The 55,770-nt window shown below is 74.6% G+C and carries 57 protein-coding genes and 1 pseudogene (1 of these 58 running past the window's edge); 17 read left to right on the plus strand and 41 right to left on the minus strand.

Features of this window, described 5'->3' with window-relative positions:
* From Ae505Ps2_RS26060 to Ae505Ps2_RS26070, 3 genes are all read right to left on the minus strand, one after another.
* On the minus strand, positions 1–2,550 hold a 2,550-nt coding region (locus Ae505Ps2_RS26060; protein ID WP_075554073.1), incomplete at its 3' end, for an AAA family ATPase.
* Between the two features lie 48 nt (positions 2,551–2,598).
* Positions 2,599–3,015, minus strand: a complete 417-nt coding sequence (locus tag Ae505Ps2_RS26065) for a VOC family protein (protein WP_075333117.1) — start codon at positions 3,013–3,015, stop codon at positions 2,599–2,601.
* A gap of 77 nt (positions 3,016–3,092) precedes the next feature.
* The gene (locus Ae505Ps2_RS26070; RefSeq protein ID WP_083695697.1) at positions 3,093–3,383 is read right to left on the minus strand and encodes an acylphosphatase; all 291 of its coding nucleotides are present in this window, start codon (positions 3,381–3,383) and stop codon (positions 3,093–3,095) included.
* A 21-nt stretch (positions 3,384–3,404) separates the two neighbouring features.
* On the opposite strand from Ae505Ps2_RS26070, the gene Ae505Ps2_RS32800 reads away from it, so the two are divergent.
* Positions 3,405–4,211, plus strand: a complete 807-nt coding sequence (locus Ae505Ps2_RS32800) for a CAP domain-containing protein (protein WP_075554074.1) — start codon at positions 3,405–3,407, stop codon at positions 4,209–4,211.
* A 13-nt stretch (positions 4,212–4,224) separates the two neighbouring features.
* Here Ae505Ps2_RS32800 and Ae505Ps2_RS26080 read toward each other — a convergent pair whose 3' ends face one another.
* From Ae505Ps2_RS26080 to kdpF, 6 genes are read right to left on the minus strand one after another with little or no spacing between them, the layout of a single operon-like run.
* Positions 4,225–4,926 carry a response regulator gene (locus Ae505Ps2_RS26080; RefSeq protein WP_043275999.1) on the minus strand — a complete coding sequence of 234 codons (702 nt, stop codon included), beginning with the start codon at positions 4,924–4,926 and terminating at the stop codon, positions 4,225–4,227.
* Positions 4,923–7,424: a DUF4118 domain-containing protein gene (locus Ae505Ps2_RS26085; protein WP_283160284.1), complete on the minus strand. Its 2,502-nt coding sequence runs from the start codon at positions 7,422–7,424 to the stop codon at positions 4,923–4,925. The genes Ae505Ps2_RS26080 and Ae505Ps2_RS26085 overlap by 4 nt, the downstream gene beginning before the upstream one ends.
* Before the next feature lie 23 nt (positions 7,425–7,447).
* Complete coding sequence (locus tag Ae505Ps2_RS26090; RefSeq protein WP_075554075.1) at positions 7,448–8,056, minus strand: potassium-transporting ATPase subunit C; 609 nt, start codon at positions 8,054–8,056, stop codon at positions 7,448–7,450.
* Complete coding sequence (gene kdpB / locus Ae505Ps2_RS26095; protein WP_075312144.1) at positions 8,056–10,146, minus strand: potassium-transporting ATPase subunit KdpB; 2,091 nt, start codon at positions 10,144–10,146, stop codon at positions 8,056–8,058. The genes Ae505Ps2_RS26090 and kdpB overlap by 1 nt, the downstream gene beginning before the upstream one ends.
* A 38-nt stretch (positions 10,147–10,184) precedes the next feature.
* Positions 10,185–11,867 (minus strand): potassium-transporting ATPase subunit KdpA, encoded by a 1,683-nt coding sequence (gene kdpA, locus Ae505Ps2_RS26100; RefSeq protein WP_075333116.1) that lies wholly within the window; start codon positions 11,865–11,867, stop codon positions 10,185–10,187.
* Positions 11,867–11,962 (minus strand): K(+)-transporting ATPase subunit F, encoded by a 96-nt coding sequence (kdpF, locus tag Ae505Ps2_RS31445; protein ID WP_170917160.1) that lies wholly within the window; start codon positions 11,960–11,962, stop codon positions 11,867–11,869. The genes kdpA and kdpF overlap by 1 nt, the downstream gene beginning before the upstream one ends.
* Before the next feature lie 353 nt (positions 11,963–12,315).
* On the opposite strand from kdpF, the gene Ae505Ps2_RS26110 reads away from it, so the two are divergent.
* Positions 12,316–12,753 carry a hypothetical protein gene (locus Ae505Ps2_RS26110; RefSeq protein WP_075307627.1) on the plus strand — a complete coding sequence of 146 codons (438 nt, stop codon included), beginning with the start codon at positions 12,316–12,318 and terminating at the stop codon, positions 12,751–12,753.
* Between the two features lie 42 nt (positions 12,754–12,795).
* Positions 12,796–13,842 carry a magnesium and cobalt transport protein CorA gene (locus Ae505Ps2_RS26115; RefSeq protein ID WP_020622005.1) on the plus strand — a complete coding sequence of 349 codons (1,047 nt, stop codon included), beginning with the start codon at positions 12,796–12,798 and terminating at the stop codon, positions 13,840–13,842.
* 40 nt (positions 13,843–13,882) lie between these two features.
* On the opposite strand, the gene Ae505Ps2_RS26120 is transcribed toward Ae505Ps2_RS26115, so the two are convergent.
* A complete protein-coding gene (locus tag Ae505Ps2_RS26120) occupies positions 13,883–15,124 on the minus strand; it encodes a hypothetical protein (protein WP_075307631.1) in 1,242 nt (413 codons plus the stop codon).
* Complete coding sequence (locus tag Ae505Ps2_RS26125; RefSeq protein ID WP_075307633.1) at positions 15,121–15,438, minus strand: PadR family transcriptional regulator; 318 nt, start codon at positions 15,436–15,438, stop codon at positions 15,121–15,123. Before Ae505Ps2_RS26125 ends, Ae505Ps2_RS26120 begins: the two co-directional genes overlap by 4 nt.
* A 241-nt stretch (positions 15,439–15,679) precedes the next feature.
* Here Ae505Ps2_RS26125 and lysA point away from each other — a divergent pair, with 241 nt between their 5' ends.
* Positions 15,680–17,014 (plus strand): diaminopimelate decarboxylase, encoded by a 1,335-nt coding sequence (gene lysA / locus Ae505Ps2_RS26130; RefSeq protein WP_084786449.1) that lies wholly within the window; start codon positions 15,680–15,682, stop codon positions 17,012–17,014.
* 34 nt (positions 17,015–17,048) lie between these two features.
* Here lysA and mutM read toward each other — a convergent pair whose 3' ends face one another.
* The 6 genes from mutM to Ae505Ps2_RS26160 all read right to left on the minus strand — a co-directional run bounded on the left by mutM (position 17,049) and on the right by Ae505Ps2_RS26160 (position 21,491).
* Complete coding sequence (gene mutM / locus Ae505Ps2_RS26135) at positions 17,049–17,927, minus strand: bifunctional DNA-formamidopyrimidine glycosylase/DNA-(apurinic or apyrimidinic site) lyase (RefSeq protein ID WP_075307635.1); 879 nt, start codon at positions 17,925–17,927, stop codon at positions 17,049–17,051.
* A gap of 5 nt (positions 17,928–17,932) precedes the next feature.
* On the minus strand, positions 17,933–18,682 hold the full coding sequence (rnc, locus tag Ae505Ps2_RS26140; RefSeq protein ID WP_075554076.1) for a ribonuclease III: 750 nt from the start codon (positions 18,680–18,682) through the stop codon (positions 17,933–17,935).
* Between the two features lie 8 nt (positions 18,683–18,690).
* Positions 18,691–18,873 (minus strand): 50S ribosomal protein L32, encoded by a 183-nt coding sequence (gene rpmF, locus Ae505Ps2_RS26145; protein WP_020626225.1) that lies wholly within the window; start codon positions 18,871–18,873, stop codon positions 18,691–18,693.
* A 70-nt stretch (positions 18,874–18,943) separates the two neighbouring features.
* Positions 18,944–19,519, minus strand: coding sequence for a YceD family protein (locus Ae505Ps2_RS26150; protein WP_020626224.1), 576 nt, complete (start codon positions 19,517–19,519; stop codon positions 18,944–18,946).
* A gap of 26 nt (positions 19,520–19,545) precedes the next feature.
* Positions 19,546–20,547, minus strand: a complete 1,002-nt coding sequence (locus Ae505Ps2_RS26155; RefSeq protein ID WP_020626223.1) for a MinD/ParA family protein — start codon at positions 20,545–20,547, stop codon at positions 19,546–19,548.
* 176 nt (positions 20,548–20,723) lie between these two features.
* A complete protein-coding gene (locus Ae505Ps2_RS26160) occupies positions 20,724–21,491 on the minus strand; it encodes a helix-turn-helix domain-containing protein (RefSeq protein WP_075307639.1) in 768 nt (255 codons plus the stop codon).
* A gap of 60 nt (positions 21,492–21,551) precedes the next feature.
* On the opposite strand from Ae505Ps2_RS26160, the gene Ae505Ps2_RS26165 reads away from it, so the two are divergent.
* Complete coding sequence (locus Ae505Ps2_RS26165) at positions 21,552–22,049, plus strand: glyoxalase/bleomycin resistance/extradiol dioxygenase family protein (protein ID WP_075333112.1); 498 nt, start codon at positions 21,552–21,554, stop codon at positions 22,047–22,049.
* A 226-nt stretch (positions 22,050–22,275) separates the two neighbouring features.
* The gene (locus tag Ae505Ps2_RS26170; protein ID WP_075554077.1) at positions 22,276–23,562 is read left to right on the plus strand and encodes a DUF222 domain-containing protein; all 1,287 of its coding nucleotides are present in this window, start codon (positions 22,276–22,278) and stop codon (positions 23,560–23,562) included.
* 22 nt (positions 23,563–23,584) lie between these two features.
* Here Ae505Ps2_RS26170 and Ae505Ps2_RS26175 read toward each other — a convergent pair whose 3' ends face one another.
* From Ae505Ps2_RS26175 to Ae505Ps2_RS26205, 7 genes are all read right to left on the minus strand, one after another.
* Positions 23,585–24,337 carry a DivIVA domain-containing protein gene (locus Ae505Ps2_RS26175; protein WP_020626219.1) on the minus strand — a complete coding sequence of 251 codons (753 nt, stop codon included), beginning with the start codon at positions 24,335–24,337 and terminating at the stop codon, positions 23,585–23,587.
* Between the two features lie 97 nt (positions 24,338–24,434).
* Positions 24,435–24,920, minus strand: coding sequence for a pantetheine-phosphate adenylyltransferase (coaD, locus tag Ae505Ps2_RS26180; RefSeq protein ID WP_075307645.1), 486 nt, complete (start codon positions 24,918–24,920; stop codon positions 24,435–24,437).
* Positions 24,921–24,951: 31 nt separating this feature from the next.
* Entirely contained in the window at positions 24,952–25,686 is a 735-nt protein-coding gene (locus Ae505Ps2_RS26185; protein ID WP_075312148.1) for a GntR family transcriptional regulator, read from the minus strand.
* A 20-nt stretch (positions 25,687–25,706) separates the two neighbouring features.
* Positions 25,707–26,486 carry a glucosamine-6-phosphate deaminase gene (locus Ae505Ps2_RS26190; RefSeq protein WP_075307647.1) on the minus strand — a complete coding sequence of 260 codons (780 nt, stop codon included), beginning with the start codon at positions 26,484–26,486 and terminating at the stop codon, positions 25,707–25,709.
* On the minus strand, positions 26,486–27,649 hold the full coding sequence (locus Ae505Ps2_RS26195; protein WP_075333110.1) for an amidohydrolase family protein: 1,164 nt from the start codon (positions 27,647–27,649) through the stop codon (positions 26,486–26,488). Before Ae505Ps2_RS26195 ends, Ae505Ps2_RS26190 begins: the two co-directional genes overlap by 1 nt.
* Positions 27,646–27,942: an HPr family phosphocarrier protein gene (locus Ae505Ps2_RS26200; protein WP_020626214.1), complete on the minus strand. Its 297-nt coding sequence runs from the start codon at positions 27,940–27,942 to the stop codon at positions 27,646–27,648. The genes Ae505Ps2_RS26195 and Ae505Ps2_RS26200 overlap by 4 nt, the downstream gene beginning before the upstream one ends.
* Positions 27,939–29,243 carry a PTS transporter subunit EIIC gene (locus Ae505Ps2_RS26205; protein WP_075554078.1) on the minus strand — a complete coding sequence of 435 codons (1,305 nt, stop codon included), beginning with the start codon at positions 29,241–29,243 and terminating at the stop codon, positions 27,939–27,941. The genes Ae505Ps2_RS26200 and Ae505Ps2_RS26205 overlap by 4 nt, the downstream gene beginning before the upstream one ends.
* A 169-nt stretch (positions 29,244–29,412) precedes the next feature.
* Between Ae505Ps2_RS26205 and Ae505Ps2_RS26210 the strand changes: the two genes are divergently transcribed.
* The 3 genes from Ae505Ps2_RS26210 to Ae505Ps2_RS26220 are packed head-to-tail and all read left to right on the plus strand — an operon-like array spanning position 29,413 to position 30,769.
* Positions 29,413–29,643, plus strand: coding sequence for a PTS glucose/sucrose transporter subunit IIB (locus Ae505Ps2_RS26210; protein WP_020626212.1), 231 nt, complete (start codon positions 29,413–29,415; stop codon positions 29,641–29,643).
* On the plus strand, positions 29,640–30,089 hold the full coding sequence (locus Ae505Ps2_RS26215; RefSeq protein WP_075554079.1) for a PTS glucose transporter subunit IIA: 450 nt from the start codon (positions 29,640–29,642) through the stop codon (positions 30,087–30,089). Before Ae505Ps2_RS26210 ends, Ae505Ps2_RS26215 begins: the two co-directional genes overlap by 4 nt.
* The gene (locus Ae505Ps2_RS26220) at positions 30,086–30,769 is read left to right on the plus strand and encodes an HAD family phosphatase (RefSeq protein ID WP_158071461.1); all 684 of its coding nucleotides are present in this window, start codon (positions 30,086–30,088) and stop codon (positions 30,767–30,769) included. The genes Ae505Ps2_RS26215 and Ae505Ps2_RS26220 overlap by 4 nt, the downstream gene beginning before the upstream one ends.
* 7 nt (positions 30,770–30,776) lie before the next feature.
* On the opposite strand, the gene rsmD is transcribed toward Ae505Ps2_RS26220, so the two are convergent.
* Positions 30,777–31,331, minus strand: coding sequence for a 16S rRNA (guanine(966)-N(2))-methyltransferase RsmD (gene rsmD, locus Ae505Ps2_RS26225; RefSeq protein ID WP_075307657.1), 555 nt, complete (start codon positions 31,329–31,331; stop codon positions 30,777–30,779).
* A 21-nt stretch (positions 31,332–31,352) separates the two neighbouring features.
* Positions 31,353–34,733, minus strand: a complete 3,381-nt coding sequence (locus Ae505Ps2_RS26230) for a pyruvate carboxylase (RefSeq protein WP_075307659.1) — start codon at positions 34,731–34,733, stop codon at positions 31,353–31,355.
* A gap of 618 nt (positions 34,734–35,351) precedes the next feature.
* Here Ae505Ps2_RS26230 and Ae505Ps2_RS26240 point away from each other — a divergent pair.
* Complete coding sequence (locus Ae505Ps2_RS26240; protein WP_075554081.1) at positions 35,352–35,594, plus strand: hypothetical protein; 243 nt, start codon at positions 35,352–35,354, stop codon at positions 35,592–35,594.
* 4 nt (positions 35,595–35,598) lie between these two features.
* Here the strand turns inward: Ae505Ps2_RS26240 and recG are convergent, their stop codons facing one another.
* Both recG and Ae505Ps2_RS26250 read right to left on the minus strand, forming a co-directional pair.
* Positions 35,599–37,779: an ATP-dependent DNA helicase RecG gene (gene recG, locus Ae505Ps2_RS26245; RefSeq protein ID WP_075307661.1), complete on the minus strand. Its 2,181-nt coding sequence runs from the start codon at positions 37,777–37,779 to the stop codon at positions 35,599–35,601.
* Positions 37,780–39,525, minus strand: coding sequence for a DAK2 domain-containing protein (locus Ae505Ps2_RS26250; protein WP_075312150.1), 1,746 nt, complete (start codon positions 39,523–39,525; stop codon positions 37,780–37,782).
* 157 nt (positions 39,526–39,682) lie between these two features.
* Between Ae505Ps2_RS26250 and rpmB the strand changes: the two genes are divergently transcribed.
* On the plus strand, positions 39,683–39,874 hold the full coding sequence (gene rpmB / locus Ae505Ps2_RS26255) for a 50S ribosomal protein L28 (protein ID WP_020627372.1): 192 nt from the start codon (positions 39,683–39,685) through the stop codon (positions 39,872–39,874).
* Positions 39,875–40,122: 248 nt separating this feature from the next.
* Here the strand turns inward: rpmB and Ae505Ps2_RS33750 are convergent.
* The 3 genes and pseudogenes from Ae505Ps2_RS33750 to Ae505Ps2_RS26270 all read right to left on the minus strand — a co-directional run.
* Positions 40,123–40,281: pseudogene (locus Ae505Ps2_RS33750) on the minus strand (DUF1707 domain-containing protein); the annotation flags it as partial.
* A gap of 28 nt (positions 40,282–40,309) precedes the next feature.
* On the minus strand, positions 40,310–40,990 hold the full coding sequence (locus Ae505Ps2_RS26265; RefSeq protein WP_086002420.1) for a uracil-DNA glycosylase: 681 nt from the start codon (positions 40,988–40,990) through the stop codon (positions 40,310–40,312).
* Positions 40,987–41,511, minus strand: coding sequence for a gamma carbonic anhydrase family protein (locus Ae505Ps2_RS26270; protein ID WP_020627369.1), 525 nt, complete (start codon positions 41,509–41,511; stop codon positions 40,987–40,989). Before Ae505Ps2_RS26270 ends, Ae505Ps2_RS26265 begins: the two co-directional genes overlap by 4 nt.
* 189 nt (positions 41,512–41,700) lie before the next feature.
* Here Ae505Ps2_RS26270 and mbhE (Ae505Ps2_RS26275) point away from each other — a divergent pair, with 189 nt between their 5' ends.
* The 6 genes from mbhE (Ae505Ps2_RS26275) to mnhG (Ae505Ps2_RS26300) are packed head-to-tail and all read left to right on the plus strand — an operon-like array spanning position 41,701 to position 47,323.
* A complete protein-coding gene (mbhE, locus tag Ae505Ps2_RS26275) occupies positions 41,701–44,439 on the plus strand; it encodes a hydrogen gas-evolving membrane-bound hydrogenase subunit E (protein WP_075307663.1) in 2,739 nt (912 codons plus the stop codon).
* Positions 44,436–44,750, plus strand: coding sequence for a cation:proton antiporter subunit C (locus Ae505Ps2_RS26280; protein WP_020622050.1), 315 nt, complete (start codon positions 44,436–44,438; stop codon positions 44,748–44,750). The genes mbhE (Ae505Ps2_RS26275) and Ae505Ps2_RS26280 overlap by 4 nt, the downstream gene beginning before the upstream one ends.
* Positions 44,747–46,276: a monovalent cation/H+ antiporter subunit D family protein gene (locus tag Ae505Ps2_RS26285; RefSeq protein ID WP_075307665.1), complete on the plus strand. Its 1,530-nt coding sequence runs from the start codon at positions 44,747–44,749 to the stop codon at positions 46,274–46,276. The genes Ae505Ps2_RS26280 and Ae505Ps2_RS26285 overlap by 4 nt, the downstream gene beginning before the upstream one ends.
* Positions 46,273–46,677, plus strand: a complete 405-nt coding sequence (locus Ae505Ps2_RS26290; protein ID WP_051050016.1) for a Na+/H+ antiporter subunit E — start codon at positions 46,273–46,275, stop codon at positions 46,675–46,677. Before Ae505Ps2_RS26285 ends, Ae505Ps2_RS26290 begins: the two co-directional genes overlap by 4 nt.
* The gene (locus Ae505Ps2_RS26295) at positions 46,674–46,946 is read left to right on the plus strand and encodes a monovalent cation/H+ antiporter complex subunit F (protein WP_226358826.1); all 273 of its coding nucleotides are present in this window, start codon (positions 46,674–46,676) and stop codon (positions 46,944–46,946) included. Before Ae505Ps2_RS26290 ends, Ae505Ps2_RS26295 begins: the two co-directional genes overlap by 4 nt.
* Entirely contained in the window at positions 46,943–47,323 is a 381-nt protein-coding gene (mnhG, locus tag Ae505Ps2_RS26300; protein WP_083695688.1) for a monovalent cation/H(+) antiporter subunit G, read from the plus strand. Before Ae505Ps2_RS26295 ends, mnhG (Ae505Ps2_RS26300) begins: the two co-directional genes overlap by 4 nt.
* On the opposite strand, the gene mnhG (Ae505Ps2_RS26305) is transcribed toward mnhG (Ae505Ps2_RS26300), so the two are convergent.
* The 10 genes from mnhG (Ae505Ps2_RS26305) to Ae505Ps2_RS26350 form a co-directional block, all read right to left on the minus strand.
* Complete coding sequence (gene mnhG / locus Ae505Ps2_RS26305) at positions 47,251–47,709, minus strand: monovalent cation/H(+) antiporter subunit G (protein ID WP_349289842.1); 459 nt, start codon at positions 47,707–47,709, stop codon at positions 47,251–47,253. The genes mnhG (Ae505Ps2_RS26300) and mnhG (Ae505Ps2_RS26305) overlap by 73 nt on opposite strands.
* A complete protein-coding gene (locus Ae505Ps2_RS26310; protein ID WP_020622056.1) occupies positions 47,691–47,957 on the minus strand; it encodes a monovalent cation/H+ antiporter complex subunit F in 267 nt (88 codons plus the stop codon). Before Ae505Ps2_RS26310 ends, mnhG (Ae505Ps2_RS26305) begins: the two co-directional genes overlap by 19 nt.
* A complete protein-coding gene (locus Ae505Ps2_RS26315) occupies positions 47,954–48,763 on the minus strand; it encodes a Na+/H+ antiporter subunit E (RefSeq protein ID WP_075307667.1) in 810 nt (269 codons plus the stop codon). Before Ae505Ps2_RS26315 ends, Ae505Ps2_RS26310 begins: the two co-directional genes overlap by 4 nt.
* Positions 48,760–50,391, minus strand: coding sequence for a Na+/H+ antiporter subunit D (locus tag Ae505Ps2_RS26320; protein WP_086002254.1), 1,632 nt, complete (start codon positions 50,389–50,391; stop codon positions 48,760–48,762). Before Ae505Ps2_RS26320 ends, Ae505Ps2_RS26315 begins: the two co-directional genes overlap by 4 nt.
* A 5-nt stretch (positions 50,392–50,396) precedes the next feature.
* Positions 50,397–50,855, minus strand: coding sequence for a Na(+)/H(+) antiporter subunit C (locus tag Ae505Ps2_RS26325; protein ID WP_020622059.1), 459 nt, complete (start codon positions 50,853–50,855; stop codon positions 50,397–50,399).
* A complete protein-coding gene (locus Ae505Ps2_RS26330) occupies positions 50,852–51,436 on the minus strand; it encodes an MnhB domain-containing protein (protein WP_020622060.1) in 585 nt (194 codons plus the stop codon). The genes Ae505Ps2_RS26325 and Ae505Ps2_RS26330 overlap by 4 nt, the downstream gene beginning before the upstream one ends.
* Entirely contained in the window at positions 51,433–53,805 is a 2,373-nt protein-coding gene (mbhE, locus tag Ae505Ps2_RS26335; protein WP_249265354.1) for a hydrogen gas-evolving membrane-bound hydrogenase subunit E, read from the minus strand. Before mbhE (Ae505Ps2_RS26335) ends, Ae505Ps2_RS26330 begins: the two co-directional genes overlap by 4 nt.
* A 173-nt stretch (positions 53,806–53,978) precedes the next feature.
* Positions 53,979–54,413: a GNAT family N-acetyltransferase gene (locus Ae505Ps2_RS26340; protein ID WP_083696296.1), complete on the minus strand. Its 435-nt coding sequence runs from the start codon at positions 54,411–54,413 to the stop codon at positions 53,979–53,981.
* Between the two features lie 61 nt (positions 54,414–54,474).
* Entirely contained in the window at positions 54,475–55,695 is a 1,221-nt protein-coding gene (locus Ae505Ps2_RS26345) for a cytochrome P450 (protein ID WP_233147462.1), read from the minus strand.
* A gap of 53 nt (positions 55,696–55,748) precedes the next feature.
* Positions 55,749–55,770 carry the 3' end of an MFS transporter gene (locus tag Ae505Ps2_RS26350; RefSeq protein ID WP_198932142.1) on the minus strand. Its footprint extends 1,199 nt past the window's final position, so 22 of the gene's 1,221 nt are visible here — the last part of the coding sequence; its start codon lies beyond the right edge, outside the window; it ends in the stop codon at positions 55,749–55,751.

Consider the following 55,770-nt stretch of genomic DNA (forward strand, 5'->3'; position numbering starts at 1 on the left):
CGAGGCCCGCTCCCGTTCGGCGGCCGCGGCGGCGGCCCGGGACCGGGCGACGCGCTCGCCGTGCGCCTGGCGGCGCAGGGTCTCCGCGCGCCCGGCGATGGCGCGGGCCCGCTCCTCGGCCGTGCGCAGCGCGAGACGGCACTCGACCTCCTCGGAGCGGACCTCCTCCACGCGCTCGGCGGCCTCGTCGCGCAGCTCGGTGTCGGGCTCGTCGTCGACCGGGGCGTCGGAGGCCAGCGACAGCTGGTGCTCGGCGGCCTCCAGCTCGATCAGCGAGTCCGACCGCCGCCGCTCCACGGTGTCGCGGCGCTCGCGCAGCCGCTGGGCCTCGGCGCGGGCCGAGGTGACGACCTGTTCGAGCCGCCCGAGCTGGGCGGCGGCGGCCGCGCGGCGACGGTCGGCGTCGGCGACCGCGGCGCGGGCCGCGGTCAGGTCGGTGCCGCGGGCGGCCTCCTCGGCGCGGGCACCGTCGAGGGTGGGGCGCAGCGACTCCAGCTCGGCGTCGACGGCGTCGCGTGCGGCCAGCGCGTCGTCGACGGCGGCCTGCAGCTGCAGCGCGCCCTCCCCGGCGCCGGTGCCTCCGCGCGCGGCGTGTGCGGTGAGCAGGTCCCCTTCGGTCGTGACCGCGGTCAGCCCCGGCCGGGCCCCCACGGCGGTGGCCGCGGCGTCCAGACCGTCGACGACGACCACCCCGGCCAGCAGCTCCCCCAGCGCCGGGGCGAGCGCGGGCGGTGCGGTGACCAGCGCGGCCGCCCAGCGCCCGGCGGGCGGGTCGCCATCGGGGACCGGGACCGGCACCCGCCCGGCGGAGCGGTCGGCCCCGGCGGACCCGGCGCCGACGAGCAGCGCGGCCCGGCCGGCGTCGCCACGGCGCAGGGACCGCAGCGCGTCGGCCGCGGACACCACGGAGGCGACGGCGACGCCCTCGGCGAGCTCGCCCAGCGCCGCGGCGACCGCCGCCCGACCGGACGGCTCGACCTCGACGAGCTCGGCGACGGCGCCGAGCACGCCGTCGGCGCCGGAGTCCAGCAGGGCGCCGGTGCCGTCACGGCGGACCAGGCCGACCTGAAGGGCCTCGACCCGGGCCCGCCAGTGCGCGCGACGCTGCTCGGCGTCGCGTTCGGCGGCGACCAGCTCGGCGACCCGCTCGGCGGCGCTGCGGTGCGCGGCCTCGGCCTGCTCGACCCGCGTGGCCAGCGCGTCGGTGTCGGCCGCGTCCCCGGAGACGCCGAGGGACTCCCGCGCGGTCTCCAGCTCGGCCTCGGCCTCGGCGGTGCGGGCGCCCGCCTCGGCGAGCGCCTCGGACAGCCGCTCGATCTCCTCGGCGGTCGCGGCGACGCCGGAGCGCAGCGCGTCGGCCTTCCCGGCGAGGGTGGCGATCCCGGCACGACGGTCGGCGATGGCGCGCACGGCGGCCAGGTGCTCGCGTTCGGCGGCGGCGAGGGTCCGCTCGCGCTCGGCCTTCTCGGTGACGACCTCGTCGAGCCGGCGCCGGGCCTCGGCGACGGCGGCGACCAGCTCCTCCTCCTGCTCGGCGATCGCGTCGGCCTCGGCCTCGGTCTCGTCCGGGTCCCGGCCGGGGGTGCGCCCGGCCTCGGCCGAGGACGTGAGGTGGCGGACGCGTTCCTCGGCGAGGCGGACGGTGCCGCGCAGCCGCTCGGCCAGCGCGGAGAGCTGGTACCAGGTGTCCTGCGCGAGCTGCAGCCGCGGCGCGTCCGCGGCGAGCGCGGTCTCCAGCTCCTCCTGGCGCTCGCGGGCGACGTCGAGCTGCTCCTCGACCTCGGCGCGGCGACGCCGGGCCTGCTCCTGGGACGCCTCCTCGCGCTGGGTCTCCTCGGACAGGGTCACGTAGTCGTCGGCGGCCAGGCGGAGCCGGGCGTCGCGCAGCTCGGTCTGCACGGCCTGGGCGCGGCGGGCGATCTCGGCCTGCCGGCCCAGCGGTTTGAGCTGGCGGCGCAGCTCGGCGGTGAGGTCGGTGAGCCGGGTGAGGTTGGCCTGCATCGCGTCGAGCTTGCGGAGCGCCTTCTCCTTGCGCTTGCGGTGCTTGAGGACCCCGGCCGCCTCCTCGATGTAGGAGCGGCGGTCCTCCGGCTTGGACTGCAGCACCCCGTCGAGCTGGCCCTGCCCGACGATGACGTGCATCTCCCTGCCGATGCCGGAGTCGCTGAGCAGCTCCTGCACGTCGAGCAGCCGGGCACGGGAGCCGTTGATCTCGTACTCGCCGGCGCCGTCGCGGAACATCCGCCGGGTCACCGAGACCTCGGAGTAGTCGATCGGCAGGGCGCCGTCGGAGTTGTCGATGGTGAGGGTGACCTCGGCACGGCCCAGCGCCGCGCGGCCGGACGTGCCGGCGAAGATCACGTCCTCCATCTTGCCGCCGCGCAGCGCCTTGGCGCCCTGCTCGCCGAGCACCCAGCTGATCGCGTCGACGACGTTGGACTTGCCCGAGCCGTTCGGCCCGACGACGCAGGTGATCCCCGGTTCCAGGCGCAGCGTGGTGGCCGAGGCGAAGGACTTGAAGCCCTTCATCGTCAGCGTCTTCAGGTGCACGGGCGGGGATCTCCAGGTGCGCGGGGGTCCACAGGGTAGCGGGGGACCTCAGGCGGCCGGTGCCGAGGCGTTGACCAGCCAGCGGACCCCGAACCGGTCGGTGAGCTGGCCGAACTCGTCGCCCCACGTCTGCTTCTCCATCGGGACGTCGACGACGCCGCCCTCGGCGAGCCCGGCGAAGAAGCCGCGCAGCTTCTCCGGTTCGTCGCCGGAGAGGCTGACCGAGATGCCCGAGGGCGCCCCGGTCGGGCGCTGCGGGTCACCGTCGGACGCCATCAGGGCGAACCCGTCGGGGGTGCCGAGGTAGGAGTGCATCACGCCGTCCGGCGGCGGGACGGGGCCCTCGGCCCCCATGTCACCGAAGGTCATGATCTGCAGCTCCCCTCCCAGCACGGAGCGGTAGAACTCCATCGCCTCGCGCGCACGGCCGTCGAAGTGCAGGTACGGGGTCATCTGGACGGGCATCGGGACCTCCGGGGATCGGTGTCGGCGGCTTCGGTGTGGACACAGGTGTAGACCCCGGCACCGACAGAACTGAGCGGTCAGGCCTCGACGAACCCGGAGAATGCGCCGGACGGCTCAGCCCACTGCTCCGACACCGACGTCACCCGCCCCGGGGTGTCCCCGTCGCGCAGCAGCTCCAGCAGGCGCTCGCAGGAGGCGCGGTCACCCTCCGCGGTCACCGCGACCCGGCCGTCGGACAGGTTGCGGGCCTGGCCGACGAGGCCGAGCTCGAGCGCCCGCGACCGCGTCCACCAGCGGAAACCGACGCCCTGTACCTCCCCCTGGACCCATGCGATCAGCCGAACGGTCGAATCTGTGTTGCCACTCACAGTGCTGATACGTTACCGGCCGTGACCCGACGACGCACACCGCGCGCCACGAGCGCCGTGCTCGGCGGGGTGGGGGCCGGCGCCGTGCTGGCCATGGCCGCCCCGCTCGCCGCACCGGCGCTCACCGCGGCGGGCTGGACCGACGCCGAACGGGCCGGTGGACGGGCGTCCGACACCGTGCCCCTCCGGGCGGTCGGTGCCGCGTACGCGACGACGGCCCCGACCGGCACCGGTGCGCGCCCCGCGGTCGACGGCGCCCCCGTCGACGGCGCCGCGCTCGTCCGCGGCGCGCTCGCCGCGGCCCCGGCCGCCCCGGGCTCCTCCGTCCGCACCGCACTCGACGCGCTCGCCGCGCACGAGGCCGCCGCCACCGCGGCCGCCGCGAGGACGACCGGCCCCGCCGCCGGTCAGGCCCCCGCGGCCCGCCCGGCTGCCCCGTCGGCGACGGGTGTCGTGGCCGGGCTGTCCGGCGAGCTCGCCCGGGTCGTCGCGCTCACCAACGCCGAGCGGGCCGCCGCGGGATGCGGCGCGCTGCGGGCCGACCCGCGGATCAGCGCGGCCGCCCAGGGCCACAGCGAGGACATGGCGGCCCAGGGCTACTTCGCCCACGACAGCCGCGACGGGCGCGACTTCGCCGACCGCATCACCGCGGCGGGCTACCCCTCCCCCGGCGCGGAGAACATCGCGATGGGACAGCCGGACGCCGCGACCGTGGTCGCGGACTGGATGGAGTCCCCCGGGCACCGGAAGAACATCCTCGACTGCTCCCTGACCACGATCGGCGTCGGGCTGGCCGACGGCTACTGGACCCAGGACTTCGGCCGCTGAGGGACACGCCGCCTCAGCCGTCGAACCGGTACCCCATCCCCGCCTCGGTGATCAGGTACTTCGGCCGCGACGGCACCGGCTCCAGCTTGCGCCGCAGCTGGGCGAGGTAGACCCGCAGGTAGTGGGTCTCGGTGCCGTACTGCGGCCCCCAGACCTCGCGCAGCAGCCGCTTCTGCTCGACGAGCTTCCCGCGGTGGCGCACCAGCAGCTCCAGGATCCCCCATTCGGTCGGGGTCAGGTGCACCTCGGCGCCGTCGGCGCGCACGACCGTCTTGGCCGCCAGGTCGACGGTGAAGTCCGCGGTGGTCACCACGGCCTCGCCGTCGACGGACGACACCGCGGCGCGGCGCACGGCGGCCCGCAGCCGGGCCAGCAGCTCGGCCATCCCGAACGGCTTGGTGACGTAGTCGTCGGCGCCGGCGTCGAGCGCCCGCACCTTGTCGGTGGAGTCGGTGCGCGCGGACAGCACGATCACCGGCACCGTGCTCCAGCCGCGCAGCCCCTCGACGACCTCGGTGCCGTCGAGGTCGGGCAGCCCCAGGTCGAGCACGACGACGTCCGGGTGCCCGTCCGCGGCCACCCGCAGCGCCGCCGAGCCGTCCGCGGCGACGAGCACCGTGTAGCCGTGCGCGGTGAGGTTGATCCGCAGGGCCCGCAGGATCTGCGGGTCGTCGTCGACGACCAGCACCCGCACCCCGTTCCCGCCCCCGCTCATCGGGCCGCCCCCACCGGCGCGGCGGGCAGCGAGACGACCACGGTGAGTCCGCCGCCCGGGGTGTCCTCCGCGGTCAGCTCGCCGCCCATCACCACGGTCAGCCCCTGCGCCACCGACAGGCCCAGGCCGAGCCCGGACGTCGCGTCGCGGTCACCGAGGCGCTGGAAGGCGGCGAACAGCGCGTCGCGTTCGCGCGGGGCGACACCGCGGCCCCGGTCGACGACGCGCAGCTCGACCCGGTCGGAGTAGGCGCTGGCGCGCAGGACCACCTCCGTCCCGCCGTGCCGCAGCGCGTTGTCGACGACGTTGGCGAGCACCCGGTCGAGCAGGCCCGCGTCGGCGAGCACGTCGGGCAGGTCCTCGTCGATCTCGACCCGGACCCGGTCGGCGCCCTCCAGACCGAGCAGCGCGGTCGCGGCCACCTCGTCGTAGCCGACCGGGGCGAGCAGCGGGGTCACCGCGCCCGCGGCGAGCCGGGAGGAGTCGAGCAGGTTGTCCACCAGGCCGGTGAGCCGGTCCGCGGACTCCTCGACGGTCGCCAGCAGCTCGGCGCGGTCGTCGGGCCCGAGCGGGAGGTGCTCGTCGCGCAGGCTGCCCGCGGCGGCCTTGATCGAGGTCAGCGGACTGCGCAGGTCGTGTCCGACGGCGGAGAGCAGCGCTCCCCGGGTCTCGTTGGCGGCCGCGCGGCGCTCGGCGTCGGCGGCGCCCGCCTCGGCACGCTGCCCGCGCAGCGCCAGCAGCGCCTGCCCGCCGACGACCTCCAGCAGCCTGCGGTCGGCCGCGGGCAGGGCCCGGCCGGTCCCGACCAGGTGCAGACCCTCGTCGACGACGACGTCCACGTCGGCCTTCTCCGGCCGGTCGCACGCCCCGGCGTCGCCGGTGCACGCCACCCGGCGCCACACCCGGTCCTCGCCCTGCTCGAGCAGGGCCACCGACTGCAGTGCCCAGGTCTCGCGGACCCGGTCCAGCAGCCGCGGCAGCGGGTCGGACCGGGTCAGCACGGTCCGCGCGAACGACGCCAGCAGCGCCGCCTCGGCCCTGGCCCGCACCGCCTGCTCCGCGCGCCGGGCCGCCCGGTCGACGACGAGCGCCACCAGCACCCCCACCAGCAGCATCGTGGACACGGTGATGACGTTGCCGGGGTTGGCGATCGCGAGCGAGTACAGCGGCGGGGACAGGAAGAAGTTCAGCAGCAGCCCACCGAGCAGCGCGGCGAGCAGCGCCGGACCGAGCCCGCCCGCCAGCGCGGCGAGCACGGTCGCGAGGAAGTAGAGGACGACGTCGGTGGACAGGTCCACCCAGTCGGTCAGCGCGATCCCGATCACGGTCGCCGCCGCCGGGGCGAGCACGGCGGTCGCCCAGCCGAGCGCCTGGCGCCCCGCCGGCAGCCCGTTGCGCAGCCTCGGCAGGCGCAGGGCCCGCCCGGCGGCGGAGTGGGTGACCATGTGCACGTCGATCGGTCCGGACTCCTGCACCACCCGCGCCCCGATGCCGGGGTCGAACACCCGGGCCAGCCGGGAGCGCCGGGAGGTGCCCAGCACCAGCTGGGTGGCGTTGGCCCCGCGGGCGAAGTCGAGCAGGGCGTCGTCGACGGACTCCCCGACGACGGTGTGGAAGCTCGCGCCGACCCCCTCGGCCATCCGCCGGACCCGGTCCGCGGCCCCGACACCGGTGGCGGCGAGGCCGTCGCCGCGCAGCACGTGCACCGCCATCAGGTCGGCGCCGCCGGAGCGTTTCGCGATCCGCGCTGCGCGGCGGAGCACGGTCTCGGACTCCCGGCCGCCGGTCAGCGCGACCACCACCCGCTCGCGGGTCTCCCACACGTCGGACACCTGCTGCTCGGTGCGGTAGCGGCGCAGCACCACGTCCACCTCGTCGGCGATCCACAGCAGCGCGAGCTCCCGCAGCGCGACGAGGTTGGGGACCCGGAAGTAGTGCGCCAGGGCGGCGTCGACGCGTTCGGGCGGGTAGACGTTGCCGTGCGCGAGCCTGCGGCGCAGCGCCTCCGGGGTGATGTCGACGATCTCGATCTGCTCGGCGCGGCGGACCACCTCGTCGGGGACGGTCTCCTGTTGGCGGGCCCCGGTGATGGTCTCGACGACGTCGCCGAGGGACTCCAGGTGCTGCACGTTGACCGTGGAGATGACGTCGATGCCGGCATCGAGCAGCTCCTCGACGTCCTGCCAGCGCTTGGCGTTGCGCGAGCCGGGCGCGTTGGTGTGGGCGAGCTCGTCGACCAGTGCGACCTGGGGGCGGCGGGCCAGCACCGCGTCGACGTCCATCTCGTGCAGCTCGGTCCCGCCGTGCAGGACGGTGCGCCGCGGCACCACCTCCAGTCCCTCGAGCAGCCCGGCGGTGCGCTCGCGGCCGTGGGTCTCGACGACGCCGACGACCACGTCGGCACCGCGGCCGACCCGCCGGTGGGCCTCGCCGAGCATGGCGAAGGTCTTCCCGACCCCGGGTGCGGCACCGAGATGGATGCGCAGTTCTCCCCTCACCCGGCCATTGTGGTCCCGCCCCACTACCGCGCGTCCCGCACGGACAGGTTGAGTTCGGTGACGTTCACCCTGGGCTCGCCGAGGAAGCCGAGGGTGCGGCCGCTGGTCGCGTCGGCGACCAGCTGTTCCACCCGGTCGAGCGACAGCCCGGTGACCCGGGCGACCCGCGGTGCCTGGAGCACGGCGTAGGCCGGGCTGATGTCGGGGTCGAGTCCGGAGGCGGACGCGGTCACCGCGTCGGTGGGGACGGCGGCGGGCGCGACACCCTCCCGGGCGGCGATCGCCGCGCGGCGCTGCTGGACCGTGTCCAGCAGCCCGGTGTCGAAGCCGCCCTTGTTGGACGCCCCGGAGGTCGTGGTGTCGGCCGGGCCGAGACCCAGGTCGGCCTCCGCGGTCGCCGAGGGCCGGGTGTGGAAGTACGGGTCGGCGGTCGGGTCGGCGGCGACCGGGTCGATCCCGATGAGCGACGAGCCGGTCCCGCCCGGCAGCACCGAGCCCTCCGCGGCGGTGGACAGCCCGGGGATCCGGGCGACCCCCCAGATCGCGAGCGGGTACACGATGCCGCACAGCACGGTCATGACGAGGAGCACGCGCAGACCGGTCGCGGTCTGGCGGCGCAGGGTGGTGAGCATCAGATCCCCGGGACGAAGCGGACGAGCAGGTCGATGAGGAAGATCCCGACGAACGGGGTGACGACCCCGCCGAGGCCGTAGATCAGCAGGTTCCGCCGCAGCAGCGACGCCGCCGACGACGGCCGGTACCGCACCCCGCGCAGCGCCAGCGGGATCAGCGCGACGATGACGAGCGCGTTGAAGATCACCGCGGACAGGATCGCGGACTCCGGCGTCGCCAGGCCCATCACGTTGAGCAGTCCGAGCGACGGGTACAGCGCGACGAACATCGCCGGCAGGATCGCGAAGTACTTCGCGAGGTCGTTGGCGACGGAGAACGTCGTCAGCGCGCCGCGGGTGATCAGCAGCTGCTTGCCGATCTCGACGATCTCGATGAGCTTGGTCGGGTCGGAGTCCAGGTCCACCATGTTCCCCGCCTCCTTGGCGGCGGAGGTCCCGGTGTTCATGGCGACGCCGACGTCGGCCTGGGCGAGCGCGGGCGCGTCGTTGGTGCCGTCACCGGTCATCGCGACGAGCCGGCCCCCCTCCTGCTCGCGGCGGATGTAGGCGAGCTTGTCCTCCGGGGTGGCCTCGGCGATGTGGTCGTCGACGCCGGCCTGCGCGGCGATCGCGGCCGCGGTGCGCGGGTTGTCGCCGGTGACCATGACGGTGCGGATGCCCATCGCGCGCAGCTCGGCGAACCGCTCGGCCATGCCGGGCTTCACGACGTCGGACAGCTCGATGACGCCGAGCACCCGCCCGTCGGCGCCGGCCGGCCCGGAGGCCCTGGCGACGACCAGCGGGGTGCCGCCGCCGTCGGAGATGGTCTCCACCAGCCGGTCCACCTCGGCGCGGTCGCCCGCGTGGGCCCAGTCGAGGACCGCGGCCGCGGCGCCCTTGCGGACGACGCCGCCGGGCAGGTCGATGCCCGACATCCGGGTCTGGGCGGTGAAGGGCACGAACTCGGCGACGGCCTCGGTCGCGTCGGCCTCGGGGGGCAGGCCGTGCTCGGCGGCGCAGAGCTCGACGATGCTGCGTCCCTCGGGGGTCTGGTCGGCGAGGCTGGACAGCCGCGCCGAGCGGGCCAGCTCGTCGAGGTCGGTGCCGCCGACCGGGTGCAGCGCGGTGGCGCGCCGGTTGCCGAAGGTGATCGTGCCGGTCTTGTCGAGCAGCAGGGTGTCGACGTCGCCCGCGGCCTCGACGGCGCGCCCGGAGGTGGCGAGCACGTTGCGCTGCACCAGCCGGTCCATCCCGGCGATGCCGATCGCCGACAACAGCGCGCCGATGGTGGTCGGGATGAGGCAGACCAGCAGCGCGGTGAGCACCAGCAGCGGCACCTGGGTGCCGGCGTAGGCGCTCATCGGCGCGATCGCGACCACGGCGAGCAGGAAGATGATCGTCAGCGCCGACAACAGGATGGTCAGCGCGATCTCGTTCGGGGTCTTCTGCCGGGCGGCGCCCTCGACCAGGGCGATCATCCGGTCGACGAAGGACTCCCCCGGCTTCGTCGTGATCCGCACGACGATCCGGTCCGACAGCACGGTGGTGCCGCCGGTGACGGCGCAGCGGTCGCCGCCCGCCTCCCGGATGACCGGTGCGGACTCGCCGGTGATGGCGGACTCGTCGACCGAGGCGATGCCGTGGACGACGTCGCCGTCGCCGGGGATCGTCTCCCCCGCCTCGACGACGACCAGGTCGCCGAGCGTCAACGTGGCGCCGGGGACCTGCTCCTCGGCCGCGGCCGGGTCGGCCGGGTCGGCGCCCAGCAGGCGGCGGGCGACGGTGTCGCGCTGGGTGGCGCGCAGCGACGCGGCCTGGGCCTTGCCCCGTCCCTCGGCGACGGCCTCGGCGAGGTTGGCGAACAGCACGGTGAACCAGAGCCACACCGCGACGAGCACCGCGAACACGCTCGGGTCGGCGACGGCGAGCACCGTGACCAGCACGGACCCGACCCAGACGACGAACATGACCGGGTTGCGGGCCTGCACGCGCGGGTCGAGCTTGCGCAGTGCCTCGGGCAGGGCGGCCAGGAGCTGGCGCGGCGCGAACGCCCCGGCGGCGACGGGCGCCGCGCTCTGCGGCGCCGCCTGCGGCTCGGTCGTCACGGACACGGATTCCTCCGACTCGGCACGGTGGTGGTGGGTGGCGGTCACGACAGGGCCTCGGCGATCGGGCCGAGCGCGAGCGCCGGGAAGAAGGTCAGCGCCGACACCAGCAGCACGGTGCCGCCGACCAGGCCGGCGAACAGCGGCCCGTCGGTCGGGAGGGTCCCGGCACCGGCCGGGACGCGGCGCTGGCGGGCCAGCGAGCCGGCGAGCGCCAGCACCGCCAGCATCGGCACGAACCGTCCGAAGAGCATGGCCAGCCCCAGACCGGCCTGGAAGAAGTCGCTGGTCGCGGTAAGCCCGCCGAACGCGGAGCCGTTGTTGTTGGCGGCCGAGGCCCAGGCGTAGAGGACCTCGGAGAAGCCGTGCGCCCCCGAGTTGCCCAGCGCGTCGGCGGTGCCCGGCAGCGCGATGGCCAACCCGGCGCCGATGAGGACGAACGCCGGCATGACCAGGATCGACACGGCGGCGTAGGTGATCTCGCGCCGGCCGAGCTTCTTGCCCAGGTACTCCGGGGTGCGCCCGACCATCAGTCCGGCCAGGAACACCGCGATGACCGCGAGGACCAGCAGGCCGTAGAGCCCGGAGCCGACGCCGCCGGGTGCGACCTCGCCGAGCAGCATGTTCAGCAGCGCGACGCCACCGCCCGCGCCGGTGAGGCTGTCGTGGGTGGAGTTCACCGCGCCGGTGGACGTGCCCGTGGTGGACACGACGAACAGTGCGGAGCCGGGGATGCCGAACCGCACCTCCTTGCCCTCCATCGCCCCGCCCGCGGCGAGCGCGGCCGGGCCGTTGGGGTGCAGCTCGGCCAGCCAGGTCGCGGCGAGGAACAGCGCCCACAGCCCGCCCATGACCGACAGCAGCACGACGCCCTGGCGGACCCGTCCGACCAGCACGCCGAACGTGCGGGTCAGGGCGACCGGGATCACGAGCATCAGGAAGATCTCGAGCAGGTTCGACAGCGGGCTCGGGTTCTCGAAGGGGTGCGCGGAGTTGGCGTTGAGGATGCCGCCGCCGTTGGTGCCGAGCTCCTTGACCGCCTCCTGCGAGGCGACCGGGGCGAGCGCCAGGGTGTGGGTGCTGCCGTCGACCGTCGTCACGTCGACGCCGGATCGCAGCGACTGCACCACCCCGGTGGCGACGAGCACGACCGCGGCGACGGCGGCGAGCGGCAGCAGGATCCGGACGACGCCGCGGGTCAGGTCGACCCAGAAGTTCCCGATCCGGCCCCCCTCGTCGTCGCCGGTCGCGCCGTGGGCCACGAAACCGCGGACCAGCGCGATCGCGACCGCCATGCCGACGGCGGCGGACACGACGTTCTGCACGGTCAGCCCGGCCATCTGCACGGTGTGGCCGAGCACCTGCTCGGGCACGTAGGACTGCCAGTTCGTGTTGGTCACGAACGACACCGCGGTGTTGAACGCCATCGCCGGGGACACCGAGGTGCCGCCGTCGGTGCCGCGGCCGAAGCCGAGCGGGAGGAAGGCCTGCAGCCGCTGCATCAGGTAGAGCAGCACGATCGAGACGAACGAGAAGCCCAGCACGCCCGCGGTGTAGGTCGTCCAGCGCTGCGTGGACGTGGCGTCGATGCGGCAGATCCGGTAGACGAGCCGCTCGATCCGCCAGTGCCGGGTGTCGGTGTAGACCCGCGCCATCCAGTCGCCCAGCGGCTTCCAGGTCACGGCGAGCAGCGCCACCAGCGCCGCCGCCTGCGCGAGCCCGGCCATCAGAACCGCTCCGGGCGGAGCAGCGCGATGACCAGGTACACCAGCAGGCCCAGGGCGAGCAGGCCCCCGGCCGCGTTCTCGACGACGGTCGCGATCACAGCTTCTCCATCCCGCGCAGGGTGAGCGCGAGGACGGCGAAGGACGCCACCAGCAACGCGATGTAGGCCAGGTCGGCCACGGGACTCTCCTCGGTCGTGCTCACCCGCCGGGGATCTCCGGCGGGCCGCCGGGGATCGTGCGCCGAACGAGGTCCCGCGGGACCGGTCGATGACGGCGGATTGACGCCCACCGGCTCCCGCGTTGACGCGTTCTTGACGCCCGGTGGTGGCCATCACGTCCCCCGGACGGGCGGTCGGTCTCAGGAACCCGTCAACACACGCGTGTGACGACGCCAACACCGCGTCAGGAGCCCGGCCGGCGGCCCGGTGAAGGGCGCACCCTCCCGCGCATGCTGCAGCGCCGCCCCGCCCGTCCGGTCCCACCGCCGCCCCTGACCGGGGGCGCAGGCTTCGTCGCGGGGATCGCCGCCGGTGTCGCCGCGGGCCTGAGCGCCGGCGCCGCGGCCCTGGCCGGTGCGGGGCCCGGCGGGTCCGCCGCGGCCGCGGTCGTGGTCGCCGGGGTGGGAACCGTGCTCCTGGCCGCCGCGACGACGGCGGTGGGCGCACTCGCCGTCGCCGTGGTCTGCTGGGGGTTCAGCGACGGCTTCGGCCTGCACCACCTGGCCGAGCTGCACCTCGCGGGCCCGGACCTGTGGCTGCTGGCGGTGCTGCTCGGGGCCGCGCTGCTCACCCGTGCCGCGACGGTCGCACCGTCGGCGGTGGGGCGTCGGCGGCCCGCTCGTCGTCGCACGGTTGCGGACCGCACCGCTGGATACCCTTCCCGGTGACGGCGGGGGCGCTCCCCGGCCGGGACCGGAGGAGGCCCACGCATGTCCGTGATCGACAACGCGGTCTACGTCGACGGCAAGCGCGCCGCGGCGCCGGAGTCCGTCGACAGCGCGGTCGAGGTGTTGCAGGGCTGCCGCGCCGACCACGGCGAGGACTCCACGGCGTTCTGCTGGATCGGGATGCTGCGCCCGGACGTCGAGGAGCTCCACCAGGTAGCGCGGGAGTTCGATCTCCACTCGCTCGCGATCGAGGACACCGTCAACGCCCACCAGCGCCCGAAGCTGGAGCGCTACGGCCGCACCGAGTTCGTGGTGCTGCGCCCCGCCCGCTACGTCGACGCCGACGAGGTCGTGGAGATCGGCGAGGTCCACCTGTTCCTCGGTCCCGACTTCGTGATCACCGTGCGGCACGCCGTCGAGCCGCAGCTCAGCGAGGTCCGCGACCGGTTGGAGAACGACCCCGATCTGCTCGCGCACGGCCCGATGGCGGTGCTCTACGCGGTGCTCGACCGGGTCGTCGACGACTACTTCCCCGTCCTCGACGGCCTGCAGGACGACATCGACGGGATCGAGGAGGAGGTGTTCCGCGGCGACCCGAACGTGTCGCGGCGCATCTACCAGCTGACCCGGCAGGTCATCGCGTTCCAGCGGGCCGTCGAGCCGCTGCAGGAGATCTTCATCGAGCTGCGGGCCCGGTTCGCCAAGTCCGGCGACGCCCCGGACCTGGAGCTGCGCCGCGCGATGCGCGACGTGATCGACCACGCGACCCGTGTGCGGGAGCGCGTCGAGGGCTTCCGGGACCTGCTCGGCAACATCCTGACCGTCAACTCGACGCTCGTCGCGCAGCGCCAGAACGAGGAGATGACCCGGCTCACCGAGGCGGGCTACGCGCAGAACGAGCAGATGAAGCGGGTGTCGTCGTGGGCGGCGATCCTGTTCGCGCCGACCCTGATCGCCGGCATCTACGGCATGAACTTCGACGAGATGCCGGAGCTGCACTGGGCCCTGGGCTACCCGATGGCCATCGGGCTGATGCTGCTGCTCGGCCTCGTGCTGTACGTGGCGTTCAAGCACAACGATTGGCTGTGAGGGCCGGGCGCCCACCCCCCGTGGGCGCCCGGCCCCGGCGTCAGCCCGTCGTGGTCGGCGCGGCCGGCACCGGCGCGGTCGACTGCGCGGGCGACGGGGCGGGCGCCGCGCTCGTCGGACGGGGTGCCGTGGTCTGCGGGATCGTCACGACCAGCGGCTGCGGCGGCCGGGTCACGCAGCGCCCGGTCGTCGGGTCGATCGTGCGGACGCCCCGCGGGTACGGCCCGGGGGCCGGCGGGGTGGACGTGGCGGCATACCCCCCGTCCACCCCCTCGTCGACGCAGGAGTGGTCGTCGACCGCGAGCGGGCGGCCGTTCTCGTCGAACAGGTACACCCCGCTCAGCGGCCTCCCCTTCGCGTCGAAGGGCCGCACGTCGGCGACGGAGGTGCCGTCGAGGCTCAGCCCGGCCGGGGGCGCGTAGGACACCGCGCCCCCGTTGCGGTCCTGCCCCAGTCCCAGCACCGCGGCCACCAGCAGTCCCACCGCGAACGCGTTCAGCGGTACGACGGCCCACAGCAGCCGCCGGTCGGCCGCACTGCGCGGGCCGAGCAGCACCGACAACGGCACCGCGGGCACGGCGAGGACCAGCGCCGTCACCAGCACGGCGGACCCGCCGCCGCCGAACGCCCACCCGATGACCCCGGCCGCGACCAGCGCGCGCAGCACCCACCAGCCGGGTTGCAGGGACAGCACGAACCCCCCGGCCGCGCCGTCGGTACGGGCCCGGGCGAGCCGTTCGCGCAGCGCGACGACCGACGGCAGCGACGCCGCCGCGGGCTGCGCCGGCCCGTCGGACCAGGCGGCCAGCGCACCGGCAGCGGCGAGCGGCACCGCGAGGAACAGCGGCGCCACCGTCGACGGCCCGACCTGCCCCACCGCGAGCCCCGCGGCCCCCGCCGCGGCGGTCGCGACGACGAGCGCGGCCAGGGCGAACCCGGCCCGCCCGGTGCGCGGGCGCTCCACGGGCTCCTGCTGTGCTGGCGGGTACCCGGCCGCCGCGCGCAGCTCGGCCGCGTAGTCCTGCGGGCTGCCGAGCCGGGCGTGCACCGCGTCGCGGCCGTAGCCGGCGCCCAGCTCCTCGGCGAGCTCCGCGAGGTGCCCGCGCGCGTCGTCGACGATCTCGGCGACCTCGGTGTGCGGCAGGCCGGTCAGGGCGACCCGCAGGCCCACCAGGTAGTCGTCGGTGACCGGGTCGCCGATGCGCGCCGTGACGTCGGTGTCAGTTCCGTTGCCGCCGTTGCTGCCGCCGCCGCGGCCGCCCCCGCTCTGCTCGGTGCTCACGTGCCCACCAGGCCTTCCATCGTGGTGGCGAACGCACGCCACCGTTCGGTCGTCTCCCGCAGCCGGACCCGGCCCGGTTCGTTGATCGCGTAGTACTTGCGGTGCGGCCCCTCCTCGCTGGGGACCACGTACGAGGTCAGCAGGCCCGCGCCGTAGAGCCGGCGCAGCGTGCCGTAGACCGAGGCGTCCCCCACCTCGGCGAGGCCGGCGCCGCGCAGGGCCCGGACGACCTCGTAGCCGTATCCGTCCGCGCGGTCCAGGACCGCGAGCACCGCGAGGTCGAGCACTCCCTTGAGCAGCTGGCTGGTGTCCATCGCACCTCCTTACGCTTCGCAGACTACTACGCGATGCGCAGTAGTCCGCGCACCGCTGCACCGGGCGCGTGTCGAGCCGGGGGTCGGAGCCGGGTGTCGGGGCCGGGTGTCAACGGGCCGCCAGTCCTGCGCCGGACGGCGTCAGGGCGGCGTAGCGACGGCGGACGCGCGCGGCTCCGCGGGGCGACAACGGAGGGGCACGGCGCCCGCACCGGGCGCCCGCCACCAAGGAGTCATCCCGGTGACCCTCGCCGACCTGCTCCCCTCCCTCCGCCCGACGCTCGCCGCCCGCCTCGAGCCGGGCCTGTGGCCGGTCACGACCCGCACGACCTCCGACGGCGCCCTGCAGATCGGCGGGGTCGACCTCACCGAGCTCGCCGCCCGCTTCGGCACCCCGGTGCAGGTGCTCGACACCGCCGACGTCCGCGCCCGCTGCCGCGCCTACCGGGCCGCGCTGCCCGACGCCGAGATCGTCTACGCCGGCAAGGCGTTCCTCTGCCGCGGGATGGCCCGCCTGGTCGCCGACGAGGGCTGCTCGGTCGACGCGTGCTCCGGCGGCGAGGTCGCGGTGGCCGCGGCCGCTGGGCTGCCCGGTGACCGCATCGTGCTGCACGGCACCGTCAAGACCGACGAGGACCTGAAGGCGGCGTTCGCCGCGGGCGTCGGGCGGATCGTGCTGGACTCGGCGGCAGAGGTCGACCGGATCGCCTCCCTCGCGCCGCGCCGGCAGAAGGTGCTGCTGCGGATCAGCCCGGACGTCGACGCCGGCACCCACCCGGGGCTCACCACCGGCACCGCGTCGTCGTGGTTCGGGATGCCGCCCTCCGAGGCGCTGGAGGTCGCCGGACGGGTACTGGCCCGCCCCGAGCTGGAGCTGGCCGGGCTGCACTGCCATCTCGGCTCGCAGGTGCCGTCGGTGTCGCGCTACGAGCGGGCCGCGGTCCGGATGGTGGGCGTGATCGCGGCGCTGCGTGCGCGGTACGGGGTCACCGTCGCCGAGCTGGACCTGGGCGGCGGGCACGCGGTCGGCTACGCCGAGGGCGAGCCCTGCCTGGACCCGGCGATCTTCGGCCGGGCCGTGCGGGGCACCCTGGCCCGGGCCTGCGCGGCGCACGGCATCGACGAGCCGCGGCTGCTCGTCGAGCCGGGGCGCGCGATCGTCGCCCGGGCCGGGGTGACGCTCTACCGGGTCAGCGCGGTGCAGCGCTGCGGCGACGGCCGCACCACCGTGCTGGTCGACGGCGGCATGAGCGACGACCCCCGCCCCGCCCTCTACGGCGCCCGCTACCCGGTCCGGCTCGTCGGGCGCGCCACCCGGGCACCGCTGGAGTCGGTCCGCGTGGCGGGGCGGCACTGCGAGTCCTCCGACGTGATCGCCGACGGCGTCCGGCTGCCCGCCGACGTCGCCCCCGGGGACCTGCTGGCGGTGCCGGTGTCCGGCGCGTACCACGCCTCGATGGCCTCGACCTACAACCAGGTCCCGCGCCCGCCGGTGGTCGCCGTCGCCGCGGGGGCGTCGCTGCCGCTGCTGCGCCGCGACACCCCGGAGGACCTGCTGCGCCGCGACTGCTCCTGAGGCCCCGCGCCGGTCGGCACCCGGTCAGCGCCGGTCAGCGGCGGGGCCGCGGGGCCGGCTGGCACCGCGGGCAGGTGAACGACGAGCGGTTCATGAACGCGTCCCGGCGGATCGGGGTGCCGCAGCGACGGCACGCCCGGTCCGCCTGGCCGTAGACGTTCAGGGAGCGGTCGAAGTAGCCCGAGGCGCCGTTGACATTGACGTACAGCGCGTCGAAGGAGGTGCCGCCCTGGGCGAGCGCCTCGTGCATGACGGTCGTCGCGGCGTCGAGGACGGTGTGGCCCTGGGCCCGGGTCAGTTTCTCGGTGGGCCGGGTGCCGTGCAGCCGGGCCCGCCAGAGCGCCTCGTCGGCGTAGATGTTGCCGATCCCGGAGACGACGGTCTGGTCGAGCAGCGCCCGCTTGACCTCGGTGCGACGGCGACGCATCGCCGCGACGGCGTCGTCGGCCGAGAACGCCGGGTCCATCGGGTCGCGGGCGATGTGGGCGACCGGCTCGGGCACCAGGCCGCCGCCCGCGGCCGCGGCGAGGGGGTGCACCGACAGCCCGCCGAAGGTGCGCTGGTCGACGAAGCGGAGCTCGGGGCCGTCGTCGTCGAACCGGACGCGGACCCGCAGGTGCTTCTCGTCGGGCGCGTCCGGGGGTTCGACGAGCATCTGCCCGGACATGCCCAGGTGCGCGAGCAGCGCGTCGTCACCGGGGCCTGCGGTGTCCAGCTCCAGCCAGAGGTACTTGCCGCGCCGGGCGGCCGCGGACAGCGTGCGCCCGGCCAGCCGGGCGGTGAAGTCGTCAGCCCCGGTGGGGTGCCGGCGCACCGCGCGCGGATGCAGCACCTCGACGCGCGCGATCCGCCGGTCCAGCACGTGGTCGGCGAGGCCGCGGCGGGCGACCTCGACCTCGGGCAGTTCCGGCATCGCGGCTACCGCCCGGAGCCGGCACTCTCGTCGGACAGCGCGTGCCAGGCGATCTCGGCCGCCTTCTGCTCGGCCTCCTTCTTGGTGCGCCCCGCGCCGCTGCCGAGGTCACGACCCCCGACGACGGCCGTCGCGGTGAACACCTTCAGGTGGTCCGGGCCCTCCTCGTCGATCCGGTACTCGGGCACACCGTGCCCGCCGGCGGCGGTGAGCTCCTGGAGGCTGGTCTTCCAGTCCAGGCCCGCGCCGAGCAACGGGGCACTGTGCAGCAGGTCCGCGAACAGCCGGTGGATCAGCTCGCGGGACGGCTCGAGGCCGTGCGCGAGGTACACCGCGCCGAGCAGCGCCTCGGTGGCGTCGGCCAGGATGCTGGCCTTCGACCGGCCACCGGTCAGCTCCTCACCGCGCCCCAGGTACAGGTACGTGCCGAGGCCGTGAGGCACACCGTCCGGTGTGGGCAACGCCACGGCGACGGTGGCGAGCGCGTGCATGTTGACCACGCTCGCGCGCAGCTTCGCCAGCTGCCCCTCGGGGAGTTCCGGGTGGTCCCGGTACAGCCGCTCGGTGATCACGATCGACAGCACCGAGTCGCCCAGGAACTCCAGGCGCTCGTTGGTCGGCAGTCCACCGTGCTCGTAGGCGTAGGACCGGTGGGTCAGCGCCAGCGTGAGCAGCGTCTCGTCCAGGTCCACACCGAGTGCGGACAGCAGAGGTGACCGGTCCGTCACCGGACCGGTCACACTCTTGTCGCCCACTGCTGCGATCAGGCCGGGCTGGTGACCTGACGACCGTCGTACTGCCCACAGGTCGGGCAGGCGATGTGCTGCAGCTTCGGCTCACGGCAGGCGCGGTTCGAGCAGGCGACCAGGGTCGGCGCAGTGGCCTTCCACTGCGACCGGCGCGCACGCGTGTTCGACCGCGACATCCGGCGCTTGGGAACGGCCATGATGACACTCCTCGGTACTTCGAACGATCAGGTCTGCCCACCGGGGAGCGGGCTCACGGGGAGCCGCCGCTCAGTCGGTGGAGGGCAGGCGCTCACGGAGCGCCGCCCAACGAGGATCCAGTGTCTCATGCCCGTGATCCGATGGGAGATCGGCCCACCTCTCCCCGCACTCGACGCACAGACCAGGGCAGTCCTCGCGGCACAGCGGTGCCATCGGCAGCTCGGTCACGATCGCGTCGCGCACGGCCTGGGTGAGGTCGATGCGCTCGTCGACCAGGCGCGGGATCTCGTCGGCGTCGGTGGTCTCCTCGGTGACCGAGTCCGGATAGGCGAACAGCTCGCCGATCCGGACCTGCACGTCCTCCCCGATCGGCTCCAGGCAGCGCGAGCACTCCCCCGCCAGCCGGGCGTCGGCGGTGCCGGAGACGTAGACGCCCTCGGTCACCGACTCCAGGGACACGTCGAGCTCGACGTCGGACCCGCCGGGGACCGTGATCACCCCGGTCAAGCCGATCTCGGCGTCGCCGGACGGCGCGGGGACCGTGCGGGCCACGGTGCGCTGGTTGCCGGGGCGGCGGGCCAGCTCGCGGGTGGAGAGGACCCAGGGGTTGTCGTCGGGACGGTTCTGGCTGCGCGCGGTGTTCATCTCGCCGACCAGCGTACGCGGCCCGGTCAGTCGCGTCGTCGCACGTCGAACGCGTCGGCGACCAGGGCGCCCAGCTCCAGGAACGCGTCCGCGGTGGCCGGCCGGAGCCGGGCCGGGTCGATCCGCCCGCCGGTGGCCAGGTGCGGGTCGTGCGGCACCTCGACGACGCCGCGCACCCGCTGGGCGAAGTGCTCGCGGATCCGGGCGGCGTCGACCTCGGCGCTGCGCCGGTCGCAGGACAGCACGACCACCGCGTTGCGGACGAGGTCGCCGTGGCCGTGCGCGACCAGCCAGTCCAGCGTCTTGCTGGCCCGGCCCGCCCCGTCGACGGTGGGGGCTCCCACGACGACCACCGAGTCGGCGCGCGCGAGGGTGCCCTGCATCGTGGAGTGCACCATCCCGGTGCCCGAGTCGGTGATGATGATGTTGAAGAAGCGGCCCAGCAGGTCGACGACGCGCTCGTACTCGTCGCGGGAGAACGCCTCACCGGAGGCGGGGTCCTGCTCCGAGGCCAGGACCTGCAGGCGCCCGGCGAGGCTCGTGTAGCGGGACACGTCGGTCCAGGTGCCGACACCCTCCAGGTCGTTCAGCAGCTCGCGGACGGTGATCCGGGAGTCGCCGGTCAGCCGGTCGGCGAGCGTGCCGGCGTCGGGGTTCGCGTCGAGGACGACGGCCCGGTCCCCTCGGTGCTCGGCCAGCGCCTGCCCGAGGCAGGCCGCGACCGTGGTCTTGCCGACGCCGCCCTTCACCGACATGACCGCCACCCGGTGCGCACCGGCCAGTGGTGCGCGGACCCGGGCCAGCATCCCGGTGCGGAGCTCCTCGGCGTCGCTGGGGCCGGGGTTCACCCGGCCACCGGTGATGTCGTAGAGGGCACGACGCCAACCGGTGCGCGGCCGGTCGGGCCGGGGCCGCAGCATGGAGTCCTCACGCAGGTCCGCCGCGGCCGCCCCGGCGTTCCCACGCCGAGCCTCGGAGCGGGGCAGCTCGGGACGCGGGGCCTCGGGGGGCGGGGCCGGGTTCGTCACGGGGGGTCCTTCCAGCCGGTGCCCATAGCGTTCCCACCAGGTCGTCGGGTCGGGTTCGGGCCGGCGTGCCATGCGCGGGAGAGTAGTACGGCGGGTGACCTGGATTCCTGCTTCCGGCGTATCCGATCACAGTGACTGCCCGCGGTGAAGCACCTGCGCCGCAGCCGTTGCCGCGATCACCCGGCCGCGCGGGCCGCCTGCCGGGTCGCGCCGGGGGTCTCGCCGAGCACGGCCCGGTAGCGACGGGTGAAGTGGGCCTGGTCGGCGTAGCCGAGTTCGGCGGCCAGCCCGGCCAGCGCGGCGTCCGGGTCGGTCCGGAGCACCGCGGCGGCGTGCTGCAGGCGACGGCACTCGATCAGCCACAGCGGGGTCAGCCCGATGTGGCCGCGGACCAGCCGTTCCAGCGTCCGCGGCGCGACGCCGACGAGCTCGGCGAGCTGGTCGGCGCGCACGACGTCGGTGCGGGACTCGGCCAGCGCGCAGGCCCGGTTGACCAGGCGTCCGGCGTCGGTGACCCGGTCGGCCAGCGGGGCGAGCCAGTCCCGCACCGTCGCGGCCGGGTCGCCGCACGCCACGGCCGTGGTCAGCTCCGCCACCGGCGCGGGGTGGACCTCCTCGTCGGCGCCACGCAGTGCGGCCGGTGCGGTGGCGGTGAACAGCGGGGTCGCGCCGGGCCGGAGCAGCACGCCGACGACCCAGGACCGCCCGGTCAGCTCCCGGACGTCGACGCCGGTGCGCGGCCCGTGCAGTATCGCGGTGACCGGGTCGGTGACGAGGTTGAACGCCGGGTACTGCAGCACCCGCTGGCGCACCGTGCGCCCGGGCGGCACGTCCCAGCGGGCGGTCCACACCCAGCGCACGAGGTCGTCGAGCCCGATCCGGACCCGGTCGAGCGCGACCTCCGGGGCGCCCGGGTTCAGGTGCCCGCGCGACTCGACGGTCATCGGCCACTCCTGTCGGCAATGTTCAATCCGCCTGTGTCGCGGGGCGGGCACGCTCGTCCCATGGAGCTCACGAGCAGCGTCACCGGCACCCACACCACCGACGGCCGCCCGCACGGGGTCACCTCGATCACCCCGCACCTGGTGGCCTCGCCCGCCCGCGCGGCGATCGAACTCTACTGTGCCGCCTTCGGGGCCCGGGTGCTCTCGGTCACCGAGATGGGCGACATGATCGGGCACGCCGAGCTGGAGCTGGCGGCCGGCCGGTTCACCGTCTCCGACGCGATGCCCGACTACGGCCTCGTCGCCGCCCCGGCGGGCGACCACCCGGTGTCGCTGTCGCTCGCGGTGTACGTGCCCGACACCGACGCGGCCGTCGCCACGCTGGCCGAGGCCGGGTCGACCGTGCGGGAGCCGGTCTCGACGTTCGTGTCCGGGGACCGGTTCGGCTCGGTCGTCGACCCGTACGGGGTGCGGTGGGCGGTGATGACCCGGGTGGAGGACCTGTCGCCGGAGGAGAGCGCACGGCGGGTCACCGAGTGGGCGGCGGAGCAGGGCTGACGGTGGGGCGAGCGGGGCCCCGATCGGCGCGCCGGCGTCCCGGCCGCCGCCGACGGCATACGGCAGGGCCGGCCGGGGCCTCGGCCCTGCCGTGGTCCGGGGTGCCGGCGCATCGTGTTCCCGCCCGTACCTGCCACGCGGGACCGGCACCGTTCTCGCAGCTCACGAGTTCGCAATGGTGAACGAGAACTAGAGATCGAACTAATGTTCGAGTACCATCGACGAGGTGACCGCGACCCAGGAGCCACCCGCCCACGCCACCGGCGTGGGCTCCGGCAGGTTCCGCTCCGGTGACCTCGCCCTGATCCAGCTCCTGATAGACCAGGCGATCGGCGACGACACCACCCTGCTCTCCGAGACAGACCTGATCGACCAGATCCAGCAGATCGAGTCCGTCCAGGCCTCCCTCGCCGCACTCCAGTCCACCCGCATCCGGGCGTTCGCCCGAGCCCACGTCGAGAACCACCTCACCGACGACCAGACCGACGGGACCGACCGCGCCCGGACCGCCCCCGAGCGGCTCCACCGCAGCGTCGTCGCCCAGATCCAGCTCGCCTGCCGGATCTCCACCACCGAAGCCCGCACCCGCGTGGCCAACACCCGCGACCTGCACTCCGGGCTCGACCACGTCCGCGGCCTGCACACCGCCGGGGAGCTCAGCGCCGCCAAAGTCACCGCCATCGCCGTCGAATGCCGCGACCTCGACCCACACCAGCGCAGACACCTCGACACCCGCCTCGCCACACACGACCTCACCCGGCTCGGCATCGGCCGACTCCGCACCATGACCCGCCGCATGGTCGCCGAGATCGCGCCCGAACGCTTCCGAGCCCGCGTCCACACCGCCACAGCCGAACGCCGAGTCACCCTGCGCCCGGCACCGGACGCGATGAGCTACCTCACCGCCTACCTCACCGCCGCACAAGGCGCCGCCTGCCTCGCCGCACTCCAGAAAGCCTTCGTGCAGGCCCAGGTCGACCCGGCACCGCTGACCCGCAGCCGCGGACAGGTACACGCCGACACATTGGTCGAACGCGTCACCGGACAAGCCACCGCCACCGCGGTCAACCTCGAGGTCCAGGTCACCGTCCCCGTCCAGGCCCTGCTCGACCCCACCTCCCCACTCCCCGCAGAGATCCCCGGACTCGGACCCGTCCCCGCCGACCTGCTCGCCACCAGCGACGGCACCGCATCCCTACCGCGGCTACTCACCGACCACGGCCTGGTCATCGGCGGCGACTCACGCCAACGCACCTTCACCGGCCTCCTCGCCACCCTCGTCAAAGCCCGAGCGAACAACCGGTGCACCGAGCCCTACTGCGACGCCCCCGCCCGCCACATCGACCACATCCACCGGGCCGCCGACGGCGGACACACCGAACTCGACAACGGACGCGGGGTGTGCGAGTTCCACAACCACATCCGCGAACAACCCGGATGGCACGTGGCCCGCGGTCCGGACGGGGTCACGACCACGACACCCACCGGGCACACCTACCGCGGGCCGGACTGACCCGACCCGGTGTCGGCGGCCGTCAGTCGATCAGGTCCATCCCGGTGCCGGTGCGACCCTGCTCCGGGGGCAGCCCGCCGCCGTAGTTCGGGCCGTACTGACCGCGCCAGATCTGGCTGCGCCCGCGCCCGACGACGCCCAGCGCGTTGTTCAGGGTGGTCTCCAGCTCGCCGAGGGTGGTGTCGACGTAGTCGTCGCACTCGCGGCGCAGCCGGTCGGCCTCGGCGTGCGCGCCGTCGACGATCCGGCCGGCCTCGGCGTGCGCGGCACGGACGACCTCGGTCTGGGACACCAGCCGGGTCTGCTCGTTCTGCCCGTCGGCGATGAGCCGGTCGTGCGCGGCCCGGCCGGCGTGGCTCATCCGCTCGGCCTCGTCACGGGCCCGGTCGGTGAGTTCGGCGTACTGACGGCGGCCCTCGGCGACGGCGCGCTCCGCCTCGTGGCGGGCCTCGGCCAGGGTGCGCCCGGCCTCCTCCTGCGCCTCGGCGACGAGCCGCTCGGCCTCGGTGCGCGCGTTCTGCAGCGTCTCCTCGGCCTCGGAGTTCGCCGCGGTCCGGGTCTCCTCCGCCTCGCGCTCGGCCTCGGACACGATGTCGTCGCGCCGGTCGAGCACGTCCTGGGCGTCGTCCATCTCGCCCGGGATCGCCTCGCGGACGTCGTCGAGCAGCTCCAGCACGTCGCCGCGCGGGACCACGCAGTTCGACGTCATCGGGACGCTGCGCGCCTCCTCGACGATCGTCACCAGCGCGTCCAGCGACTCGAAGACCCGGTACACGCGAGCGATCCTCTCACCGTCGCGGGCGCGGACCCGTTATTCGGCGCCGCTCCCGCGTGTCAAGTTCCGACCGGGTGAGCCTTGCAGGGGTCCGGGCTCAGCCGGACAGGCGCTCCAGCAGCCGGGTGTGCACGCTCGGCGGGAGGAACGCGGTGACGTCGCCGCCGCCGCGGGCGACCTCCTTGACCAGCGAGCTCGACACGTAGACCTGACCGGGCGCGCCGGGCAGGAACAGCGTCTCGACCCCGGTCAGGTGCCGGTTCATGTGCGCCATCGGCAGCTCGTAGTCGTAGTCCGTCGCGCCGCGCAGGCCCTTGACCATCGCCCGGGCGCCGCGCTCACGGCAGTAGTCGACGACGAGGCCCTGGAACGACTCGACCCGCACGCCCAGCAGGTCCGCGGTGATCTCGGTGAGCATCACGACACGCTCGTCGACGGAGAACAGCCCCTCCTTGCGGGGGTTCACGAGGATCGCGACGAACACCTCGTCGAACAGCCCCGCGGTGCGGGCGATGACGTCGAGATGCCCCACCGTCGGCGGGTCGTAGGAACCGGGGCAGACGGCGCGGCGGACCTCGGGCATGGGGCGGAACCTATCAGCCGGTGATCACCGGTCAGGCCCAGCTCCGGTCGAGCGACATGTGCAGCTCGTAGCGGTCACCGCGGTAGTGGGACACGGTGTACTCGACCGGCCGGTCGCCGGAGCTGGCGGTCCGGTCGAACACCAGGACCGGGTGCCCGGCGGGGATCCCGAGCAGGACCGCCGAGGCCTCGTCGGCCTGCCGGGCGGCGACGGTCTGCTCGGCGCGGTCGATGGGGAGCCGGTAGTGGTCCTGCAGGATCTTGTAGACCGAGCCGCTGAGGTCGTGGGCGTCGAGGTCGGGGACCCGCTCGGCGTCGTACCAGGCGTCGTCGATCGACATCGGCACCCCCTCGGCGACACGCAGCCGCCGCAGGTGCCAGCACCGGTCGTCGGGACCCTGGCCGAGCGCACGGACGGCCTCCGGCGGCCCGGTGGTGCAGGCGACCTCGAGGACGACCGTGGTCGGGGTGAGTCCGAGCCGGCGCATGTCGTCGTGGAAGGACGCGAGGTGCAGCCGGGAGCGCGCGGTGCGGGCGGCGACGTAGGTGCCCTTGCCGCGGACCCGGGTCAGCAGCCCGTCGCGCTCCAGCTCGCCGACGGCGGCCCGCACCGTCACCCGGCTCACGCCGTGGTCCAGACACAGCCTGCGCTCGCTGGGGAAGGGGTCGCCCGGTGAGAAGTCCCGCGCGATCGTCTCCGCGAGCAGGGTGCGGAGCTGCTCGTGCTTGGGCACGACCCCGTCGCCGATCCGGACCTCGCCGTTCATGGTGCCGTCCACCGTAGCCACTACCGCCCCCGTCCCGGTGCGCCGACCTGCCCGGCCGCGACGGGCCCGGCCCGCTCCCCGGCGGCCGCCCGGTCGAGCACGAGCGTGCAGTGCGGGTGGGTGCGCAGCACGGTCGCGGGCACGTCGGTCGTGACCGGTCCGGACACCGTCGCCGCCACGGCTGCGCGCTTGCCCTCCCCGGTCGCGACGAGCACGATCCGCCGCGCGCCGGTGATGGTGGCCAGCCCCTGGGTGAGTACCCGGTGCGGCACATCGGCCGGACGGTCGAAGAACCGTGCGTTGTCGGCGCGGGTCCGCTCGGTCAGCGTCGTGACCCGGGTGCGCGAGTCGAACGCCGAGCCGGGCTCGTTGAACCCAATGTGGCCGTTCCCGCCGATGCCCAGGATCTGCAGGTCCACCGGGCCGTGCGCGGCGAGCAGCCGCTCGTAGTCTGCGGCGGCCGCCTCCGGGTCGGCGCGGGTGCCGTCGGGGGCGTGCACCGCGGCCGGGTCGATGTCGAGGTGGTCGGTCAGCTCCCGGCGGATGACCTCGCGGTAGGACTGCGGATGCCCCGCGGGCAGGCCCAGGTACTCGTCGAGCAGGAACGCCCGCGCCCCGGCGAAGGACAGCCCCTCCTCGCGGTGCCGCCGGATCAGCTCGGCGTAGGCGGGCAGCGGGGAGCTTCCGGTGGCGAGCCCGAGGGTCGCCGGCCGGCCGGTGTCACGGGCCAGGACCTCGGCGACGGCGTCGGCGACCGCCCGCCCGCAGGCCCGTGGGTCGTCGAGGACCACGATCTCCATCACGCACCCCCACCGATGACGGGCTCCCCGGCACGCAGCACGTGGCGCGGCCGCAGGTCCGCGTCGGTGACGAGCACGTCGGCGCGGTGGCCCGGGACCAGCGACCCGACCTCGCCGTCGAGCCCGAGGAGCCGGGCCGGCGTGCGGGTCGCGGCGAGCACCGCGTCCGGCAGCCGGACCCCCGCGTCGCGCACCGTGGCCCGGACGACGTCGACCAGGCACGCGGTGCCGCCGGCGATGGGCCCGTCCGGGATCCGGGCGACACCGTCGTCCACCCGGACCTGCATCGTGCCCAGGCGGTACTGGCCGTCGGGCATCCCGGCCGCGGCCATCGCGTCGGTGACCAGCGCGACCCGGTCCGGCCCGACGAGGTCGAACACCGCGGCGACGGTCTCCGCGGCCAGGTGCACCCCGTCCGCGACGAGCTCCACGACGAGCTCGCCCCGCGCGGCCGCCGCCAGGCACGCCGCGGCCGGCCCGGGCGCCCGGTGGTGCACCGGGGGCATCGCGTTGAACAGGTGGGTGGCGCTCATCGGCGCCCCGCCGGCCCGTTCGATCCCGGACGCGGTGGTGCGGGCGTCGGCGTCGGTGTGGCCGATGCTCGGCAGCACGCCGTGCGTGGCGAGTACCGCGAGCAGGTCCGCCGCGTGCGCGGTCTCCGGCGCGTAGGTCACCGACGCGACGGCGCCGTCGGCCTTGGTCAGCAGCTCGTCGAGCAGCACGGGGTCGCCCGGGAGGATCGCGCGCGGGTCGTGCGCGCCGCACCGCGCGGTGGCCAGGAACGGGCCCTCCAGGTGGATCCCGGCGAGGTCCCCGGCGACGACGAGCGGGCGCAGCGTCGCGATCCGTTCCGCCAGCACGTCCGGCGAGGCCGAGACGAGCGAGGCGACCGTCGTCGTCGTGCCGTGCGCCCGGTGGTGGGCGACGGCCGCCGCGGCCCCGGCCGCCGTCGCGTCCGGGAAGCCGTGTCCGGCACCGCCGTGGTCGTGCACGTCGACCAGCCCGGGCAGCAGCAGCGACGACGACGCGGGCGGGAGCGGACCGTCGTACGCCGCGGCCGGGACGACCGCGACGATCCGGTCCCCCGCGATCGCGACGACCGAGTCCGGGAGCAGCCGGCCGTCGGTGACGACGGTGCCGCGCAGCACGCGGTCCGCCGTCACGCGTCGTGGTCCGTCTCGAGCAGCGCCACGAGGCCGTCCAGCGCGGCGGGTGCGTCGTCGCCGGTGGCCCGCAGGACGACCTCGTCGCCGAAGACGACGCCGAGAGTCATGAGCCCGAGGACGCTGCGGGCGTCGACCGGGTCCTTCCCCTGCGTCGCGACGGTGACGTCCAGTCCGGTGGCGCCTGCCGCGCGGGCGAACAGCGCGGCCGGGCGGGCGTGCAGCCCCACCCGGGACGCGACGACGGCGGTGCGGGTGTGCACGGTGCTCTCCTGCTCCTCGTGGGTGGTCACCGGTCGGCCCGCCCGGCGGTGTCGGTGTCGCCGGCGGCCCCGGTGGTCCCGGCGCTCTCGGTGGTCGCGGCCGTGACGGTGGCCGGTGTGGTCTCGGTGCCGGTGGTCTCGTCGTCCTCCCGGCCGGGGGTGCGCAGGTTCCAGCGGCGGATCACGAAGCGGAACAGCACGTAGTAGACGACGGCGTAGGCCAGCCCGATCGGGATCAGCCACAGCGGCCGGGTGGACTGGCCGAAGTTGAGGACATAGTCGATCGCGCCGGCGGAGAAGGCGAACCCGCTGTGGATGTCGAGCGCGTTGACCAGCGCGAGCGAGGTGCCGGTGAGCACCGCGTGGATCAGGTACAGCGGCCACGCGACGTAGACGAAGGCGTACTCGAGCGGCTCGGTGATGCCGGTGACGAAGGAGGTCAGCGCGACCGACACCATGATCCCGCCGACCAGCTTGCGCCGCTCCGGGCGGGCCTCGTGCCAGATCGCGAGTGCCGCGGCGGGCAGCGCGAACATCATGATCGGGAAGAAGCCGGTCATGAAGGTGCCCGCGGTCGGGTCACCCTGGAAGAACCGCTGCAGGTCGCCGTGCACCCCCTGGTAGTCCCCGATGAGGAACCAGACGACGTTGTTGACGATGTGGTGCAGCCCGATCGGCAGCAGCAGCCGGTTCACCAGGCCGAAGATCCCGCCGCCGACGACAGCGTTCTCCCCGACCACGGTGCCCAGCCCGGTCAGCCCGGCGTTGAAGACCGGGTAGACCAGGCTCATCACCGACGCGATCACCATCATCGAGACCGCGGTGAGGATCGGGACCAGCCGACGGCCGTTGAAGAAACCGAGGAAGGTCGGCAGCGTCGTGCGGTGGAAGCGCTGCCACAGCAGCGCCGCGACGAGCCCCGCGACGATGCCGCCCAGCACCCCGAAGTCGATCGTGGCCTGCTCGCCCTTCGAGTCGAGCACCCCGGGCAGCAGCACCGGGGACAGCGCGGTGAACACCCCGTCCATGACGAGGTAGCCGACGAGGGCCGCCAGCGCGGTGGAACCGTCGGAGCGGCGCGCCCAGCCGATCGCGATGCCGACCGCGAAGATCATCGGGAGGTGGTCGAACAGCGCGCCGCCGGCCGCGGCGAGCACCGCCGCGGGCTGCTTCAGCGCCTCGACCCCGCCGAGCAGGTCGTCCTGCCCGAGACGCAGCAGCAGACCGGCCGCGGGCAGGACGGCGATCGGGAGCATCAGGCTCCGGCCGAGACGCTGCAGGCCGGCCAGCCCGGCCCGTCGTCGTACCGGTTCCGCTGTGGAGGTGCCCATGGGCTCGCACTCCTCGTGAGGTGTCGGCGACCGGGACCGGTGCGCGGGCGTTGTGGAGCCGCCGCGTCAGCCGGTACGGTCTGGTTATAACCAGTGAGGGTGCGGGGCGATCGCGGCACTGTCAAGACACTGGTCATGACCAGTAGTGACCGGAGAGCGGAGGAACCCCATGAGCAGGGCCGACGACATCGTGGCGGGGCTGGGCGGGCCCGGGAACATCACCGACATCGAGGCGTGCATCACCCGGCTGCGGACCGAGGTCGGCGACCCCGGCCTGGTCGACGACGCCGCGCTGAAGGCCGCCGGGGCGCACGGTGTGGTCCGGTCCGGGACCGTCGTGCAGGTCGTGATCGGGCCGGAGGCGGAGAACCTCTGCGACGACGTCCGGGACCTGTTGTGAGCTCCGTGCTCGCGCCCGTCGACGGGACCGTGCTCGGGCCGGCGGGGGTGCCGGACCCGGTGTTCCGCGACGAGCTGCTCGGCGGTGGGACGGCCGTCGAACCGTCCGCGGACGCCACCGAGGCGGTCGTGCTGGCCCCGGTCGGCGGGACGGTCGCGGCGCTGCACCCGCACGCCTTCGTCGTCGCCCCCGCCGACGGGCCCGGGGTGCTGGTGCACGTCGGGATCGACACGGTCTCGCTCGGCGGGGCCGGGTTCACCGTGCACGTCGCGAAGGGCGACGCGGTCGACCCGGGTAGCCCGGTGCTGACCGTCGACCTCGCCGCCGTGCGGGCTGCCGGACTGGCCGCGACCTGCCCGGTCGTCGTGCTGGACTCACCCGCCGGGTCGGTGAGCGCCCCCACCGGGCACACCGTGCGCGCCGGCGACGAGCTGTTCCGCCTGTGAGCGGCGCCGATGCAGTGGCCACCGTCCCCGACGGGGCCCCGGTCGTCTTCGACCTCGACGGCACCCTCGTGCGCAGCGAGCACGTGCACCGCCGGATCTGGGCCCGGTTCTTCGCCGAGTGGGGCGCCGAGGTCGACGACGACACCTACCGGCACCGGTTCATGGGCCGCCGCGCGGTCGACGTACTGCGCGAGGTCGTCGGGCCGTGGCGCGGCCAGGACCCCGACGAGCTCGCCGCGCAGCTGGCCGGGCACGGCTCCGCCCTCGCCGAGGACGTCGACGTCGTCCCCGGCGCACCCGCGCTGCTCCGCTCGCTGGCCGAGCGCGGGCACCGGCTCGCGGTGGTGACGAGCGCCCGTCGCAGCTGGGCGGACCGGGTGCTGGGTGACGTGCTCGGCGCGGCCCCGCTGGTCGAGCTGGTCGTCACCGCCGAGGACGTGGTGCGCGGCAAGCCGGACCCGGAGGGCTACCTCGCCGCATGCCGCCGGCTCGCCGCCGAACCGGGCGGCTGCGTCGCGTTCGAGGACTCCGTCGCCGGGGTGTCCTCGCTGGTCGCGGCCGGGATGGGCACCATCGTCGGGGTACGGACGACGGCCGGGGACGCGGAGCTGACCGCGGCCGGGGCGCACCGCACGGTGCCCGACCTGACGCCCGACCGGCTACTGGGCCCGGCGGCCTGATCCGGGCTCAGCCCACGAGCGAGCCGTGGTGCAGGACGGTGTCGCCGTAGCGGCGCGACCGGCCCGCGGTGAACCCCTCCGGCCAGCCGAACTCCCCCGACGCCTTCGCCCGCTCGACGACGACGGCCGCCCCGGGTGCGAGCCACCCGTGGGCGGCGGCGGCGCTCAGCCAGCCCGCGACCTCGTCGTCGGGCACCGCGTAGGGCGGGTCGACCAGCACGACGTCGAACGCCCGCGGCGCGGGCCCGGCCAGCACGGTCCCGGCCCGCCCCGCGACGACCGTCCCGCCGAGCCCGACCGCGGCCAGGTTGCGCCGCAGCACCCCCGCTGCCCGCTTGTCCGACTCGACGAACAGCGCCTCGGCGGCGCCCCGGGACAGCGCCTCCAGCCCCAGCGCGCCGGAGCCCGCGCACACGTCCAGCACGGCGGTCCCGTGCAGGCCCGGGTCGTGGTCGAGCGCGGAGAACAGCGCCTCCCGGACCCGGTCCGACGTCGGCCGGGTCCCCGACGGCGGCACGGCGAGCCGTCGTCCGCCCGCCGTGCCCGCGATCAGCCTGGTCATCGCTCCATCGTGCCGTGCGGCTCAGTCCAGCTCGACCAGCAGGTCCCCGCCCTCGACCTGGGTGACCTTCCCGATCGCGAGCCGCGTGACGGTGCCGGCCCGGTGCGCGGTGATCGACGCCTCCATCTTCATGGCCTCGATGGTGGCGACGGTCTGGCCGTCGTCGACGGTGTCGCCCTCCTCGACCTGCAGCGTCACGACACCGGCGAACGGGGCGGCGACGTGCGCGTCGTTGCCCTTCTCCGCCTTCTCCGCGGCCTTCACCTCGGTGGCGACCGACTCGTCGCGCACCGACACCGGGCGCAGCTGGCCGTTCAGGGTGGTCAGCAGGGTGCGGTAGCCGCGCTCGTCGGGCTCGGAGACGGCCTCCAGCTCGATGATCAGCGTGACGCCGGGCTCGAGGTCGACGGTGTGCTCGAGGTCCTCCTCCAGCCCGTAGAAGAAGTCCTTCGACGACAGCACCGCGGTGTTGCCGTACTGCTCGCGGTGGGTGTCGAAGTCCTTGGTCGGGCCGGGGAACAGCAGCCGGTTCAGCGTGCGGCGCCGGTCGTGGGCGAGGCCCTCGCGGTCGTCGCCGGACAGTTCCGCCTTCTCCGCCTCGGGGCTGCGGCCCTCCAGCGCGCGGGTCCGGAACGGCTCCGGCCAGCCCGCGGGCGGCGAACCCAGCTCACCGCGCAGGAACCCGATCACCGAGTCCGGGATGTCGAAGCTCGCCGGGTCCTTCTCGAAGTCCGCGGGCTCCACCCCGGCCCCGACCAGGTGCAGGGCCAGATCACCGACGACCTTCGACGACGGCGTCACCTTCACCAGCCGGCCCAGCATCCGGTCCGCGGCGGCGTAGCAGTCCTCGATCAGCTCGAACCGGTCGCCGAGGCCGAGCGCGATCGCCTGCTGGCGCAGGTTCGACAGCTGCCCGCCGGGGATCTCGTGGTGGTAGACCCGCCCGGTCGGCGACGCGAGCCCGGACTCGAACGGCGCGTAGACCTTGCGCACCGCCTCCCAGTACGGCTCCATGTCCCCGACCGCGGCCAGGCTCAGCCCGGTCGCACGCTCGGTGTGGTCGGTGGCCGCGACCAGCGCCGACAGCGACGGCTGGCTCGTGGTGCCGGCCATCGAGGCGACCGCGCCGTCGACGGCGTCGACCCCGGCGTCGATCGCCGCGACCAGCGTCGCGAGCTGACCGCCAGCGGTGTCGTGGGTGTGCAGGTGCACCGGGAGGTCGAAGCGTTCCCGCAGCGCCGTGACCAGCGTCCGCGCCGCAGGCGGGCGCAGCAGCCCGGCCATGTCCTTGATCGCCAGCACGTGCGCACCGGCCTCAACGATCTCCTCGGCCAGGCGCAGGTAGTAGTCCAGGGTGTAGAGCTTCTCCCCCGGGTCCGACAGGTCCGCGGTGTAGCAGAGCGCGACCTCGGCCAGCGCCGTGCCGGTGCCGCGGACGGCGTCGATGGCCGGACGCATCTGGGACACGTCGTTGAGGGCGTCGAAGATCCGGAAGACGTCCATGCCGGTGTCCGCCGCCTCCTGCACGAAGGCGTCGGTCACCTCCGTCGGGTACGGCGTGTAGCCGACCGTGTTGCGCCCGCGCAGCAGCATCTGGGTGCAGATGTTCGGCGCCGCCGCCTTGATCGCGGCGAGCCGGTCCCACGGGTCCTCGGCGAGGAAGCGCAGCGCGACGTCGTAGGTCGCACCGCCCCAGCACTCCAGCGACAGCAGCTCGGGCATGGTGCGCGCCACGTACGGCGCGACCGCGAGCAGGTCCCGGGTCCGGATCCGGGTCGCCAGCAGCGACTGGTGGGCGTCGCGGAACGTCGTGTCGGTGACCGCGACGGCGGTCTGCTCACGCAGCCGGCGCGCGAAGCCCTCGGGACCGAGCTCACGCAGCAGCTGCGCGGAGCCGTCCGGCGCCGGCGTCTCCAGGTCGACACCGACGGGCAGCTTGTCCACCGGCTCCACGACCAGCGGCCGGTCACCGTTGGGCTTGTTGACCGTGACCTCGCCCAGGTACTGCAGGATCCGCGAGCCGCGGTCGGCCGACGGGCGGGCCTTGAGCAGGTGCGGGCGCTCCTCGATGAAGCTGGTGGTCACCCGGCCCTGCTTGAAGTCCTCGTCCTCCAGCACGGCGGCCAGGAACGGCAGGTTCGTCGCCACACCGCGGATCCGGAACTCGGCCAGCGCGCGCCGGGCGCGCCGGGCGGCGTTGGCGAAGTCGTGGCCGTGGCAGGTCAGCTTGACCAGCATCGAGTCGAAGTGCGCCGAGACCTCGGCGCCGACGTGCACGGTGCCGCCGTCCAGGCGCACGCCCGGGCCGCCCGGGGAGCGGTAGACCGACAGTGTGCCGACGTCGGGGCGGAACTCGTTGGCCGGGTCCTCGGTGGTGATGCGGGTCTGCATCGCCGCACCGGTGAGGGTGATGTCGTCCTGGGTCAGCCGCAGCTCCGGCAGCGTGAGCCCGGAGGCGATCCGCAGCTGGGCGATGACCAGGTCGCGGTCGGTGACCTGCTCGGTGACCGTGTGCTCGACCTGGATCCGCGGGTTCATCTCGATGAAGTGGTGCTTGCCGCGCTCGTCGAGCAGGAACTCCACGGTGCCGGCGTTCACGTAGCCGATCGTCTTCGCGAAGTTCACCGCGTCGGCGCAGATCCGGTCCCGCAGCTCCGGGTCCAGGTTCGGGGCCGGGGCGATCTCGACGACCTTCTGGTGGCGGCGCTGCACCGAGCAGTCGCGCTCGTAGAGGTGCACGACGTTGCCCTCGGCGTCGGCGAGGATCTGGACCTCGATGTGGCGGGGGTTGACCACCGCCTGCTCCAGGAACACGGTGCCGTCGCCGAAGGCCGACTCCGCCTCCCGGCTCGCGGCCTCGATCGCGTCGCGCAGGTCGCCGGGCTCGGTGACCCGGCGCATCCCGCGCCCGCCGCCGCCGGCGACGGCCTTGACGAAGATCGGGAAGTCGATGTTCTCGGCGGCGGCGAGCAGCTCCTCGACGTCGTCGGAGGGGTCGGAGGACTCCAGCACCGGCACGCCGGCCTCGCGGGCGGCCGCCACGGCGCGGAACTTGTTGCCCGTCAGGTGCAGGACCTCGGTGGGCGGGCCGACGAAGGTGATGCCCTCCTCGGCGCAGGCACGGGCGAGGTCGGGGTTCTCCGACATGAAGCCGTATCCGGGGTAGACCGCGTCCGCGCCGGCCTTCTTCGCGGCGCGGATGACCTCCTCCACCGACAGGTACGCGCGGACCGGGTGACCCGGCTCACCGATCTGGTAGGACTCGTCGGCCTTCGCGCGGTGCAGCGAGTTGCGGTCCTCGTACGGGAACACCGCCACCGTCGAGACACCCAGCTCGAACGCGGCCCGGAACGCCCGGATGGCGATCTCGCCCCGGTTGGCCACCAGCACCTTGCGGAACATCGGTCTCCTCATCACGGTCGGCGACGAACCCCGTCGCGACAGGGGTTCCCCCGCGACGGACGCGTGATCCTGACACGATCGGAGCGGTCCCGACCACCGCTCGGGACGGGGTGCCCACCCAGCGGGACGACGCCCGGCTCCGTGAGGCACGTGGCGCGATCCGCCCACCTGGGGCACCGTGGACGGTGGTCCGGGGCGGAGGGGCGGTGGTGCCGGTGCTGACCGTGGTGGTCCAGCTCCTGTCGCTGGCGTTGCTGGTGATGGCCGTGGTCGGCGCCTACCGGCGGCTGCGCGCCGACCGCGGCCCGGCGGACGGTCCGGTGGCGGAACCGGTCCCGCGGCCTGCGCTGTCGCCCGACGCCGTCGCCGCCGAGCAGGCGTGGCGACGTGCACGGGCCGAGTTCCAGCGGCTGCGCGGCGAGTTCGCCGCGCACGAGGCCGACCCGCTGGCCGTGCTGCGCCGCCCGGCGCTGTCGGACACCACGGTGGCGGCCACCGCCCGGTTCGTCGACGCGTTCGCCGAGGCCCAGGCGCTGGACACCGACGGCTACCCGGGCGAGCCGCACGCCGCGACCCACGTGCGCGCCGGCGACGCCGCCCGCCGCGCGGACCGCCGCGGTGGACGCCGCCGACCGGATCCGGCTCGCCGGGCTGGACCCCGAGGAGCGGCGCACCGTCGAGCGCGTGGTGAAGCTGCTGACCACGGCGCGGGACTCCGACTCCGAACCAGAACGGCTCGCCGCCTACGGCCGCGCCCGCGCCGAGCTGGACCGCCTCGAGCGGTCCGGGCGGGTGCACCTGCCCCGCCCGGCCCGCGCCCGGCTCGACGCCGCGGCCCGCGGTGAGCTCCCCGGGCCGTGACCGGTCAGGACTTGTCCAGGTAGGCGGCCCGCTCCTCGTCGCCGAGGGTCTCGGCCACCAGGGCCCGCAGCCGCGGGTGGCCGGCCAGGCCCGGGTCCTCGGCGACCAGGTGCCGGGCGTAGACCTGGGCCTTCTCGATGACCTCGCCGTGGCGCAGCAGCGACAGCAGCTTGAGCCCCGAGCGGGACCCGGACTGGCTCGATCCGAGCACGTCGCCCTCGCGGCGCAGCTCCAGGTCCAGCCGGGCCAGCTCGAAGCCGTCGGTGGTCCCGGCGATCGCGTCGAGCCGCTCGCGGGCGGCGGTCGCGGCGGGCATGTCGGTGACCAGCAGGCACAGCCCGGGAGCGCTGCCCCGGCCGACCCGGCCGCGCAGCTGGTGCAGCTGGGACAGCCCGAACCGGTCCGCGTCGAGCAGCACGATCCCGGTCGCGTTCGGCACGTCGACGCCGACCTCGATCACCGTGGTCGCGACCAGCACGTCCAGCTCGGCGCGTTCGAAGGCCCGCATCACGGTGTCCTTCTCCTCCGGCGGGAGCTTGCCGTGCAGGATCCCGACCCGCAGCCCGGCCAGCTTCTCGGAGATCAGCGGGGCGATGTCGAGCACCGCGAGCGGGGCGCGCCGCTCCTCGCCGCCGTCGTCGTCCGGCGGGGGCTCCTCGGTGTCCTCCTTCTCGGCGCCCTCCTTCTCGGCACCGCCGACCCGGGGGCACACGACGTAGCACTGGTGACCGGCCTCGACCTCCTCGCGGATCCGCTGCCAGACCCGCTCGATCCACGACGGGTGCTCCGCGAGCGGCACGACGGTCGTCGCGACCGGGGAACGGCCCTTCGGCAGCCCCTTCAGCTCGGACACGGCCAGGTCGCCGTAGACGGTCATGGCCACGGTGCGCGGGATCGGCGTGGCCGTCATGACCAGCATGTGCGGGGCCTTCTCCCCGCGGGCGCGCAGCGCGTCACGCTGCTCGACGCCGAAGCGGTGCTGCTCGTCGACCACGACCAGCCCCAGCTCGGCGAACCCGACGGTGTCCTGGATCAGCGCGTGGGTCCCGACGACGATCCCCGCCGCCCCGGACTGCGCGTCGAGCAGCGCCTGCCGTTTGGCCTTCGCCCCCATCGACCCGGTCAGCAGCGTCACCGCGGTCGCGTTCTCCGCCGCGCCGAGCTCGCCGCTGCGCCCGAGCGGGCCGAGCATCGCCCGCAGCGAGCGGGCGTGCTGGGCGGCGAGGACCTCGGTGGGGGCCAGCATCGCGGCCTGGGTGCCCGCGTCGACGGCCTGCAGCATCGCCCGCAGCGCGACGATCGTCTTGCCCGCGCCGACGTCGCCCTGCACGAGGCGGTTCATCGGGTGCTCCCGGGCGAGGTCCGCGGCGACCTGCTCACCCACCTCCTGCTGGCCCTCGGTGAGCGGGAACGGCAGGTTCGCGTCGAACGCGGCGAGCAGGCCGTCGTCGCGGCGCGGGCACACCGGGGCCGGCCGCGCGACGGTGGCCTCCCGGCGCAGCGCGAGCGCCAGCTGCACACCGAGCGCCTCGTCCCACACCAGGCGGTGCCGAGCGGCGAAGAGGTCGGCCTCGGTCTCGGGGACGTGGATGCGCCGCAGCGCCCGCCCCAGCTCGGGCAGCTTCTCCCGCTCGCGCAGCGACTCGGGCAGCGGGTCGGTCGGGTCGTCGATCTGGTCCAGCACCTGGCGGACCGACCGCGCGATCGCCTGCGAGGTCACCTTGGCGTTCGCCGGGTAGACCGACAGGAACGGGCGCAGCGAGTCGCTCTCCTCGATCTCCTCGAACTGCGGGTGGGTCAGCTGCAGCCGGTTGTTGAACACCCCGACCTTGCCGGAGAACACCCCGACGACGCCCTGCTTGATGAAGCCCTGCAGCTTCCAGCCGTTGAAGAAGGTGGCGTCGAGCTCGCCGCCCTTCTCGTCCCGGATGACGGCCTTGAGCATCTTCCCGCGCCGGTTGCGCATGTCCCGCAGCTCGGCCCGCGCGACCTGCGCGACGACCGTGACGTGCTCCCCCGCGACGAGACCGGCGATCTCGGTGAGCCTGCCGCGGTCGACGTAGCGGCGCGGGTAGTGCCGCAGCAGGTCGCCGACGGTCTCCAGCCCGAGCGGGGCCAGCGCGTCGGCGGCCTTGCGCCCGAGCGGCCCGTCGAGCCGGCTGTCGAGGTCGAACCCGTCGTCCATCTACTCCACTCCCAGCACCAGCGGGTAGTCGCCCTGCTCCCCCCGGTGCACCACGACGTCGACCTCCGGGTGGGTGCGGCGCAGGTCCTCGGCGAGCCGCTCCCCGAGCTCGTCGGGGGCGGCCGCGCCGAGCAGCACGGTCACCAGCTCCCCACCCGGAGTGAGCATGCGGTGAGCCAACCACAGGGCACCGACAGCGAGATCCGGGGCGATCAGCACGACCTCGCCGTCGGAGATCCCGAGGATCTCCCCCGGACGGCAGGGACCGGCCCAGGTGAGCGCCTCGGCCTCGGCGACGGCGAGCCCACCGGTCCGGGTGGCGGCCGCGGCCTCGGCCATCGCGACGACGTCGTCCGGGGCGCGACGGGCCGGGTCGTGCACCGCGAGCGCGGCCAGGCCCTGCAGCACCGAGCTCGCCGGGACCACCACGACGTCGATGCCCTCGAACCGCACCCGCTCGGCCGCGGTCTCGGTGACCGTGCGCCGGTGCGTCGCGCACGGCAGCACCACGACGTGCTCCGCACCGGTCGCCCGGATCGCGGCCAGGACCTCGTCGACGGTCGGGTCCGGGTCGGCGACCAGCACGTTCCCACCCGCGGCCCGGGCCAGCGCCCCGGCCCCGCTGCTCTCGATCATCAGCAGGACGGCGCGGTCCCGACTCGGCCGCGCCGGCGGCAGCGCCTCGATCCGGATCCCGGACGGGCGCCCCGCCGCGAGCCCCGCCTCGACCGCGGGCCCGGCCTCGGTGGTGTGGACGTGCACCATCACCCCGCCGCCGCCGCCGTCGCCGGCGAGGCCGACCGAGTCCCCGAGCCCGGCGAGCCGGGCGCGCAGCGTCTCCACCGCCGCCGGGTCGGGGGCGGGCAGCCAGTAGGTGACCTCGTAGACCGGCTGGGGCACCCACGGCACGAGCTCGCCGTCGGCGGTGACCGTCGAGGCCGGACCAGGCCCCGCCACCTGCGACGACGGCGGCGGCGCCGGATCACCGCCGGCCGCGGCGACCAGCGCGTCGAGGACGACGACCAGGCCGAGCCCGCCCGCGTCGACGACCCCGGCCCGCACGAGCTCCGGCGGGCGCCCGGTGGACCGGGCCAGCGCGGCCCGCGCCGCGTCCGCCGCGACGCGCGCGGCCTCGGCGAGGGCGACGGTCGTCCCGTGTCCCGCGTCCGTCCCGTGTCCCGCGTCGGCGGGGTCCGCGGGGTCGGCGGGGCCGGCGACCCGGGTGGGCGTCGCACCGGGGACCAGGGGCTCGGACGCAGGCCCGGACGCCGTACCGGCGGCGACCCGCGCCGCGACGGCCGCGGCGGCGGCGTCGAGCACGGTGAGTGCGGTCCCCGGACGCGGCGCGGACACCGCGACGGCCGCCAGCGCCGCCGCCCGCCGCAGCGCCCCGGCGAGCAGCTCACCGGCGGGGGTGTTCGGGCGTCGTGCCGCCGCGGCCTCCAGCTCCTCGGCCAGGCCCCGGAACAGCTGGGACAGGATCAGGCCGGAGTTCCCGCGGGCTCCGCGCACGGCGGCCGCGGCCAGGGCCGACGCGGCCCGCACCGGTCGGACGTCCTCGGCCGCGTCCCCGTCGAGCGGGGCCGAGGCGGCCGCGCGGGCGGTCAGCAGCAGGTTCGACCCGGTGTCGTGGTCGGCGACCGGGAAGACGTTGATGCGGTCGATCTCGGCCCGCCCGGCGGTGAGCCGCTCGGCGGCGGCGTCGATCCAACGGCGCAGCAGCGCGGGGTCGAACGGCGAGGCCACGGGCACCACACTAGGTGCGCGGCGGCCCCCGGTGCCGCGGGACGGCCCCGCGCGCCGGTCGCGACACGGGGGTGGCTAGACTTGAAGGCCGAGCCTCGGCACGTCCGTGCCGAGAATCTGTTCGTGAATCTGTTCGTCAACCCGAGGAGTGTCCGACGTGGCTGCCGTCTGCGACGTCTGTGGCAAGGGTCCGGGCTTCGGCATGTCCGTCTCGCACTCGCACCGCCGCACCCACCGCCGCTGGAACCCCAACATCCAGACGGTGCGCGCCGCGATCAACGGCGGCAACCGCCGTCGGATCAACGCCTGCACCTCCTGCCTGAAGGCGGGCAAGGTGACCCGCGTCTGAGTGCGCGAGACCCGAACCACGATCGAGGCCCGGTCCCCTGGGGACCGGGCCTTCGTCGTTCCCGGGGCGGCTCACTCGACCATGGACCGCCACCAGCTGCGGCGGGGACCGCGCACCGTGACCGACCCCATGCCGACCTTGCCGTGGACCACGACGTGCGGCCCGGCGGCCCCGGGCGTCGAGGGCACCTTGGTCTTCACCTCGCCCCAGGACGCCTTCGTGCCGTCGACGTCGGCGGTGCCGCCCTCGGGCAGGTCCGCCAGCGGCGGCCGCAGGTCCCGGGCGACGCGGGCGGCGTAGACCGCGTCGAGCCGTTCCTCCAGCTCGGCCAGCGTGATGCGGCCCTCACCGAGGGCGTCGTGCAGCCGGCGGGCCGCCGCCTCACGGTCGGCGTCCGATATGCGCATGTCCCCCGGGTCGTCCACCCGGTCCAGCCTAGGGCAGCTTCCAGTCGACGGGTTCCCCGCCGATCTCCTCGAGCAGGTCGTTGGCCCGGCTGAACGGCCGCGACCCGAAGAAGCCGCGGTCGGCCGACATGGGCGACGGGTGCGCCGACTCGATCGTCGGCACGTCCTCCAGCAGCGGCGCGAGGTTGCGGGCGTCGCGGCCCCAGAGGATCGCCACCATCGGCGCGGCGTCGCGGGCCACCAGGGCGCGGATCGCCTGCTCGGTGACCTCCTCCCAGCCCTTGTTGCGGTGCGAGGCCGGCTCTCCCGGTGCGACGGTCAGGCACCGGTTGAGCAGCAGCACGCCCTGCTCGGTCCACGGGGTCAGGTCGCCCGAGCTCGGCGCCGGGTGCCCGAGGTCCTCGGTGTACTCGCGGAAGATGTTCTGCAGCGAGCGCGGCAGCGGCCGGGTCCCGGGGGCGACGGAGAACGACAGCCCGACAGCGTGCCCCGGGGTCGGGTACGGGTCCTGGCCGACGAGCAGCACCCGGACGTCGTCGAAGGGCTGCTGGAACGCGCGCAGCACGTTCGCCCCGGCGGGCAGGTAACGACGGCCCGCGGCGATCTCGGCACGCAGGAACTCGCCCATCGCGGTGATCGTCTCGGCGACCGGCTCCAGGGCCCTGGCCCACCCGGCCTCGACGACCTCGTGCAGCGGCTTGGCCATCAGCCCTCCAACCGGCGCAGCTGGGAGGCGAACCGGCGGCCCCGGTCCACGTAGGACTCCACGGCGTACCGCCAGCGGTCGGCGGGCACCTCGTAGCCGTCGCGGACGCGGGCGGGTACGCCCAGCGCCATCCGGTACGCGGGCACGTCGGCCTTCGGGGAGACGACCGCGCCCGCGGCGACGACCGCGCCCTCGCCGACCGTCGCCCCGTTCAGCACCACCGAGCCCGACGAGACGAGCGCGCGGTTGCCGATGGTGGCCGCCTCGATGTGCACGTTGTGCCCGACGGTCACCTCGTCCCCGATGATCGTCGGCTGCTGCAGGGTGGTGTGGATGATCGACCCGTCCTGGATGCTGCTGCGGGCGCCGACCTCGATCCGGCCGTCGTCGCCGCGCAGCACCGCGGTCGGCCAGACGGTGGACTCCGGGCCCAGCGTCACGTTGCCGATCACGACGGCGTCCGGATGGACGTAGGCGGTCGGGTGGATGTCCGGTTCGGCGTCACCGAGCGCGTACAGAGGCACACCGGGAGGGTACGAAGCCCCCGCGGACCGCCACGCCGGGGGCCCACCCACCCCGGGAAACCGTGCGCGGCGCAACCGGGTGGAGTGACCGGAAACCTCGGTGTGGAAACCCCGTCGAACGGGTAGAAGCTCCCGAGTCATGATCAGGGTGCCTGGCACCCCCGGCCCCCTGGACGGAGGCGCTGCCCGGTGATCCCCCTGGTCACCCTGGGTGGGGCGGTCGCGCTGGCGCTGCTCGCCCCGGTGCTCGCCCGGCTGCTCGGCCGCAACGCCGGCTACCCGCTGGCCGCGGGTCTCGCCGCGCTGGCCGTGTACGCGAACACCGCCGCCGGAGAGGTCGTCCGCGGGGAGGTCCCCACCGCGGGCGTGTCCTGGATGCCGTCGCTGGGCGTCTCCTTCGGCCTGCGCATGGACGGCCTGTCGCTGCTGTTCGTGACGATCGTGCTGGGCGTGGGCGCGCTGGTGATGGCCTACTGCCCGCGCTACCTGGAGGCGTACTACCCGATCGGCACGGTCTACGGCCTGCTCACCGGGTTCGCCGCCGCCATGATCGGCCTGGTCACCGCGAACGACCTCGTGCTGCTCTACGTGTTCTGGGAGCTCACGACCGTCCTGTCGTTCCTGCTGATCAACACCGCCGGTCCGGCGGCGGCGCTGCCGGCGGGCCGCGCGCTCGTGGTGACGGCGATGGGCGGGTTCGCCCTGCTCGGGGCGGTGGTGATGATCGGCGTCGCGGCCGGGAGCACCAGCCTCGACGTTGTGCTCGCCGACCCCGGCGCGGTGCTCACCAGCCCCCTGGCCCTGCCCGCCGGGGCGCTGCTGATCCTGGCCGCGGCGACGAAGTCCGCGCAGCTGCCGTTCACCTTCTGGCTGCCCGGCGCGATGGTCGCGATGACCCCGATCAGTGCCTACCTGCACGCCGCGACGATGGTGAAGGCGGGCATCTACCTGCTGATGCGGTTCACCCCGATCTACGTGCCGTCGGTGGCCTGGTCGGCGGTGCTCGTCCCGCTCGGGCTGGCGACGGCCGTCGTCGGCGCGGTGCTGGCGCTGCGCGAGCACGACCTGAAGGCGATGCTCGCCCACTCCACGGTCAGCCAGCTCGGCCTGCTCACCGCCGCGATCGGCGTCGGCACGTCCTACGCGCTGTCCGCGGCGGTCCTGCACACCTTCGCCCACGCCCTGTTCAAGGCGACCCTGTTCATGCTGGTCGGGATCATCGACAAGGAGGCGGGCAGCCGGGACGTCCGCGAGCTCGGCGGCCTGTGGAAGGTCATGCCGGTCACCGCGGCACTGACCGGGGTCGCCGCGCTGTCGATGGCCGGGGTGCCGCCGCTGCTCGGGTTCGTGTCCAAGGAGAACCTCTACGAGGGCTTCCTGGAGGCCGACTTCGCGCCCGGTGCCGGGCCGGTCGCGGCGGCCGTCGCGGTCGTGGCCTCGGCGCTGACCTTCGCCTACTCCGCCCGGATCGTGCACGGCGCGTTCGGCGGCAGGCTCACCCAGCCCGGCCTCTACGAGCCGTCGTGGGCGTTCCTCGCACCGGCTGCCGTCGCCGCGCTGCTCGGGCTGGTCCTCGGGCCGGCGGTGCGGGTCCTCAACCCGCTGACCGACCGGGCCGCGCGCGACCTCGACCCGGGCTCGGAGCCGGTCACGTTCGTGCTCTGGCCCGGGTTCGGCACCGCCCTGGTGCTGTCGGTGCTCACCGTCGCCGCCGGTCTCGCGCTGTTCCACTGGCGCGGCCGCGTCGACCGGGCGCTGGAGCGGCTCCCGGTGCCCGACGGCGCCGCGGTCTTCGACCGGATCCGGGCCGGGGTGCTCGACCTCGGCGCCCGGGTGGGGCGGCCCGACACCGACCCCTCCCCCGCCGCCGTCCTGGTCCGCCCGGTGCTGGCGCTGCCGGTGCTCGCCGTCGTCGCCTGGGTGGCGCTGCCCGCACCGGCACCGTTCCCCGGGCCGGTGACCCGTCCGCTGGACTGGGTGGTCGTCGTGCTCGTGGCGGCCACCGTCGCCGGGGCCGTGACGACCCGTTCGGTCACCGCGGCACTGGCGCTGACCGGCTTCGGTGGGCTGGCGACGGCGCTGTGGCTGCTGCTCGCGGGCGCCCCGGACGTCGCGATGACGCTGCTGCTGGTCGAGGTGCTGACCACGGTCGTCGCGGTGCTGGTGCTGCGCGGACGCGGGGTCCGGCTGCGCCGCCCGGCGCGGTGGCGGCGGGTCCCGGCCGCGGTGGCCGCACTGGCCGCGGGCCTGTCGCTGGGGGCGGCGACCTACGTCCTGACCGGGCGGCGCGCGCCGTCGCCGGTCGGCGGGTACCTGCTCGACACCGCGGAGGCCGCGACCGGCGGGACCAACGTGGTCAACACGATCCTCGTCGACTTCCGCGGCATGGACACCTTCGGTGAGGCCGTCGTCGTCGGGGCCGCGGCGCTCGGCCTGCTCGTGCTGATCCGCCGCGGCGAGGCCGGGGCCGATGCGAGCCCGCGGCAGCGCGTCGCCACCGACGGCCCGGCCGACACGATCGTCATGCGGGTCGCGAGCCGGGTGCTGGCCCCGCTGATGCTCCTGATGTCGCTGTTCCTGCTCTGGCGCGGCCACGACGAGCCCGGCGGCGGGTTCATCTCCTCGCTGGTCGGCGGCGTCGCGATCGTGTTCCTGCGGCTCGCCCACCGCGGCAACGCGTGGGCACTGCGGCTGCGGCCCGAGCCGCTGGTCGGGTCCGGGCTGCTGCTGAGCCTGCTCACCGGGATCGCGGTGTACCCGCTGGGGCTGCCGTTCCTCACGCCGGTGTACCTGCCCGGCGGGGTGCTGTTGTCGTCGTTCGTGTTCGACCTCGGGATCTACCTGATGGTGGTGGGGCTGATCGTGGCCGCGACCGACCGGATCGGCGGGCGCGCCCGCACCGGCTCCGTGCTGGGGAGCTCCGAGTGACCGCCGCGGTCGTCGTCGCCGTGCTCGTCGCGGGCGGGGTCTACCTGGTGCTGCAGCGCGAGCTGCTGCGCACGGTGCTCGGGTTCGTGCTGCTCGGCCACGGGGTGAACGTCCTGATCATCTCCGCGGGCGGGATGGCGACCCGCGAGCCCGCGCTGCTGGGCCAGCAGGACCGGGCGCAGATGGCTGACCCGCTGCCGCAGGCGTTCGTGCTCACCGCGATCGTGATCGCCTTCGCGATCACGGTGTACCTGCTGGCCCTGCTGAAGGCCGGTGGCACCGCCGACACCGAGGAGGACGAGCCCCGGTGACCGGTCTCGAGGCGCTCGTCGTCGTACCGATCCTGGTCCCGCTCGCCGCGGCGGGCCTGCTGATCCTGCTCACCGCGCGCCCACCGGGCGGGGGCGGACCGTTCCTGCTGCCGATGACGGCGCGCCGGGTGGTCGCGTTCACCGCGCTCGTGGTGTCGACGGCGGTGTCGGCGGTCCTCCTGGCGGCCACCGCGGACGGCGCGGTGATCGTGCAACGGCTCGGGAACTGGCCCGCGGGCATCGCGATCCCGCTGGCCGCCGACGCGTTCGGCACGATCATGCTGACCGTCACCGGGGTGCTGGGGATCGCCTGCCTGGCCTTCGCCGCGGTCACCGGCTCCGACACCGACCGGGCGTTCCTGCCGCAGTCGCTGCTCCTGCTCGCCGGGGTGCACGGCGCCTACCTCACCGCGGACCTGTTCAGCCTGTTCGTGTTCGTCGAGGTCATGCTCGTCCCCAGCTACGTGCTCATCGCGACCGGCCGTGGCCCGGAGCGGATCGCGGCGTCGCGGCTGTACCTGACGGTGAACCTCCTGGCCTCGACGGTGTTCCTCGCCGGGCTCGGCCTGGTCTACGGCGTCGCCGGGACCGTGCAGCTCGGTGACCTCGCCGGGCGCGCGGTGACCGACCCGGCACTGGCCGCGGCGACCGCAGTGATCCTGCTGGCGCTCTCGGTGAAGGCCGCGCTGGTGCCGCTGCACAACTGGCTGCCGCGGGCCTACACCGCCGCGCCGGCCGCGGTCACCGTGCTGTTCTCCGGGCTGCTGACCAAGGTCGGTGTGTACGCGCTGTTCCGGATCTACGCCCTCGTCTACGACGGCGACCCGCGCTTCCTGCCGGTCGTCCTGGTGGCGGCGCTGCTGACGATGGTCGTCGGGGTGCTCGGCGCGGTCGGCGCCGGCGGGATGCGCCGGATCCTGACCTTCCACATGGTCAGCCAGATCGGCTACATCGTGCTCGGCCTGGCGATCTCCACCCCGGCCGGGTTGGCCGCCGCGATCTACTTCCTGGTGCAGTACGTGCTGGGCAAGGCGGCGCTGCTGATGGTCGCCGGTGCCGTCGAGCAGTACGCCGGCACCGACACGCTGTCCCGGCTCGGTGGGCTCGCCGCCCGCAACCCGGCGACCGCGGTCGCGTTCGCGGTGTCGGCGCTGAGCCTGGCCGGGATCCCGCCGCTGTCCGGGTTCGTCGCGAAGTTCGCCCTGGTGCTCGGCGCGGTCGAGGCCGGCATGGTCGCCGCGGCGGTCGTCGCCGTCGCGGTCAGCGTGGTCACCCTGCTGTCGATGCTCAAGATCTGGAACGGCGCGTTCTGGGGCGGCGAGGCCCCCGCACCGGACCCCGGGGGCGGTGCGGGCACCGTGGTCGCCGTGGCGGTCCCGGTCCGCGCGGGGGTCCCGGCGCTGGCGCTGGGGGCGCTGTCGCTGCTGCTCGGGCTGTGGGCGGAGCCGCTGCTGGCGCTCTCGACGGTCGCCGGGCAGGGGCTCGCCGACACCGCCGCCTACGTCGGGGCGGTGGGGGCGCCGTGACCACCCGCCGACGTGCACCCGGGCGCGGCGGGCGCCTGCGCGCCGCGGTGGGGTTCCTGCTGTGGTTCACCGGCGAGTTCCTCCGCGCCAACGCCGTCGTGCTCCGCGAGGTCCTCACCCCCGGGCACGGCATCGACCCGGCGGTGGTCCGGGTCCGGCTGCGGTCGCGGAGCATGGTCGAGATCGCGTCGATCATGAGCCTGCTCAGCCTGACGCCCGGCACCCTCGCCCTGAACCTGACCACCGGCGCGCGCAGCCCGGAGCTGCTCGTGCACGGCATGCACGCGTCCGACCCGGAGCAGCTGCGGGCGAGCGTGCACGAGATGGAGGACCGGTTGCTGGCGTTCCTGCGCCGCCCCACCCCGGGTGTGGTCGACCGCGATCCGGAGGAGACGCCGTGAGCACCCTGTTGCTGGACGCCGGGATCGTCCTGCTGGCCCTGGGCCTGCTCGTCGCGGTCTGGCGGGTCCTGGCCGGGCCCACCGACGCCGACCGCGGGCTGGCCGTCGACTACGGCTTCGTGGTCGTCGTCGGGCTGATCGCGCTGCTGGCGCTGCGGCTGGGCTCGGTCGCGATGCTGGACCTCGTCGTCGTCGCGACGCTGGTCGGGTTCCTGACCACGGTCGCCGTGGCCCGGCTGATCTGGGCGGAGAAGGGGGCTCGCAGATGAGCGGCGTCGACGCCGGCCTGGGGACCGTGCTCACCGGCGGGCCCGTGCAGAACGCGATCGGCGGCGTCGTACTGGGTGCCGGGGTCCTGCTCGTGGCGGCGGGCGCGGTCGGCCTGGTGCGCCTGCCCGACGTCTACAACCGCACGAACGCCGTCACCAAGGCCGCCGGGCTCGGGATCGTCGCGATCCTCGTCGGGGTCGCGATCCTGGTGCCCGAACCGGGGGTGCTGCTCACCCTCGGCGTGGCCGTGGCACTGCAGCTGTTCACGATCCCGATCGCCAGCTTCGCGATCGGGCACGCCGCCTACCGGTCCGGGGCCCCGTCGACCCCGTCCACGCTGCGCGAGGACGACCCCGGCTCCGGCGACGACGGCTGAACCGTCCGCACCTCCCGGGCGCGCGCGTCGCTGTCGATGTCCTCCCCCAGGTCGTCGACGACGAGCGCGGCCCGGTCGATCGCGCCGCTGCGGTAGGCCGAGCGCCCGACCACCTGCGAGATGACCGGCGCCGTCAGCACCTGGAACAGCACGACCAGGATCAGCGTCGAGGAGTTCTCGAACTCCAGGTTGACCGCGACGCCCAGCAGGATCAGCAGCAGGCCGAGGGTCTGCGGCTTGGTGGTGGCCTGCAGCCGGGCGGGCAGGTCCGGCAGCCGGACCAGCCCGAGCGCACCGAGCAGGCAGGACAGCCCGCCGGCGAGCATCAGTGCGGCAGAGACCACGTCGAGCACGTCGTGCAGGCCCATCAGCGGTGCCGCTCCCATCGTTCGACCAGGCGGGCCGCCGTCGCCGAGCCGACCAGCGCGATCAGCGCGACCGCGGCCAGCAGCGGGATGTTCGACCCGTCGGAGTAGATCGCCGCGTACACCGCGGCCGCGGCCACGATCAGCACGACGAACACGTCCAGCGCCGCGATGCGGTCCAGCGTCGTGGGGCCCTTCAGGAGCCGCCACATCGTCAGCACCCCCGCGGCGGTCAACATGATCAGTACCAGCGTGTGGACGACGGTCACCGGTCGTTCCTCCCCGTGTCCCCGGCGGCGACCGCGGCGACGGCGGCGGCGCACCGGTCCCGGTCCTCCTGGCTGCCGACGGCGTCGATCACCCGCAGCTGCAGCCGCATCATGTCCCGGCGGAGCCGTTCGACGGCGCCGGGCCGGTGCAGGCCGAGTGCATAGACGTACCAGCGACGCCGGGCCCGGTCGATCTGCAGCGTGAAGCTGCCCGGGGACAGCGCGCAGGCCGCGACGATCGTCGTCGCGGTGCGGTCCGAGCCGGTACACAGCGGTAGCCCGACGATCCCGGACCGGGCGCGCGGCCCGTGCCGCAGCGTCACCATGCTGACCCGGATCCCGGAGACGACCAGGTCCGAGGCCAGGAACGCCAGCAGCCGCAGCAGCTTCCACGGGCGGAACGGGAGCCGCTCGGGCAGCAGCGGCAGCGGGAAGATCGCCGTCACCGCGAGGCCGACGAGCAGACCGCCGACGATCGCGGCCGCGGACACGCTCCCCCACAGCAGCACCCACACCAGCGCCAGCGCGAGCACCTGCGGGATCCGCCGGCGCACGCTCCCGCCGCGGGCGGACCCGCCCATCGGCTCGGCGACGGTGTCGGGGACCGGTGGCGGCACCCGGGCGGGGGTGCGGGCGTGGTCGGGCTCCGGCGGCTCGCCGACCTCGGCCGCGCCCATCTCGGCCTCGCGGCGCGCCTCCGGCGAGGAGAGCACGGCGTCCTCGCGGTCGTCGCCGTCGGGGCGGCCCTGCGGGTCCGGGCCGTCGGTCGTGCCCGCGCCACCGCGGCTCGGGGTCTGCTCGCTCACGGGGTCACCTCCGGGGTGTCGCCGGCCGCGGTCCGCACGGTCGTGTCCCCGGCGAGGTCACCGGACCGTCCGCTCGCGCTGATGGTCCCGTCACCCCCGGGGTCGGCGCCCGGCCCGAGGACGGCGGCGGTGTAGCCGGTCCGGTCGTGCAGGTCCACCCCGGCCCTGGCCGTCACCCCGGACAGCGGGCCGGCGAACACCGCGATCGCGACGCTGACCACGACCAGCGTGGACGCGCCGACGTACATGCCGCGGGCGCTGCGCGCGGTCCCGACGACGAGCTCGTCGTTCGGGTCGTCGTCGGCGAGGGGCTCCTTCGGGGCGCCCCAGAAGACCCGCACCCAGACCCGGGCGACGGCGTAGAGGGTCAGCAGGCTCGCCAGCACGACGACGGCGGCGACCAGCTCCCCGGCGAGGCCCGCGCCCGCACCGGCCTGCAGCAACGCGAGCTTCGCGACGAAGCCCGAGGTCGGGGGCAGCCCGGCCAGGGTGATCGCCGGGATCGCGAACAGCACGGCCAGGTGGGGTGCCTGCTGGGCGAGCCCACCCATCTGGGAGATCGACACGGTGCCGGTCCGCCGGGTGATGAGCCCGCTGACCAGGAACAGCGTCGCCTGCACGGTGATGTGGTGGACGACGTAGAGCCCGGTCCCGGCGATGCCGTCGGGGGTGTGCAGAGCCAGCCCGAACACCATGAACCCGATGTGGCTGACCAGCAGGAACGACAGCAGCCGGTTGAGGTCGTCCTGCGCGACGGCGCCGAGCGCGCCGACCACCATCGTCACCGCGGCGATCACCAGCAGCAGCGTCGAGGGGCTGTCCTGCGGGAACACCAGGGTCTGGGTGCGCAGCAGCGCGTAGATGCCGACCTTGGTGAGCAGGCCCGCGAACAGCGCGGTGACCGGGGCGGGAGCGTTCGGGTAGCTGTCGGGCAGCCAGAAGTGCAGCGGCACGATCGCCGCCTTGATGCCGAACACCACGATGAGGACCAGGGCGAGCACCGCGCGCAGGCCCTCCGGCAGCGCGCCCATCCGCCCGGCGAGGTCGGCCAGGTTGACCGTGCCGGTGGCGGCGTAGACGAGCCCGACCGCGGTCAGGAACAGCAGCGACGAGGTCAGCGACACGATCACGTAGGTCATGCCGGACCGGATCCGCGACGCCGACGTCCGCCGGGTGATGAGCACGTAGCTCGACGCCAGCATGATCTCGAACGCCACGAACAGCGTGAACAGGTCACCGGTCAGGTAGGCCAGCGACACACCCGTCGACAGCAGCAGGAAGATCGGGTGGAAGGTGGTGCTGGCGGTCTCCCGGCCGTAGTCGGAGATCCGCTGGTCGATCGCGTAGACCAGCACCGCGAGCGTCACCACCGAGGAGATGAGCAGCAGCAGCGCCGACATCCGGTCGGCGACGAGCACGATGCCCATCGGGGCGGGCCAGCCGCCGAGCTCGGCGACGACCGGCCCGTAGGTGTCCGCGGCCACCAGCAGCACCGCGCCGACGACGCACACCAGCGCCAGGGTCACCACGCCGATGACACGCTGGGCCGAGGCACGACGGCTGACGACGACGCTGGTCGCGGCGCCCAGCATGGGCAGCAGCACCGGCAGCGTGACCAGGGCCTGCAGCGGGGTCACTTGCGGCCCTCCTCGAGCTCGTGGGAGTCGGCGGTGTCCTCGGGCTCGGCGTCGGTCTCGTCCGCGGTGCCCTCCTCCATCGCGCCCTTGGGCTTCTGCCGGTCGGCGATGCGGCGGTCCTCCACGTCGTCCTGCACCTCGTCGTGCCCGACGAGCACCCAGGAGCGGTAGCCCAGCGCCAGCAGCAGCGTGGTCAGGGCGAAGGTGATGACGATGGCGGTCAGCGCCAGCGCCTGCGGGAGCGGGTCGGCGATCTGCTCGGGGAGCACCGCGTCGAGGATCGGGGCCCGCCCGGGCGGTCCGCCGGAGACCTGCAGCAGCAGGTTCGCGCCGTGCCCGAGCACCACGATGCCGATCAGGATGCGCATCAGCGACCGCTGCATCAGCAGGTAGAAACCGACCGAGTACAGCACCGCGAGCACGATCGCCATGCTCAGGTTGATGGTGGTGTTCACCTCGGGCCACCCCCGCGCGGGAGGTCCTCGCCCGCCTCGCGGGCGTCGCGGGCGATGCCGGACCCGAGCGAGCGCAGCAGGTCGAGCACCACGCCGATGATCAGCAGGTAGACGCCGACGTCGAGCAGCAGGCTGCTCACGATGTCGAGGTAGCCGAACGGACCGAAGGTGATCGTCCACTTGACCGAGGCGAGCACCGGGTCGCCCCAGGCCACCGGGGCCAGCGCGGTGAGCACCGCGATGATCAGTCCGGTGCCGACCAGCACGGGCGGGCGGATCCGGAACCGGGAGCCCAGGTTGTCGTCGCCGCCTGCGATGTGGCGCAGCACGAACGCGAGCCCGGCGACCAGGCCGCCGGAGAACCCGCCGCCGGGACCGTAGTGGCCCTCCAGCAGCAGGAACACCGAGAACACCAGCACCACCGGGAACAGCAGCCGGGCCGCGGACTCCAGCACCAGGGTCCGCTCGCGGACGTCCGGGCAGGTGCCGGTGAGCATCCATCGGCCGCTGGGCTGGTCCATCCTGGCCCAGCTCTCGGCGTCCCCGGCCGGGGACGCGGGCTTCTCCTGCGAGGTCGTCATCCGAGCACCTCCTTCTCGTGCTTGGGCGATCCCGAGCCGCTGCGCACGACCTTGCCGTTCTGCCTCTTGTCGTACCGGGTCGCGAGCACCAGGCCCGCGGTGCCGGACGCGCAGATCAGCAGCACGGTGATCTCGCCGACCGTGTCGAGTGCGCGGAAGTCGACCAGGATCGCGCTGATCAGGTTGGTCGCGCCGGCCTCCGGTGCGCCCGCGATGAACGGCTCCGTGGTGGCGGGCGGCAGGGTGCGGGCCCCCGAGAGCATCACGGCCATCCCGGCGACGAGCAGGCCGCCGACCGCGGCGACCGCGGCCTTGGGGCCCCGGACGCGGCGCTCGGTGTCCGGCTCGTCGAAGTGGGCGGGCAGGCGTCGCAGCACGAAGACGAACGCGACCAGGGTGAGCGTCTCGACCAGGAACTGGGCGAGTGCCAGGTCGGGGGCGCCGTCGATGACGAACAGGCCGCCGATGCCGTAGCCGACGGCACCGACCAGCAGCACCGCGGTGAACCGGCGGTGCGCCAGGCAGAGCGCGATCGCCGCGATGATCACCATCAGTCCGACCGGGACCTGCATGATCGAGTGGTACGGGGCCTGGTCGGTCGGCCACGTCCCGGTGACGGCGATGACCGGGCCGGGCAGCGCGATCAGGGTCGCGAGGATGCAGCCGAGGTAGACCGGCAGCGACCCGATCTGGAGCCGGCCGGTGACCGCGATCGCCGAGCGCTCCAGCCCCGTCACGACGGCCTCGTACCCCCGCTGCGCCGACACGTGCGGCACCGAGAGGTGCCCGGTCAGGGGCTGCCCGTAGCGGTGCAGGAGGAGTCCGCCGACCAGCGCGACCCCGGTGAACAGCAGCGGCAGCCCCGGGGTGTGCCACAGGGCCAGCTCGTAGCGGGCGGCGTAGGCGTCGCCGACCGGGGGCAGCGACGCGGCATAGGAGGCGGCGAGCTGCTGGACCAGCGGCGCGGCGAACCCGGCCGCGATCCCGGTCAGCGCGCACAGCCAGGCCGGGCCGGACAGGCCGAGCGGGACCGGGTCGCCACCGGTGGGGTGCAGCCCCTTGGTGGAGAACGCCCCCCACAGGAACCGTGCGGTGTAGGCGACGGTCAGCAGCGAGCCCGCGACGAGGCCGATCGCGGTGATCCAGCCACGGACGCCGCCCTCGAGCACGAACGCCTCGAACGCGGCCTCCTTGCCGACGAAGCCGAGCATCGGCGGGAGCCCCGCCATCGACAGCCCGGCGAGCGTGGCGACGACGGCCAGACCGCGCCGGCGGCGTCCGAGCCCGCACAGCTCCCGCAGGTCACGGGTGCCGCAGGCCTTGTCGATCGCCCCGACCACCATGAACAGCGGCGCCTTGAACAGGCCGTGCGCCAGCAGCATCGCGATGCCGGCGAGACCGGCGACCCGCGAGCCGGACCCGAACAGCACCATGAGGAACCCGAGCTGGGAGACGGTGCCGAAGGCCAGCAGCCGCTTGAGGTCGGTCTGGCGCATCGCGCGCCAGCCGCCCAGCACCATCGTCGCGAGACCGAGCACCATGACCGGTGCCCACCACACGGGGTGCACCGAGAACGCGGGCCCGAGCCGCGCGACGAGCACGACCCCGGCCTTCACCATCGACGCCGCGTGCAGGTACGCCGAGATCGGCGTCGGGGCGGCCATCGCGTACGGCAGCCACGGGTGGAACGGCAGCTGCGCGGACTTGGTCAGCGCACCGAGCAGGATCAGCACCAGCGAGACCGAGAGCGCGACCGGGCTGTCGGGGGCGAGCGTGCCGGAGGTCGCGGCCGCGGTGATCTCCGGGATCGAGTAGGTGCCGGCCAGCTGGCCCAGCAGCACGATCCCGAGCAGCATCGCCAGCCCGCCGAAGACGGTGACGACGAGCGCCTGCACCGCGGCACGCCGGTTCTCCCGGTACTGGCCGCCCTGTCCGACGAGCAGGAACGACGTCAGCGACGTCAGCTCCCAGAACACGTAGAGGGTCAGCAGGTCGTCGGCCAGGACGAGGCCGAGCATCATCCCGGCGAAGGCGACCAGCAGCGCCGCGGAGCGGGCCGCGTCGGTGGAGCGCGGCCCGAAGTACCAGGCCGCGTAGATCATGATCAGCGCTCCGACGCCGGAGACGAGCACGATCATCGCGATCGCGAGCGCGTCCATCCGCAGGCTCAGCGTCAGCCCCAGCTCGGGGGCCCACTCGATGCGGTCGGTCACCCCGCCGGAGAGCGCGGTCGAGGCCTGCGCCGTCGTCCACACGAGAGTGGCGGCGAGCAGGGCGGCGCCTGCGCCGAACGCCAGCCGCCGGTGGTACCGGGCGAGTGCGGGCAGGCACAGCGCCAGGACGAGATGGGCGGCCACGACGGCGAGCACCGACACCTCCTGGGGTCACGGGGTCGTTCGGACCAGCGGTTCCGCTCACGTCACGGCCGGACACGGGGAGCGCCGGAAGAGGCCGCCGCACGCTCACCGGAGGGGACGCGGCGACGACGCCGAGGTCATCCTATCGGCGCAACCGGACGTTTCGCCCGTGACCGTACCGAGGCTCACCCCGGCAGCGGTTTGGCGAAGCACCGGGAGCGGGGGTCGTTCCGGTACACACCGAATCTGCTGGTCCGACGGTATCCGCTGCTCTCGTACAGCGCGATCGCAGCGGACTGGGGGTCACCCGTCTCGAGGATCATCCGACGACGCCCGGCGGCGGCCGCCGCGCGCTCCAGCGCGACGAGCACCGTCCGGGCGTGTCCCCGACCGCGGGCGGCGGGCTCGACGTACATCCGCTTCAGCTCGGCGTCGCCGTCGCGGCGCGCGGGGTCGGCCGGGTCGGCGTCCACGGCGCGCCACGCCCCGGTGGCGACGGGGACGCCGTCCTCGTAGCCGACGAGGAACAACCCGGACGGGGCGCGGAAGTCGGCCGGGACGACGGGCGTGACGTCACCGTCGCCGTAGACCTCGCCGTAGAACGCCTGCAGCCGCCGCATCAGCGGCGTGACGTCCGGATGGTCGATCCCGGACACCCTCAGTTCGAGCTCCCCCACACCCTCATGATCGGTCCCAGGTGACCGGCAGCGCGCGCAGGCCCCCGGTGAGCACGTCCGTGCGCAGCTCCAGCTCGGAGCGCGGCACGGCCAGGCGCAGCGACGGGAACCGGGCGGGCAGCGCCCGGAACACCTCGGTCAGCTCGACCCGGGCCAGGCTCGCGCCCACGCAGAAGTACGGCCCGTGTCCGAACGCGAGGTGCGTCGGCTTCCGGGTGACGTCGATGTCCTCGGCCCCGTCGAAGTGGCGCGGATCCCGGTTCGCGGCACCGAGCGCGAGCAGGATCGCGTCGCCCGTACGGATGTGCACCCCGGCGATGTCGATGTCGGCGTGGGCGTAGCGCGGGATGCCGCCGTTGCCCCCGCCGGGCACGGCCAGCCGCAGGACCTCCTCGACCGCGCCCGCGGCCCGCTCCGGGTCCGCGGCGAGCGCCGCCCACTCCCCCGGCCGGTCCAGCAGCAGGACGGTGCCGGTGTCGATCCGCCCGACCGTCGTCTCGTGCCCGGCGAACAGCAGGCCGGCGCCGAGCGCGGCGAGCCGGTCGCGCTGCTCCGGCGCCGAGCCGAGCGCGGCGAAGTCGGAGAGCACGTCCTCCCCCGGCTCGTCGTCCTTGCGATCGATCAGGCCGCGGACGTAGGCGAACAACGCCTGCGCCGCGGCCTCGGCGCGGGGCCGGTCGTGGAGCAGCCCGAGCTCGCCGGACCAGCGACGGAACTCCTCGCGGTCGTCGAAGGGGACGCCGAGCAGCTCGCAGATGACCAGCACCGGCAGGGGGAAGGAGAACAGCTCGTGCAGGTCGCAGCCGGGCCCGGCGGCCTCGACGACGTCGAGCCGGCTGTGCACCAGCTCGGCGACGTGGTCGGACAGCCTGCGCATCCGCCGCGCCGAGAACGCGGGCGCGAGCAACTTGCGCATGGCGGTGTGGTTGCTCCGCTCGGTCTCCGGTGAGTCGCCGCTGGGCCCACCGAAGATCATCGAGTCGGAGATGCGCGCGGCCCGCTCCGGCGCGGGATGGCTGCGGCCGAGCCGGTCGTCGGCGAACAGGGCACGGGCCTCGTCGTAGCCGGTGACCAGCCACGCGACATCGCCGGCCGGGGTCCGGACCGGGGTGATCGGGGACCGGTCCCGCAGGTGGTCGAACTGCGGCGGGAGGTCGAGGACGTCGTGGCGCGGGAACGGCAGGCGCGGCAGGTCCGTGGCGTCGGAATCCGTGGTGGTGGTCACCCGCCCGACGCTACGAGCGCGGGCCGGCACCCGCCTCCGCCCGGAGGTGGACATCAGGTGGATCCGCGGCCGGCC

It is taken from the genome of Pseudonocardia sp. Ae505_Ps2, assembly GCF_001932425.1.
Classification (GTDB): Bacteria; Actinomycetota; Actinomycetes; order Mycobacteriales; family Pseudonocardiaceae; genus Pseudonocardia.

Bases quoted from the DNA above. Each gene is read 5' to 3' on its own strand.
- Ae505Ps2_RS26065 (WP_075333117.1), bottom strand. From the start codon at position 3,015: ATGCCCGTCCAGATGACCCCGTACCTGCACTTCGACGGCCGTGCGCGC.
- Ae505Ps2_RS26080 (WP_043275999.1), bottom strand. From the start codon at position 4,926: ATGAGCGGGGGCGGGAACGGGGTGCGGGTGCTGGTCGTCGACGACGAC.
- Ae505Ps2_RS26090 (WP_075554075.1), bottom strand. From the start codon at position 8,056: ATGCTCACCACCCTGCGCCGCCAGACCGCGACCGGTCTGCGCGTGCTC.
- kdpA (WP_075333116.1), bottom strand. From the start codon at position 11,867: ATGGCCGGGCTCGCGCAGGCGGCGGCGCTGGTGGCGCTGCTCGCCGTG.
- Ae505Ps2_RS26110 (WP_075307627.1), top strand. From the start codon at position 12,316: ATGCTGCAGCGCCGCCCCGCCCGTCCGGTCCCACCGCCGCCCCTGACC.
- Ae505Ps2_RS26115 (WP_020622005.1), top strand. From the start codon at position 12,796: ATGTCCGTGATCGACAACGCGGTCTACGTCGACGGCAAGCGCGCCGCG.
- Ae505Ps2_RS26125 (WP_075307633.1), bottom strand. From the start codon at position 15,438: ATGGACACCAGCCAGCTGCTCAAGGGAGTGCTCGACCTCGCGGTGCTC.
- mutM (WP_075307635.1), bottom strand. From the start codon at position 17,927: ATGCCGGAACTGCCCGAGGTCGAGGTCGCCCGCCGCGGCCTCGCCGAC.
- rpmF (WP_020626225.1), bottom strand. From the start codon at position 18,873: ATGGCCGTTCCCAAGCGCCGGATGTCGCGGTCGAACACGCGTGCGCGC.
- Ae505Ps2_RS26150 (WP_020626224.1), bottom strand. From the start codon at position 19,519: ATGAACACCGCGCGCAGCCAGAACCGTCCCGACGACAACCCCTGGGTC.
- Ae505Ps2_RS26160 (WP_075307639.1), bottom strand. From the start codon at position 21,491: ATGACCGTCGAGTCGCGCGGGCACCTGAACCCGGGCGCCCCGGAGGTC.
- Ae505Ps2_RS26165 (WP_075333112.1), top strand. From the start codon at position 21,552: ATGGAGCTCACGAGCAGCGTCACCGGCACCCACACCACCGACGGCCGC.
- coaD (WP_075307645.1), bottom strand. From the start codon at position 24,920: ATGCCCGAGGTCCGCCGCGCCGTCTGCCCCGGTTCCTACGACCCGCCG.
- Ae505Ps2_RS26185 (WP_075312148.1), bottom strand. From the start codon at position 25,686: ATGAACGGCGAGGTCCGGATCGGCGACGGGGTCGTGCCCAAGCACGAG.
- Ae505Ps2_RS26190 (WP_075307647.1), bottom strand. From the start codon at position 26,486: ATGGAGATCGTGGTCCTCGACGACCCACGGGCCTGCGGGCGGGCGGTC.
- Ae505Ps2_RS26205 (WP_075554078.1), bottom strand. From the start codon at position 29,243: ATGGGCACCTCCACAGCGGAACCGGTACGACGACGGGCCGGGCTGGCC.
- Ae505Ps2_RS26210 (WP_020626212.1), top strand. From the start codon at position 29,413: ATGAGCAGGGCCGACGACATCGTGGCGGGGCTGGGCGGGCCCGGGAAC.
- rsmD (WP_075307657.1), bottom strand. From the start codon at position 31,331: ATGACCAGGCTGATCGCGGGCACGGCGGGCGGACGACGGCTCGCCGTG.
- Ae505Ps2_RS26230 (WP_075307659.1), bottom strand. From the start codon at position 34,733: ATGTTCCGCAAGGTGCTGGTGGCCAACCGGGGCGAGATCGCCATCCGG.
- recG (WP_075307661.1), bottom strand. From the start codon at position 37,779: ATGGACGACGGGTTCGACCTCGACAGCCGGCTCGACGGGCCGCTCGGG.
- mnhG (WP_083695688.1), top strand. From the start codon at position 46,943: ATGAGCGGCGTCGACGCCGGCCTGGGGACCGTGCTCACCGGCGGGCCC.
- mnhG (WP_349289842.1), bottom strand. From the start codon at position 47,709: ATGGGAGCGGCACCGCTGATGGGCCTGCACGACGTGCTCGACGTGGTC.
- Ae505Ps2_RS26330 (WP_020622060.1), bottom strand. From the start codon at position 51,436: ATGACGACCTCGCAGGAGAAGCCCGCGTCCCCGGCCGGGGACGCCGAG.
- Ae505Ps2_RS26340 (WP_083696296.1), bottom strand. From the start codon at position 54,413: ATGCGGCGGCTGCAGGCGTTCTACGGCGAGGTCTACGGCGACGGTGAC.